The organism is Aneurinibacillus terranovensis DSM 18919, assembly GCF_000430625.1.
GTDB classification, from domain to species: Bacteria; Bacillota; Bacilli; order Aneurinibacillales; family Aneurinibacillaceae; genus Aneurinibacillus_B; species Aneurinibacillus_B terranovensis.
Window position 1 is genome coordinate 1 of the sequence record NZ_AUMJ01000027.1, and the last position, 57,671, is coordinate 57,671.

The 57,671-nt window shown below is 43.9% G+C and carries 53 protein-coding genes, 2 pseudogenes and 1 riboswitch (1 of these 56 running past the window's edge); of the genes and pseudogenes, 41 read left to right on the forward strand and 14 right to left on the reverse strand.

The genetic code is table 11. The features are described from left to right. The coding region (locus H525_RS0105715; protein WP_027415422.1) for a transposase at positions 1-289 on the reverse strand (289 nt) is incomplete at its 3' end. Between the two features lie 29 nt (positions 290-318). Here H525_RS0105715 and H525_RS0105720 point away from each other — a divergent pair. The 21 genes from H525_RS0105720 to H525_RS0105825 all read left to right on the forward strand — a co-directional run bounded on the left by H525_RS0105720 (position 319) and on the right by H525_RS0105825 (position 23,276). Next, positions 319-1,044, forward strand: coding sequence for an AMP-binding enzyme (locus tag H525_RS0105720; RefSeq protein WP_281172579.1), 726 nt, complete (start codon positions 319-321; stop codon positions 1,042-1,044). Positions 1,045-1,183: 139 nt separating this feature from the next. Then, entirely contained in the window at positions 1,184-2,224 is a 1,041-nt protein-coding gene (locus H525_RS0105725; protein ID WP_027415424.1) for a Gfo/Idh/MocA family protein, read from the forward strand. Between the two features lie 23 nt (positions 2,225-2,247). Then, positions 2,248-3,393 (forward strand): acyl-CoA dehydrogenase family protein, encoded by a 1,146-nt coding sequence (locus H525_RS0105730; protein ID WP_027415425.1) that lies wholly within the window; start codon positions 2,248-2,250, stop codon positions 3,391-3,393. A gap of 175 nt (positions 3,394-3,568) precedes the next feature. After that, positions 3,569-4,753: an ABC transporter substrate-binding protein gene (locus H525_RS0105735; protein WP_027415426.1), complete on the forward strand. Its 1,185-nt coding sequence runs from the start codon at positions 3,569-3,571 to the stop codon at positions 4,751-4,753. A gap of 32 nt (positions 4,754-4,785) precedes the next feature. Continuing rightward, a complete protein-coding gene (locus H525_RS0105740; RefSeq protein ID WP_027415427.1) occupies positions 4,786-5,607 on the forward strand; it encodes a sugar phosphate isomerase/epimerase family protein in 822 nt (273 codons plus the stop codon). 36 nt (positions 5,608-5,643) lie between these two features. Then, the gene (locus H525_RS0105745; protein WP_027415428.1) at positions 5,644-6,522 is read left to right on the forward strand and encodes a shikimate dehydrogenase; all 879 of its coding nucleotides are present in this window, start codon (positions 5,644-5,646) and stop codon (positions 6,520-6,522) included. 141 nt (positions 6,523-6,663) lie between these two features. Next, positions 6,664-8,421, forward strand: coding sequence for a thiamine pyrophosphate-binding protein (locus H525_RS0105750; protein WP_027415429.1), 1,758 nt, complete (start codon positions 6,664-6,666; stop codon positions 8,419-8,421). A 33-nt stretch (positions 8,422-8,454) separates the two neighbouring features. Continuing rightward, the gene (locus H525_RS0105755) at positions 8,455-9,336 is read left to right on the forward strand and encodes a branched-chain amino acid ABC transporter permease (protein WP_051330820.1); all 882 of its coding nucleotides are present in this window, start codon (positions 8,455-8,457) and stop codon (positions 9,334-9,336) included. After that, complete coding sequence (locus H525_RS22925; RefSeq protein WP_081413249.1) at positions 9,333-10,376, forward strand: branched-chain amino acid ABC transporter permease; 1,044 nt, start codon at positions 9,333-9,335, stop codon at positions 10,374-10,376. Before H525_RS0105755 ends, H525_RS22925 begins: the two co-directional genes overlap by 4 nt. Before the next feature lie 31 nt (positions 10,377-10,407). After that, complete coding sequence (locus tag H525_RS0105765; RefSeq protein ID WP_027415431.1) at positions 10,408-11,172, forward strand: ABC transporter ATP-binding protein; 765 nt, start codon at positions 10,408-10,410, stop codon at positions 11,170-11,172. Further along, complete coding sequence (locus H525_RS0105770) at positions 11,172-11,876, forward strand: ABC transporter ATP-binding protein (RefSeq protein ID WP_027415432.1); 705 nt, start codon at positions 11,172-11,174, stop codon at positions 11,874-11,876. The genes H525_RS0105765 and H525_RS0105770 overlap by 1 nt, the downstream gene beginning before the upstream one ends. 445 nt (positions 11,877-12,321) lie before the next feature. Beyond that, positions 12,322-13,041: a DUF554 domain-containing protein gene (locus H525_RS0105780; protein ID WP_027415433.1), complete on the forward strand. Its 720-nt coding sequence runs from the start codon at positions 12,322-12,324 to the stop codon at positions 13,039-13,041. 46 nt (positions 13,042-13,087) lie between these two features. Then, positions 13,088-14,521: an aldehyde dehydrogenase family protein gene (locus tag H525_RS0105785; protein WP_027415434.1), complete on the forward strand. Its 1,434-nt coding sequence runs from the start codon at positions 13,088-13,090 to the stop codon at positions 14,519-14,521. A 103-nt stretch (positions 14,522-14,624) separates the two neighbouring features. Beyond that, on the forward strand, positions 14,625-15,401 hold the full coding sequence (locus H525_RS0105790) for an enoyl-CoA hydratase/isomerase family protein (RefSeq protein WP_027415435.1): 777 nt from the start codon (positions 14,625-14,627) through the stop codon (positions 15,399-15,401). A 260-nt stretch (positions 15,402-15,661) separates the two neighbouring features. Continuing rightward, complete coding sequence (locus tag H525_RS0105795; RefSeq protein WP_027415436.1) at positions 15,662-16,810, forward strand: acyl-CoA dehydrogenase family protein; 1,149 nt, start codon at positions 15,662-15,664, stop codon at positions 16,808-16,810. A 17-nt stretch (positions 16,811-16,827) separates the two neighbouring features. Continuing rightward, the gene (locus H525_RS0105800; protein ID WP_027415437.1) at positions 16,828-18,960 is read left to right on the forward strand and encodes an acetate--CoA ligase family protein; all 2,133 of its coding nucleotides are present in this window, start codon (positions 16,828-16,830) and stop codon (positions 18,958-18,960) included. A gap of 28 nt (positions 18,961-18,988) precedes the next feature. Then, positions 18,989-19,840 carry a 3-hydroxyacyl-CoA dehydrogenase gene (locus tag H525_RS0105805; protein ID WP_027415438.1) on the forward strand — a complete coding sequence of 284 codons (852 nt, stop codon included), beginning with the start codon at positions 18,989-18,991 and terminating at the stop codon, positions 19,838-19,840. A gap of 11 nt (positions 19,841-19,851) precedes the next feature. Continuing rightward, positions 19,852-21,045, forward strand: coding sequence for a thiolase family protein (locus tag H525_RS0105810; RefSeq protein ID WP_027415439.1), 1,194 nt, complete (start codon positions 19,852-19,854; stop codon positions 21,043-21,045). Positions 21,046-21,079: 34 nt separating this feature from the next. Further along, positions 21,080-21,844, forward strand: coding sequence for an electron transfer flavoprotein subunit beta/FixA family protein (locus tag H525_RS0105815; protein ID WP_027415440.1), 765 nt, complete (start codon positions 21,080-21,082; stop codon positions 21,842-21,844). A 15-nt stretch (positions 21,845-21,859) separates the two neighbouring features. Beyond that, entirely contained in the window at positions 21,860-22,837 is a 978-nt protein-coding gene (locus tag H525_RS0105820) for an electron transfer flavoprotein subunit alpha/FixB family protein (RefSeq protein ID WP_027415441.1), read from the forward strand. 46 nt (positions 22,838-22,883) lie between these two features. Continuing rightward, a complete protein-coding gene (locus H525_RS0105825) occupies positions 22,884-23,276 on the forward strand; it encodes a PaaI family thioesterase (RefSeq protein ID WP_027415442.1) in 393 nt (130 codons plus the stop codon). Positions 23,277-23,451: 175 nt separating this feature from the next. On the opposite strand, the gene H525_RS0105830 is transcribed toward H525_RS0105825, so the two are convergent. Together H525_RS0105830 and H525_RS0105835 are read right to left on the reverse strand one after the other, a co-directional pair. After that, positions 23,452-24,021: a shikimate kinase gene (locus H525_RS0105830; protein ID WP_027415443.1), complete on the reverse strand. Its 570-nt coding sequence runs from the start codon at positions 24,019-24,021 to the stop codon at positions 23,452-23,454. 716 nt (positions 24,022-24,737) lie between these two features. Then, positions 24,738-26,171, reverse strand: coding sequence for an aminotransferase-like domain-containing protein (locus H525_RS0105835; RefSeq protein ID WP_027415444.1), 1,434 nt, complete (start codon positions 26,169-26,171; stop codon positions 24,738-24,740). A 112-nt stretch (positions 26,172-26,283) separates the two neighbouring features. Between H525_RS0105835 and H525_RS0105840 the strand changes: the two genes are divergently transcribed. The 6 genes from H525_RS0105840 to H525_RS22930 all read left to right on the forward strand — a co-directional run bounded on the left by H525_RS0105840 (position 26,284) and on the right by H525_RS22930 (position 34,506). Then, a complete protein-coding gene (locus H525_RS0105840; protein WP_027415445.1) occupies positions 26,284-27,198 on the forward strand; it encodes a DMT family transporter in 915 nt (304 codons plus the stop codon). A 142-nt stretch (positions 27,199-27,340) separates the two neighbouring features. Next, on the forward strand, positions 27,341-28,300 hold the full coding sequence (locus tag H525_RS0105845) for an MBL fold metallo-hydrolase (protein ID WP_027415446.1): 960 nt from the start codon (positions 27,341-27,343) through the stop codon (positions 28,298-28,300). A gap of 161 nt (positions 28,301-28,461) precedes the next feature. Next, entirely contained in the window at positions 28,462-31,443 is a 2,982-nt protein-coding gene (gene fdhF, locus H525_RS0105850) for a formate dehydrogenase subunit alpha (RefSeq protein ID WP_027415447.1), read from the forward strand. After that, positions 31,418-31,936 (forward strand): helical membrane plugin domain-containing protein, encoded by a 519-nt coding sequence (locus H525_RS0105855; protein WP_027415448.1) that lies wholly within the window; start codon positions 31,418-31,420, stop codon positions 31,934-31,936. Before fdhF ends, H525_RS0105855 begins: the two co-directional genes overlap by 26 nt. A 212-nt stretch (positions 31,937-32,148) precedes the next feature. After that, on the forward strand, positions 32,149-32,532 hold the full coding sequence (locus tag H525_RS0105860) for an OsmC family protein (RefSeq protein ID WP_027415449.1): 384 nt from the start codon (positions 32,149-32,151) through the stop codon (positions 32,530-32,532). Between the two features lie 98 nt (positions 32,533-32,630). Then, a riboswitch (SAM riboswitch) is annotated at positions 32,631-32,731 on the forward strand. Between the two features lie 143 nt (positions 32,732-32,874). Then, positions 32,875-34,506, forward strand: a complete 1,632-nt coding sequence (locus H525_RS22930) for a sodium:solute symporter family protein (protein WP_051330822.1) — start codon at positions 32,875-32,877, stop codon at positions 34,504-34,506. Positions 34,507-34,579: 73 nt separating this feature from the next. Here H525_RS22930 and pdaA read toward each other — a convergent pair whose 3' ends face one another. Further along, positions 34,580-35,368 carry a delta-lactam-biosynthetic de-N-acetylase gene (gene pdaA / locus H525_RS0105870; RefSeq protein ID WP_027415450.1) on the reverse strand — a complete coding sequence of 263 codons (789 nt, stop codon included), beginning with the start codon at positions 35,366-35,368 and terminating at the stop codon, positions 34,580-34,582. Between the two features lie 290 nt (positions 35,369-35,658). Between pdaA and H525_RS0105875 the strand changes: the two genes are divergently transcribed. Continuing rightward, positions 35,659-37,098: an aminotransferase class V-fold PLP-dependent enzyme gene (locus H525_RS0105875; RefSeq protein ID WP_081413259.1), complete on the forward strand. Its 1,440-nt coding sequence runs from the start codon at positions 35,659-35,661 to the stop codon at positions 37,096-37,098. A 232-nt stretch (positions 37,099-37,330) separates the two neighbouring features. Here H525_RS0105875 and H525_RS22935 read toward each other — a convergent pair whose 3' ends face one another. Further along, positions 37,331-37,966: an MFS transporter gene (locus H525_RS22935; protein WP_245590410.1), complete on the reverse strand. Its 636-nt coding sequence runs from the start codon at positions 37,964-37,966 to the stop codon at positions 37,331-37,333. On the opposite strand from H525_RS22935, the gene H525_RS0105885 reads away from it, so the two are divergent. The 4 genes from H525_RS0105885 to H525_RS0105900 all read left to right on the forward strand — a co-directional run bounded on the left by H525_RS0105885 (position 37,916) and on the right by H525_RS0105900 (position 41,948). Continuing rightward, positions 37,916-39,172: an ABC transporter substrate-binding protein gene (locus H525_RS0105885; RefSeq protein ID WP_051330824.1), complete on the forward strand. Its 1,257-nt coding sequence runs from the start codon at positions 37,916-37,918 to the stop codon at positions 39,170-39,172. The two genes, H525_RS22935 and H525_RS0105885, sit on opposite strands and share 51 nt — an antisense overlap. Positions 39,173-39,375: 203 nt before the next feature. Next, on the forward strand, positions 39,376-39,924 hold the full coding sequence (locus H525_RS0105890; RefSeq protein WP_027415453.1) for an NAD(P)H-dependent oxidoreductase: 549 nt from the start codon (positions 39,376-39,378) through the stop codon (positions 39,922-39,924). Between the two features lie 17 nt (positions 39,925-39,941). Then, on the forward strand, positions 39,942-40,523 hold the full coding sequence (locus H525_RS25360; RefSeq protein ID WP_027415454.1) for a hypothetical protein: 582 nt from the start codon (positions 39,942-39,944) through the stop codon (positions 40,521-40,523). A gap of 189 nt (positions 40,524-40,712) precedes the next feature. Beyond that, positions 40,713-41,948 (forward strand): O-antigen ligase family protein, encoded by a 1,236-nt coding sequence (locus H525_RS0105900; protein ID WP_027415455.1) that lies wholly within the window; start codon positions 40,713-40,715, stop codon positions 41,946-41,948. A gap of 85 nt (positions 41,949-42,033) precedes the next feature. Here H525_RS0105900 and H525_RS0105905 read toward each other — a convergent pair whose 3' ends face one another. From H525_RS0105905 to modA, 8 genes and pseudogenes are all read right to left on the reverse strand, one after another. Continuing rightward, on the reverse strand, positions 42,034-42,912 hold the full coding sequence (locus H525_RS0105905; protein ID WP_027415456.1) for an ABC transporter permease: 879 nt from the start codon (positions 42,910-42,912) through the stop codon (positions 42,034-42,036). Further along, positions 42,909-43,836 (reverse strand): annotated as a pseudogene (locus tag H525_RS22945) (ABC transporter ATP-binding protein). The gene H525_RS0105905 and the pseudogene H525_RS22945 overlap by 4 nt, the downstream one beginning before the upstream one ends. Continuing rightward, positions 43,833-45,581, reverse strand: a complete 1,749-nt coding sequence (locus tag H525_RS0105915) for a COG1361 family protein (protein ID WP_027415457.1) — start codon at positions 45,579-45,581, stop codon at positions 43,833-43,835. The pseudogene H525_RS22945 and the gene H525_RS0105915 overlap by 4 nt, the downstream one beginning before the upstream one ends. Before the next feature lie 39 nt (positions 45,582-45,620). Next, positions 45,621-46,142, reverse strand: coding sequence for a helix-turn-helix transcriptional regulator (locus H525_RS0105920; protein ID WP_051330825.1), 522 nt, complete (start codon positions 46,140-46,142; stop codon positions 45,621-45,623). A 277-nt stretch (positions 46,143-46,419) separates the two neighbouring features. Then, positions 46,420-46,590: a globin family protein gene (locus tag H525_RS27035; RefSeq protein ID WP_155837156.1), complete on the reverse strand. Its 171-nt coding sequence runs from the start codon at positions 46,588-46,590 to the stop codon at positions 46,420-46,422. Beyond that, positions 46,587-47,690 (reverse strand): sulfate/molybdate ABC transporter ATP-binding protein, encoded by a 1,104-nt coding sequence (locus H525_RS0105930; protein WP_027415459.1) that lies wholly within the window; start codon positions 47,688-47,690, stop codon positions 46,587-46,589. The genes H525_RS27035 and H525_RS0105930 overlap by 4 nt, the downstream gene beginning before the upstream one ends. 1 nt (position 47,691) lies before the next feature. Beyond that, on the reverse strand, positions 47,692-48,372 hold the full coding sequence (modB, locus tag H525_RS0105935; RefSeq protein ID WP_027415460.1) for a molybdate ABC transporter permease subunit: 681 nt from the start codon (positions 48,370-48,372) through the stop codon (positions 47,692-47,694). Continuing rightward, on the reverse strand, positions 48,369-49,187 hold the full coding sequence (gene modA / locus H525_RS0105940) for a molybdate ABC transporter substrate-binding protein (RefSeq protein WP_027415461.1): 819 nt from the start codon (positions 49,185-49,187) through the stop codon (positions 48,369-48,371). The genes modB and modA overlap by 4 nt, the downstream gene beginning before the upstream one ends. Before the next feature lie 227 nt (positions 49,188-49,414). On the opposite strand from modA, the pseudogene H525_RS28430 reads away from it, so the two are divergent. Together H525_RS28430 and H525_RS0105945 are read left to right on the forward strand one after the other, a co-directional pair. Beyond that, positions 49,415-49,513, forward strand: a pseudogene (locus H525_RS28430) (helix-turn-helix domain-containing protein); the annotation flags it as partial. Between the two features lie 153 nt (positions 49,514-49,666). Beyond that, a complete protein-coding gene (locus H525_RS0105945) occupies positions 49,667-50,383 on the forward strand; it encodes a substrate-binding domain-containing protein (RefSeq protein ID WP_425387657.1) in 717 nt (238 codons plus the stop codon). An 80-nt stretch (positions 50,384-50,463) separates the two neighbouring features. On the opposite strand, the gene H525_RS22950 is transcribed toward H525_RS0105945, so the two are convergent. Continuing rightward, positions 50,464-51,549, reverse strand: a complete 1,086-nt coding sequence (locus H525_RS22950) for a tetraprenyl-beta-curcumene synthase family protein (protein WP_051330826.1) — start codon at positions 51,547-51,549, stop codon at positions 50,464-50,466. Positions 51,550-51,590: 41 nt separating this feature from the next. On the opposite strand from H525_RS22950, the gene H525_RS0105955 reads away from it, so the two are divergent. The 7 genes from H525_RS0105955 to H525_RS0105985 all read left to right on the forward strand — a co-directional run. Further along, the gene (locus H525_RS0105955; RefSeq protein ID WP_027415463.1) at positions 51,591-51,785 is read left to right on the forward strand and encodes a hypothetical protein; all 195 of its coding nucleotides are present in this window, start codon (positions 51,591-51,593) and stop codon (positions 51,783-51,785) included. An 81-nt stretch (positions 51,786-51,866) separates the two neighbouring features. Continuing rightward, entirely contained in the window at positions 51,867-52,598 is a 732-nt protein-coding gene (locus tag H525_RS0105960) for an SIMPL domain-containing protein (RefSeq protein WP_051330827.1), read from the forward strand. 201 nt (positions 52,599-52,799) lie between these two features. Further along, positions 52,800-53,534: a LuxR C-terminal-related transcriptional regulator gene (locus H525_RS25365; RefSeq protein WP_027415465.1), complete on the forward strand. Its 735-nt coding sequence runs from the start codon at positions 52,800-52,802 to the stop codon at positions 53,532-53,534. A gap of 175 nt (positions 53,535-53,709) precedes the next feature. After that, positions 53,710-54,321: a DUF6230 family protein gene (locus H525_RS22960; protein WP_051330828.1), complete on the forward strand. Its 612-nt coding sequence runs from the start codon at positions 53,710-53,712 to the stop codon at positions 54,319-54,321. A 23-nt stretch (positions 54,322-54,344) separates the two neighbouring features. Beyond that, on the forward strand, positions 54,345-55,253 hold the full coding sequence (locus tag H525_RS25370) for a DUF6114 domain-containing protein (RefSeq protein WP_051330829.1): 909 nt from the start codon (positions 54,345-54,347) through the stop codon (positions 55,251-55,253). Positions 55,254-55,299: 46 nt separating this feature from the next. Further along, positions 55,300-56,223 (forward strand): hypothetical protein, encoded by a 924-nt coding sequence (locus H525_RS0105980; protein WP_155837157.1) that lies wholly within the window; start codon positions 55,300-55,302, stop codon positions 56,221-56,223. 161 nt (positions 56,224-56,384) lie between these two features. Beyond that, positions 56,385-57,671, forward strand: the 5' portion of a protein-coding gene (locus H525_RS0105985) for a phospholipase D-like domain-containing protein (protein WP_027415467.1). The gene runs 240 nt beyond the window's last position; only the first 1,287 of its 1,527 coding nucleotides appear in the window; it begins with the start codon at positions 56,385-56,387; its stop codon lies beyond the right edge, outside the window.

Here is a 57,671-nt window from a genome sequence, read left to right on the forward strand (position 1 = left end):
GAGGCCAGATTTTTTTTTTGAGCCAATTGACTTCCAGCGTCAGTTGGCCGACCAGCTTCTCCAATTGTTCCTGCTTCTCCTCATAGCTCCTTTTCATCTTTTCAGCTGCCTTGCTTTCCCGTCCGAACACCATGGAGGCTCGCTCCAAAAATTCTCCTTTCCACCGGCTCAACATCACCGGACTGATTTCATACTTCCCGGCAATTTCATTCACCGTCTGCTCTTCCCTCAGCACTTCCAGTACGACCTTCGTCTTAAATTCTGCCGTATATCGATTTCGTTTCTCCATGTCCTCAGTATAACTTATTTATCGCCTCCTTGTGTCTCACCTTATGGGTTCATTGTAGTGCGCCCATTCCCCGTCATTTGGTTATGGAAGCAAATAAAAGCGGGTTTAAAGTACTTGCTGTATATGGTTCAAGCGAAAGTTCCCCTCATGCAGTTAGTAGATTGGATGATTCAGATGAATTAATTGCCTCGAGTGATGGTAAACCATTGTCAGGTATTGAGGTGAAAGTTGTAGATGAGCAACGCAACCAACTAGCACGGGGTGAAATTGGTGAAGAAGCTTCACGTGGGCCCAATGTTTTCTTAGGGTACTTTAAACAACCTGAATTGACTCAAAGATATCTAGATGAAGATGGCTGGTATTATAGTGGAGATCTTGCAATAGTAAGAAATGATGATTATCTACGTGTTGTAGGCCGAAAAAAGGACATTATTATTCGAGGCGGTCAGAATATAAGTCCAGCTGAGGTTGAGAGTTTGTTATACAAGCACCCGAAGGTTGAGAGGGTTGCTATTATCGGAATTCCGGATGATAGAATGGGAGAAAGAGCTTGTGCTCTTGTAGTTTCCAAGGAAGATCATACGTTTACATTTGAAGAAATGATTAGGTTCTTGTCAGAACAAAAAATTGCTAAGTACAAATATCCGGAAAAATTATACTTAGTGAAAGAATTGCCTGTAACTCCTTCCGGGAAGATTCAAAAGCATAAATTAGTAGAAATGATCAGGGACAGTAACTTTGAAATGAATTGTTGATGAAGTGAACAAAGAAAAAAACACCTGTTTTATATTTGAACAATACCGAAGTAAAAGAACGGAATTTTCTATTCTTTTATATTGGTATTATTTTTGCAATTAATAATAAATAAATGTTGGGAGGATTAAGAGATTAATAATGAAAACCGTTAGAATTGCAGTGTTTGGTTTGAATCATGGATTTAAGTTTGCTAGCGACGCCTTAAAATTGCCAGGGGTTGAGCTTATAGCCGTTGCAGGTGATAACGAATTATCGAAAAAAAGAGCCAAGGAGCTGAACGTACCTTTATACAAAAATTATAAGGATCTTGTCAATGAATGTAGTTTGGATGGTGCGATTATAACCTTACCCAACCGTTTGCATAAAGAGGCAGTCGAGGTATGCGCCAAAAAGGGAGTACATGTTTTAGTAGAAAAGCCTATTGCTTCTACAATTGAAGAAGGAGAGGATATAATCCGGCAGTGTGCTCAAAGCAATGTCAAACTGATGGTAGGGCATCACCGGCGTTTTTCTAGTAAAGTGGCAAAATTGAAAGAGATTATTTCCTCAGGCTTGTTAGGAGAAATTGTAGGCGTAAATATGTTATATGTCCTTGCCAAGGACCGATCTTATTTTGCAGAGAGTTGGAGGCTTGTGCAAGGCGGGGGACCATTGCTCATAAATGGCATACATGATATTGATACCCTGAGATTCGTAACAGGTCTAAATATTGAAAGTGTTTATGCTGCTGCGCGCAACAGTATCCGAAAGAATCAAGTAGAAGATTCTGCTTCGATTCTGCTAGAAACAAGAGGAGGAGCCACAGTCAATTTTTTCATTTCCGATGGAGTCCCTTCGCCATGGTCTTATGATTGTAATCTAAGAGAAAATCCAAAATTCTATCATTATGATGAAAATTGCTTCTATTTCTTTGGCACAAAGGGAAGCTTGTCCTTTCCAAGCTTAAAAATGTATTCCTATGAGGAAGAAAATTATGGGTGGGAACACAAATTAATAGAGGAAAAATTCAGTGTGGAAGATAACGATCCAATGACCGCAGAGTTGGTACATTTTGTCGAAGTATTGAGGGGAGAATCTGAGCCTGTAGTGACTGGTGAGGATGGTCTTGAAACATTAAAAGTAATAAATGCTATCAAGGAATCAGCAGCTAGAGAACAAAAAATTTATTTATATAAATAAGATATTGAGAGGAAGGAACTAAAATGGTAATCGATCAAACAATCGAACAAGAAATGTTGCAAGTGGTGAAAAGAATTACAAAACAACAGATTATGCCAAGGGCTGTTGAAGTAGATCGTACAGATGAGTTTCCGCATGATTTGGTCAAAATTTTAGGGGAGAATGGACTTCTAACGATGTCTTTGCCCGAAAAATATGGTGGGATTGAAGCAAGTGCCTCGTTGCTTGGGATGGTCATCGAAGAATTATGCAAAGGCTTGGCGATGATGGGCACGACGATGTTGTCGACCCATGCCGTGATTCGTATGGTGTCTTTGATGGCACGACCAGACCAATTAGAAAAATTCTATGCGAATCTAAGCAGTGGTCATAAGCTTTGCGCTTTTTGTTTAACGGAACCGCATGCAGGATCCGATGCACGGGCTATAAGTACCTCTGCGAAGAAGGCTCCGCAAGGGGGATACATTTTAAACGGGACGAAGATTTTTGTTACCTTGGCCCACGTTGCAGAATATTACCTCGTGTTTGCGAAAACAAATCCGGATGAAATTTCAGCCTTTTTAATTCATAAGAATAGTCCGGGGCTTCGCTTTGGAAAGCTGGAGGAAAAAATGGGGTTGCACGGAAGTTCCACAGGGGATGTCATCCTGGAAGATTGCTGGGTTGATGATGATGCGTTAATTGGTGAAGAGGGTCAGGGATGGAAAATGCTCTCTGAAATCGGAACGAGCATGCTGCGTTCATGGGGGGCTGCGTGTATGGCGCTTGGCGTAGGGCAAGCGGCTTTGGATTATGCTATCGAATACGCAAAAGAACGTAAGCAGTTTAACAAAAGAATCGGTGATTTTCAGGCCATTCGTTTTATGTTGGCCGATTGTGCTATGCAATTGGAAGCGGCTCGTTGCCTGGTCCGTGAAACGAATCGGCGTGTGGACCTGGAAGCGCCAAACATCTCTAAGGAGACCCTGGCTATGGTTTCCATGTCAAAATGTTTAGCTACGGACGTGGCCATGAAAGTAACAACAGATGCCGTACAAATCTTTGGAGGATACGGCTATATAAAAGAATATCCGGTAGAACGATTAATGAGGGATGCGAAAATATTCCAAATTGTAGATGGCACGAATCAGGTGCAGCGCATGATTATAGGGAGCATTCTGTTGAAGTAATGTCGAGAAGAATGTAATATTTTACCAAATGAATGGCGGAATCCTTGGACAAATCATCCACATCAAGACATTACCTTACATGCCGGTACCTCTCAATATAAAATTAATATAAAGAACATTTTAAAAATTAAAATTTTAATAGTTTGTTAACTAACACAATAAAGGGGGAAATTGAATGTTCATCAATCAATTTGGAAAGTGGTCCAAAAAGGGAAGGACAATAGTTGGTATTCTTTTAAGCACAGTGTTAGCAACATCAATGACAGCTTGTGGAACATCAAGCACAAACACAGCTTCCTCAGGTTCTTCCACAGCGGGGGACGTCATTAAAGTTGGCGAAATCGGACCTTTTAGCGGGACGTTGGCATCGTTGGGTATTTGGGATAATCAAGGAGTGCAAGTAGCCGTGGATGAAGTCAATGCAAAGGGTGGAATTCATGGGAAAAAGATTGAGATTGTGAAAATAGATGATCAAGGTAATCCGACGGTTGCCGTTAACGCTGCCAATAAATTAGTCAACGAAAAAGTGGTAGCTGCCATCGCTACACCAACAAGTACTAGTACCCTGGCAATTCTTAATATTTTCAATCAGGCGGAAATTCCACACTTTACAGCGGGACAGGATCCAAACTTGACCAAGAAGGGAAGTAAATATATCTTCCGCGATACATCAAGCAGTGAAACCTTTAATAAAACATTAGTTGATTACATAGTTAAGAAGAAAGGTTTTACTAAAATAGCAATAATTACAAATACTGGCGCGTATGGAAAAGGGGAACGTGAAACTTTTATTAAATTCTTAAAAGAGCATAATCTCACACCTGTTTCTGATCAAGTTGTAGCTCCAGAAGCAAAAGATTTTAGTGCGCAGCTGACTAGTATTAAAGTGACAAACCCTGAGGCCATCTTTATTGGCACAGAGGAAATTGAGATGGGATTAATTGCAAAGCAAGCAAGGGCATTGGGGATTACCGCCCAACTGGTAGGAGGAAATAGCATGCCTACCCAGCTCTTTATTGATACAGCAGGCAAAGATGTAGCTGAAGGAGCGATTTTCGCCTCGACGTATATATCCAATGAACTCAACGAGGAAACGAAAGCCTTTGCAGCTGCCTATAAGCAAAAATTCGGTGAAGAACCTGATTCCCATGGTGCGAAGGCCTATGACGGAATGAGGATGTTAATTGAAGCCATGAATAAAGCTTATCCAAATATTGATGGGCCACATATTCGTGATGCTCTTCTTCAAATAAATTTCCATGGTCTTACCGGAGACTTCAAGTTTGCTGAAAACGGAGAAGGACTTGATAAAGTACAAGTGGGTATTATTAAAAACGGTAAGGCAGGGCTGTTAGAGTAAATAGAGACGAATAGAATGCGGGAGGAAAAAAGATGGAGAGGCTTGCATCATTCGAACGTTTGTGCTTAAACCAGGCAACGACAAAAAAATGGAGTCTTCAGGAGGCTGTGGAAGGTTGTGCCCGGGCAGAGATTCCTTGGATCGGTTTGTGGCGTGATAAGATTGCTGAAATTGGGCTTAAGGAAAGCCGTCAGTTCATTCGAGATGCGGGATTGCGGGTATCCAGCATTATTAGCGGGGGCTGGTTTTCTGCCAGCTCTGCCGCTGAGCGGCACAAGAGGCTGGATGACAGCCGCCGCGCGATAGAGGAAGTTGCGGAGCTTGGGGCTGGCGTTCTCGTCATTGTTGGTGGTGGAGTACCTGATCGGGATATAGATTCTGCGAGAAAATGGGTAGCGGAAGGGATTGAACAACTTGTTCCCTATGCGCAATCCTATGGGGTAAAGTTAGGGATCGAACCGCTTCATCCTATGTATGCGGCGGAAAGGTCGGTTGTCGTGACGTTGGCTCAAGCCAATGAGTTGGCAAAACGTTACCGGCCGGATGTTGTCGGTGTGATTGTAGATGTATTTCATGTATGGTGGGATCCTGACTTATATAATCAAATTACTTTAGCAGGGGAGCACATTCTAGGTTTTCATGTATCCGATTGGATTGTGCCCACTCCGGATCTTTTGCTGGGGCGGGGAATGATTGGGGACGGAGTGATTGAACTGCGTCGGATTCGAAAAGCATTGGATGCAGTGGGATATCAGGGTCCGATTGAGGTTGAGATCTTTAACCAATCCATATGGGATCAGCCCGGGGATGAAGTGCTTGCAGTCATAATGGAACGCTATCTGGAGCATATCTAGTTCTTACATTTCAATTTAGAGAGGAAGTAGAAACAAGTGTCGGATGTTGAATGTATTGATGGCAGAACGAAATTAATTGGACTGATTGCTACACCAATCGGTCACTCTGTATCACCAGCTATGCATAATATAGCTTTTCGAAAATTGAACCTTAATTATGCTTATATGGCATTTGAAGTTGGTCATGAGCAGCTAGAAGATGTTGTAACTGGCATGCGTGCCCTAAATTTACGCGGTTTTAACGTATCCATGCCTAATAAAACGAAAATTATACCTCTTTTAGATGAATTATCCCCAGTAGCCCAGCTTGTGGGAGCAGTAAACACAGTAGTAAATGAAAACGGTAAATTAATTGGTCATATTACAGACGGTACTGGTTATATGTGTGGACTAATCGAAGCAGGGGTAGATTTTGTTGGCAAGAAAATGACCTTGATGGGTGCTGGTGGAGCGGCGACTGCGATTGCCATTCAAGCAGCAATGGATGGAGTTGCTGAAATATCCATTTTCAATAGTGATGATCAGTTCTTTCCTCAAGCCGTAAAAAATGCCGCGATTATCAACGAACAAATAAAAAATATAAATTGCAAGGCGAACATTTATCGAATGGAAGATTCAGAGAGATTACAAGAAGAAATCGCCAGCAGTGACATCTTAACGAATGGAACCTGTATTGGGATGAAACCATTAGAGAATGAAAGCCTCATACCAGATGCATCTTGGTTACGTCCTGAGTTAATTGTATCGGATCTTATTTACACTCCACGCAAAACGAAATTGTTAGAACAAGCGGAATCTGTTGGCTGTAGGACGGTTAATGGGTTAGGAATGGTGCTTTGGCAAGGGGCTAAAGCATTTGAATTATGGACAGGAAAAGAAATGCCTGTTGAATATATCAAGGAGCAAATATTTTAGCTTATAAACTAGCACACGCACTAGAAGTGGGTGGTGTAGTGATTAATTTGCTGAAATCCAAATTTGGTAACGACAAGCCAAACTTGGATCAGATATAAGTGGATAAGTAATTTTGAATTTTAAAGGAGGGTCAATACTTAAATGAAGGAATTAATCGCTCAACAACTAGTCAAGTACCTTGAAAAACGAGGAGTAGAACACATCTTTGGTCTCTGTGGACATACGAATATTGCTGTACTAGCGGCTTTAGAGAATAGTGCAATCAAATTTATCAATACCCGCCATGAACAAATCGCCGCACATATGGCTGACGGATATGCTAGAGCTAAAAAAGAAACATCCGTCGTCTTGACCCATTTAGGACCTGGCTTATTCAATGCCGCTACTGGGGTGGCAACAGCCGCTCTTGATTCCATTCCAATGGTCGTGATCGCCGGTGATATCCCAAGTCATTTCTATGGAAAACACCCACACCAAGAAATTAACTTACATGCCGATGCATCTCAGTATGAAGCGTACCGCCCTTTTGTCAAGCGAGCTTGGCGTGTAGATCGTCCGGATTTATTCCCTGAAATTATAGGAAAGGCCTTCCAACTGGCCGAAAGCGGAAGACCTGGACCCGTTCTTGTCTCCGTTCCTATGGATATTTTCTCCAAAGAAATAGATGTATCTCTATTCGAAAAGTTGCAATTTCACACGAAGACTCTGCATAAACCATCAATTGACGATGAAACTGCTACAAAGATTATTCAAACACTTGTGAATGCAAAAAACCCCCTCTTCTATGTCGGTGGAGGAATCATGCTAGCTGATGCATCGGAAGAATTAAGAGAATTAGTCGATCACTTAGGTATTCCTGTTGCCTATAGCGCTATGGGAAAGGGTGCTGTATCTGATGATCATCCGTTAACGTTAGGACTGACAGGTTTTTGGGGAAGCAAGTTTACGAATGAAAAGTGTAAACAAGCGGATTATATTTTTGCATTAGGAACCCGTTTTGCAGAAGCGGACTGCAGTTCATGGGAATCGGACTATACCTTTAATTTTCCGCCTACCAAACTCATTCACATTGATATTGATCCAAATGAACTAGGACGAAATTACCCTGTAGAAATTGGAGTGGTGGCTGATTTGAAGCAAGCGTTAAACGTTCTTAATAGCGTGGCTAAGAAGATCCTTCCGGGCGGAAAACAAAGCGAACTCTTACAACATGAAATTGCCGCTTATAAAGAGGAATTTAAAAAGAGCAATCAGGAGCATATCCGGAATCCATCCTATCCTATGAGGCCAGAACGAATTTTAGAAGAAATTCGACAAGAATTACCGAGAGATGCTTATATTACTACAGATGTGGGGTGGAATAAAAATGGAGTGGGACAGCGATTTTCCATTTATGAAGCGGGTACCGTTCTTACACCAGGGGGATTTGCCACCATGGGATTTGGCTCACCAGCAGCCTTGGGGGTAAAAATTGCTCAACCGGATAAAGTGGTCGTTTCCCTTGTTGGTGATGGCGGTTTTGGGCAAAATCCATCTGTTCTTGCAACAGCTGTGGAAGAAAATATAGCCGTGATTTGGATCATTATGAATAATAACGCTTACGGAGTTATTGCAGGCTTAGAAAAAGCCCATTTTGGTACTACGTTTGGAACTGTATTCTTGAAAGACGGTGAATCCTATTCACCAGATTTTGTAACCATAGCGAAGGGTTATGGAGTTGAAGGTGTACAAATTCAATCCGCAGATGAGTTCAGGCCTGCACTCCAAAAAGCCATTGAATCGAATAAACCTTTTGTTATTGATGTCCAAATGCTCAATGTTCCAACTCCTACAACCGGCCATTGGAATATTATGGACATTTATTCTCCGAATGAAAAGAAAACTCATGTGAGTGTATAAGAGGTTTAAATTAGAAATGAGAGGACAAAATCTATGAGCTCATATGTAACCATTCTGATACAAAGTTTGATTGGTGGTCTGGGGATCGGGAGTGTTTATGCGCTAGTGGCATTAGGATATTCTATGGTTTACCGTTCCATGGGCCTCGTGAATTTTGCACATGGAAATGTATTTGCTGTGGGTGCATATATCGGGACAATCTTTTTTGTCTCGATGCACACCAATTTCGTAGTAGCTTTCCTGCTTGCCTTGATCTTAACAGCACTCCTGGGCATGCTGATCGAGAAGATTCTTCGCCCCCTTGGGAAAATGGATTTAACGTATATGATGTTAGGGACTCTAGGGATCGGGATTATTTTGCAAAATCTATCGATTATTATTTGGGGACCAAATGGAATTGCAGTCCCTTATCCTATCATGAATACTCCTTGGGTAGTGAAAGGGATTTCCATTTCCCCTTATACCCTGGTAATTATTGCCGTGGCGGCCTGCATCGTTATCCTATTGGAGTTATTTTTGAATAAAACCAAGATAGGATTAGCTATGCGCGCCTCAGCACAAGAACGAGAAATGTCTCTGGTTCTAGGAATGAATGTGAATTTAATGAATGCGCTAACATTAGCTATTGGTTCAGCCCTTGCTGCCTGTGCGGGAGTTTTAGTTGGCCCGATCTTCTATGTCAGTCCGGATATGAGCGCTTCCGTCGGGATCAAAGGATTTGCAGCCGCTATTCTAGGCGGATTTGGAAGTATCCCTGGTGCGATTGTAGGCGGGCTCGTATTTGGTATATTAGAATCCTTGGTGGCCACCCAAGTATCGGCTTGGAGTCAAGTGATTGCCTTCTTGGTCTTCGTCGTCGTTCTGATTGCCAGGCCTTCTGGGATTGTAGGAGAAAGAGTGGTAGATAAATTATGAGCATGCATAAAACAAAGATGGAAAATTTGGCTCCCCAGACATTGGCTGAGAGGGACCCCTGCTTCGAGAAAAAAACGGAGACTACTAGACGTAACAAGAGTAGTTATTGGATTAGTCTAGCTATACTCGTTGCCGCTATATTACCTCTCGCGCTCAATAATTATCAAATTCATATTTTGAATTTGGTCGTCCTCTACATGATTCTTGCGATTGGATTAGATTTAACTATGGGATATTGCGGGCAGTTGAATTTGGCTCATGCTGCATTTTATGGAATCGGGGCCTTCACCTCTGCTATATTAACGACGACCTACCACGTTAGTTTTTGGTTGGCACTGCCTGCTTCGATGCTCCTCAGTGTATTATGCGGCATCTTAATCGGCCTGCCTTCTTTGAAGGTGCGCTCCCATTATCTAGCGATTGCCACCTTAGGCTTATCGATCGCCATTAATGATGTTATTAATAACCTGAGTAATCTCACGGGTGGGCCGACAGGAATTAGTGGCATTCCGAAACCCGAATTTTTCGGACTCTCGCTGGATACAGAGTTCCGTTATTACTATTTAGTCTTGGTGATGAGTACTCTTCTGTTTTTACTGGCAAAATTAATCACCAGTCATAGCATTGGGCGGAGCTTTCGGGCGGTGCGGGATGACCATATTGCCTCGCAGGCGCTAGGCATCAATATTGCCAAGCAACAAATTTTGGCTTTTGCCCTCTCGGGTTTATACGCAGGAATAGCTGGAGCGCTTTATGCACATATGCTTTCCTATGTAAGTCCAGATACGTTTCAGATGAATGAAATGTTCTTTATCCTCACCATTGTAGTTATCGGAGGGATGGGGAATATATATGGTTCCATTGCCGGGGTGGTCATTCTCATTGTCGCTCGCGAATGGTTAAATCAGTTTCAAAATTGGCAGCAGGTTATCTACGGCGCTCTCATCGTGGTGTTGGTGGTTTTCTTGCCCGGTGGATTGGTGAGTATTAAGACACTTTTTCAACGACGTAAAAAAACAAAATTGCATACGGTGAAATAATCATTTTACTTTTGAAAGGCGCTGGATTAAAATGGAAATTCTTAAAGTTGTCAATCTGTCCCGAGAGTTCGGCGGTCTAAAAGCCATCGATAATATCTCGTTTTCCGTTAAAAAAGGGTCGATCCATGGGGTAATTGGCCCGAATGGTTCCGGAAAGACCACGCTGTTTAATGTCGTAAGCGGTTATTATAAACCAACGAAAGGAGAGGTATGGTTTCAGGATGAAGCCATCCATCCGTTATCCCCTTATCAGGTATGTCGTTCGGGAATGGCACGAACGTTTCAAAACTTACGTTTGTTTAAGAAAATGACGGTTTTGGAGAATGTATGTGCCGTTTTGGATCGTGAATCGGGTATTCGCATTGTTGATTATATCCTTTTCCCGAAGCGAGTGTTGCGCATCGAAAAAGAAACGATTGCCAAGGCAGAAGCGTTACTCGACAGCTTTGGCTTGATGGAGTGGCGCGATATTCAAGCGGATAGTCTGCCGTATGGAGTCCAAAAAAGATTGGAAATTGCGCGGTCAATGGCCACCAATCCTACCTTGCTTCTACTCGATGAACCGGCTGCCGGATTGAACCATACGGAAACCGATGAGTTATCCCGGATTATTAAGTATATCCGGGATGAAATGGGGGTCACGGTCATCTTGATTGAACATGATATGAAACTCGTCATGTCAATTTGTCAAACGATCACCGTGTTAAATGAAGGACATCTCTTGATTGAGGGTACGCCTGAAGCGGTTTCGAAGGATAAGCAGGTCATTACGGCCTACCTTGGGGGGGAATGGTAATGCTCGAAATCAAAGATTTGAATGTTCATTATGGAAAAGTACATGCCGTGAAAGGCGTTAGTTTAACGGTGAACAAAGGGGAAGTCGTTTCCCTATTAGGTGCGAATGGTGCGGGAAAAAGTACGATTCTGAAAACGATTTGTGGGTTGAAAAACGCTTCGAGTGGCACAATTGCTCTAAATGAAAAGAATATTTTGCATGTGAAGCCGTATAAACTCGTAAAGGAAGGGCTTGGGTATGTGCCGGAAGGCCGAAAGATTTACCCGCTGTTAACGGTGAAAGAGAATCTCTTGTCAGGGGCTTACCACCGCCATGACCGCTCTGAAATTGCATCGGATCTTGAACGGATCTATGAGCTTTTCCCGATTTTAAAAACGAAAGAATCGGTGCTTGCCGGGAACTTGAGTGGTGGCCAGCAACAGATGGTTGCAATGGGGCGAGCGATTATGACCAGACCCCAATTTCTAATTTTGGATGAGCCTTCGATGGGTCTTGCCCCAAGTGTTGTCGCGCAAATTTTTGACATTATTAAAACTTTGCAAAACCTGGGGTTGACTATGCTACTTGTGGAACAAAATGCATTTACTGCTCTGACAATTGCCAATCGGGCGTACGTGTTAGAAACAGGTCAGATGGCTCTTGAAGGAACGGCTGAAGAGTTGCGAAACAATAGCCAAGTAAGGGAAATTTACTTGGGTATGTAATCTAGTAGATTGGGTTATATATGTACACCTTTGAGTATGAGACTTCATTGTATTCACTTTGATTAAATATGTTCATTTTTTCTAAAAAACTTAGAAAAAGTGAGTGTTTTTTCATAATAATTTGAATTATAGTTTATGTTTTAAAAATGAACATCTGCGAGTTGTTTGTTTTAGATTTGAACGTAAAGCTGTATGAAAACTAGCAGTTTATAGTGAATTTATTGGCAACATTCTTGCGTGTAGTATAAGCGAGATATAGGGGAGGTGAACGGTTAAATCGTGAGGTGATGCAGTTAAATATAGGGAGTGGTTATGGCGAAGCAATCGAGACAAGTAGCCGTTATTAAGAGGGCTGCCAGAGAGATTGCAGCAGCTATTGCAAACGCTGGGTTTCAAGCCTTGACTCAGCGGATCGATTAATTAGCCGGGTAAAGGGAGAAAATGAATGCCGATTGGAATTATAGTTAATGCTTTAGTGATACTTTTGGGAGGCTTCATTGGCGCATTTTTAGGGAGTAAAGTCCCGGAGCGACTACAGGCCGCCTTGCCTCTAACCTTTGGGATCGCATCTCTATGTATGGGTGTTACTTATATAATAGCCATGCACACGCTACCTGCAGTTATCTTGTCTTTAGTCCTTGGCAGTGCGATTGGAGAGTTAATTAAGCTGGAAAAGGGCATTGAGTGGTGTGCAGTTTGTGCACGTGGACCCATTGATCGGTTGTTTTCCAATAAGGGAAAGAGGGATGATCAGAAAGAATTTATGGAAAAATTTATTGCTATATTGGTTTTATTCTCTGCAAGCGGTACAGGGGTATTCGGTGCATTAAAAGAAGGAATGACCGGTGATCATTCCGTACTGCTAGCAAAAGCAATTCTTGACTTTTTCACTGCAGGAATTTTTGCAACGACTCTTGGCTATATCGTAATGACCATTGCCATTCCGCAATTTATTATATTAATCAGTTTATTTTTAACAGCCTCGTTTTTACTTCCGATGATCACGCCTTCAATGGTTGCTGACTTTACTGCTGCCGGCGGTATGATTATGTTGGCAACAGGTCTTCGCATAAGTGGCATCAAAGCATTTCCTATTGCTAATATGTTGCCGGCGTTGTTTCTTTTCATGCCGATATCGCATCTTTGGACAACATTTATACATTAGTAGGGATTTTATGATAGAAAATGAAAGAGATTGAGGTGTATTTAAGATGGAGAAAATGAAAGTAGTTTCGTTTATCAATGGTCAATGGGTCATTCCATCCCATGAATCTGAGCCCGTGTATAACCCTTACACCAATGAAGTGATCGCTGAAAAATGGACAGCAACGAAGACAGAAGTTGAGACTGCCTTGGCTTCTGCTTTTTCAGCAAAAAAGGAGATCGCTAAAATACCTTCTTATGAAAGAGCAAGGATTTTAAAAAGAGCGGCTGCGTTAATGGAAGAAGAGAAAGAAAGATTAGCAGTACTGATTTCTCTGGAATTAGGAAAGCCGCTGAAAAATACGCGTGATGAAGTGACCCGCTCGATCGAAACATTAGCATTATCAGGCGAGGAAGCAAAGAGATTAATCGGAGAGACTTTGCCAGGTGATTCCGCAGAAAGAGGAACGAAAGCAATTGCGGCAACGTTTCGCGTTCCGGTTGGTGTTGTAGCTGCCATTACACCGTTTAATGCTCCGCTAAATCTAGTTTGTCATAAAGTGGGCCCAGCATTTGCCGCAGGTAATAGTATCATTTTGAAGCCCGCTTCACAAACTCCGTTGATTGCAAACGAATTCGTAAAATTATTATTGGAAGCTGGATTTCCTTCCAATGGGATAAACCTGGTTTATGGCGGAAGAGAAATTGTGCAGCAAATTGTAAAAGATGATCGTGTCAATGTTATTTCATTTACTGGCGGAGTTGAGGCCAGCAGAAATATCTGCTCCTTAGCGGGGATGAAAAAAGTGACGCTGGAACTCGGCGGGAATGCCTCGACGATTGTTCATGAAGATGCTGATTTAGCGCGTGCCGCTATGATGTGTGCGAGAACCGGATATAGTAATTCCGGACAGACATGTATTTCTGTACAGCGGATTTATGTTCATCGATCGATTGTCGAACCGTTCACTCAACAGTTAAAGCAAGAAGTATCCCAATTAAAAATCGGGGATCCGTTATTGCCGGATACTGACATCGGTTGTTTGGTGGACGAAGTGAATGCGCAGCGTATCATGGATTGGATCGATGAAGCCAAACAATCTGGTGCTGAACTCGTATGGGGTGGAAAAAGAAACGGTGCGATGGTAGAACCGACGATTTTGCTGAACCCGAAAAAACACAATAAAGTCGTATGTGATGAGGTTTTTGGGCCGATCGTCAGCATTATCCCCTATGAGACGATTGAGGAAGCCATCGAGGAGACCAATGATTCATCCTTTGGACTACAGGCAGGGCTGTTTACCAACCGTATGGATTTGGCTTATAAAGTCGCCCATGAGCTGGAAGTGGGAGGAGTAGTGATCAATGGAACATCGAATTTCCGTCTTGATCATTGGCCATATGGTGGAGTGAAGAACAGTGGAATAGGGCGTGAAGGCCCTCGTTTTGCAATCGAAGATTTTACAGAAACCAAAATGATCGTATTCCAAATCCCCAATTAAACATAAAGAACGAAAGAGATGAGGGAATACCCTCGTCTCTTTTAAGTTGGCCCAATAATTGCTTTTAACATTAGTAGATTTTGATACAGGGGAGGAAATAGAAATGAATTTTGAAAACATTTTAGTTTATAAAGATGGTGCGATCGGGGTGATCAAAATCAATCGGCCCGAGGTAAGAAATGCGCTCGATGCCAGGACACTGCTTGAGATTGAACAGGCGCTCGATCAGTGGGAGCGCCATGAAGAAGTCAAGGTGATTGTATTGACGGGCGAGGGAGATAAGTCTTTTGCCGCAGGTGCGGATATTAAACAGCTTCGGGAAAAAACAGCGGTCGACGCGTTGTTTCCAGGTTTATCAGGCCTCTGCCGAAAAATTGAAAACGCCAGCAAAGTGACCGTTGCTGCTATTAATGGATACGCCCTGGGTGGAGGTTGCGAGGTAGCCCTCGCATGTGATATTCGAGTAGCCACCGAGGAGGCAAAGTTTGGTTTACCGGAATTGAATTTATCGATTATTCCAGGAGCAGGAGGGACACAGCGTTTAGCCAGGATAATCGGCAAAGGGCGGGCCATGGATATGATTTTGACAGGGGAAATCATTTCTGCAAAAAAAGCAGAGGAATTTGGACTCGTTTCAAAAGTGGTGTCAAGAGAAGAACTTTGGGAAACGGTGCTGGAGAAAACGTCAAAAATTTTGGCAAAAGGGCCGCTTGCCATTCGACTGGCTAAACAGGTGGTCCATCGGGGATTTGACGCAGATATGGATACAGCCTTAATACTGGAAAAGCTGGCGCAATCAATTCTGTTTAGTTCAGAGGATAAACAGGAAGGGATAACCGCCTTTTTGGAAAAGAGATCGCCTCGTTATCAGGGGAGATAGTAGAGATTGCACGTTTGAAAATAGAACATAAGTGTTTTAAAACCAAACAATCAATGTGTTTAGAAAATGAACGATCGCGTTCCAAACAAAAAACAACAAAGATCAAAACAATAGTAAGTGTGAAAGGGAAATGCAGTAAACGATGACCGGAAATACTGGCATCATTTTTGCATGATATTAGAGTTGTAGAAACTTTCATGAAACCCATTGAACCGGATTGGTAAATGAGGATAGGGGAAAACGAGAGGAGAGTATAGAAAATGGATTTTCAACTGAGTGCAGAACAAGCAGAACTTCAAAAATGGGCTCGAGATTTAGCTAAGGAGAAATTTTCGGAAAAAGCATATACGTGGGTGAAAAGAGGAGAGGTCCCTTGGGAAAATGCCAGGATCCTATCCGAACATGGACTAATGGGGATGACGATTTCTGAGGAAGATGGCGGTCAAGGGATGACGTTGTTGGAAGCGATTATTGTGATGGAAGAGATTGCAAAGGTATGTCCGAATACCGCAGACATGTTCCAAGCCGGAAATTTCGGCGCGATCAGACAATTGGCAGCCTATGGATCAAAGAAATTGAAACAGCGCGTATTGCCATCCCTTTTGGCTGGTGAAAAGCTAATTTCCGTAGCGATGTCTGAACCGAATGCAGGTTCCGCTACGACTGATTTGCGGACGAAGGCACGTATTGAAGGAGATAAAGTCATTATTAACGGATCCAAGATCTTTAATACACATGGGCCTCACAATTCTTATTATGTCGTTTGGGTCAGATTTGGGGAAGGAGTAAGAACATCGGGAGCGGTGCTGGTTGAACGTGACGCACCAGGTTTTACCGTGGGGAAAACGGAAACCCATATGTCTGGGGAAGAACATTGTGCTTTATATTTCGAAAATTGCGAAGTGCCAATCGAAAATGTTCTCATTCCAGAGGATGGGTTTAGAAGATTATTCACGATGTTTAATATCGAACGCATGGGGAACACCGCGCGATCTTTAGCTTTGGCTCAAGCTGCATTTGATATGGCGGTTCAGCATGCGAAAGAAAGAGAACAGTTTGGGCGTCCGCTCGCTGAATTCCAAGGCATACAGTGGAAGGTGGCGGAAATGAAAATGAAATTGGAGGCAGGCAGATTGTTGTTATATCGCGCGGCCACAAATGCAGATAAAGGGGCTCCGAGTCCTCTTGAGACGTCCATTGCCAAAGCTTATATCAATACCTCTGCTTTTGAAGTGGCACATGAAGCCTTACAGATTTTCGGAGGGTATGGATACTCTACTGAATATCCGTTGGAGTATATTTTCAAGAGAATAAGAGGATGGATGATTGCCGGGGGAACGCCGGAAATGTTGAAAAATAAAATTGCCGAAGAAGTCTTTGGGATGAAATTTAGCCAAAGAAGAAAATAGGCAGGGGGGAGAAGCGAATGGGTCAAAACAAAACGCTAGAGCAGACTCTGGCAGCTGAAATCAGTCCGTCTCAATTTCTCATGGAATATGAAGGCGCTCAGCTCCTCAACGATCTAGGCCTCCCGGTTGCCGAATCCATGTTGGCTAAAGATAAGCAGCAAGCGATCGAAATGGCCGAGAAAATCGGGTATCCGGTCGTCATGAAAGGGATGTCAAGGGATATTATCCATAAGACAGAAGCCGGGATTGTAAAATTAAACATCCAGGATCAACAAGAAGTAGCCGAATCGTTTGAGCAAATCATGATGAATGCCTTAAAATACAACAATCATGCAAATGTAACGGGGATTCTCATCCAAAAAATGGCACCTAAAGGAACCGAGCTCATCTTCGGTATCAAAAAAGATCCGGTCTTCGGACATCAGTTAATCATCGGCTTGGGCGGTATTCTGGTCGAGATTATGAAGGATTTTACCATGCGGATGATGCCGGTTACTGCAGAAGACGTTGAGCAAATGGTCAGCGAATTGAAAGGCTACCCTTTAATTAAGGGCTATAGAGGACAGAGTGGAATCAATCTAAAGGTCTTGAAAAATATCTGTTTAGGGCTCAATGAGTTAGTACAGCAGAAACCCGATATCGAAGAGTTGGATTTAAACCCTGTTATCTTTACGAAGGACGAGGCTGTGATTTGTGACGTTCGGATTTTACTAGGTGAGTCAAAGAAGGAAGAAGATAGTTCAAGTAGACTGCTTGATCATGTTGAGCAAATGATCAATCCTCACTCCATTGCAGTGATTGGCGCATCCACAAATGAGAAGAAAAATGGTGGAAGGCTTTTCCGCTATATCGTAGAGAACGGTTATTCCGGAAATTTGTATCCGATTAATCCGACTGCAAATGAAATTAAGGGGTACCCAGCCTATCCCAGTGTAAGGGCAGTACCAGGGGATATTGATTTGGCTTGTATTATTGTCGATGCCAGGCAAGTACCGCAAGTTCTGGAAGAATGTATTGCGAAAAAGGTGAAAGCCGCCATTATCTATTCCTCCGGTTTTGCAGAAACGGGAGAGGAAGGAATAAAGCTTCAGGAACAAGTTCTCGCTCTGGCCAAACAAGGTAACATTCGACTGCTGGGTCCTAATTCGATTGGTATCGCCAGTCCTTCGAAGCACGTGTATACTGCTTTTGGTGCCGCGTTAGAATCCAAAGTCAAACATCCGGGAAACATTGGGTTTATCTCTCAAAGCGGAGCCATGGGAAGTGCTCTCTTAAGCAGGGCATGGGAACAAGGTGCCGGCTTTAGCAGATGGATCAGTGTGGCCAATGAAGCTGATCTAACAACCTCTGACTTTATCGAAGTATTAGCGGATGATGAATTGACTCAGGTCATTACCGTGTTTATGGAAGGCATCAAAGACGTTAAGGCATTTCGTCAGGCCGCTCAAAGAGCCTTGCAGCGTAGAAAACCTGTTTTAGTTTATAAGACTGGCAGATCGAGTGTGGGTAAGAGAGCCGTCCAATCCCATACCGGATCGATAGCAGGAGATGATCAGGTCTACTCGACGGCTTTTGAAAAGTTTGGGGTGCTCAGAATAAAGCACGTGGAAGAATTAATTGATGTTGCAAGAGCATTCGGCATTCAGCCCCTTCCCAAAGGGAACCGGGTCGGCATTGTCACCGCATCTGGCGGTGCCTGCAGTGTCATAGCGGATCTGTGTGCGGAAAAGGGTCTGGAAATCCCTGACTTGCCCAATGGTTCAGAAGTCATTAAGCAACTGATCCCTCCATTTGGATCTGCACAAAATCCTGTTGATGTGACGGCGGAAGTCATTGCGAAACCGGAAATGTTTAAAAAGGTTTTGGAAACGTTAGCAGCGGATTCCAATGTTGATGGTGTCATTGTGATGCTGACCACCAATTCCGATCCAGGAGCATCTATCATTGCCCAAGCGATTATGGATGTATTTAAAAATCAAAACAAGCCGATCGTTGTGGGTCGATTAGGGGCAGAAATGATAGCACCGCAGGCTATGGCTTTCTATCAACAAGAAAGTTTTCCGGTATACCCGACTCCGGAAAGAGTAGTCAATGTGATGGATTATTTGGTGAAATACAGTCAGATTTTAAAGAAACATTCGAAAGTGTAAACAACATACCTGGAATGGAGGGGGCAACATGAAGAACATAGCAGTTATCGGGAGCGGGTTGATGGGTAGGGGGATTGCCTACGCTGCCGCCCAAAGCGGATTTCAGGTTCATCTTCAGGATATACAACCAAAAGCGCTGGAACAAGCGAAGGACTATATCGAATCTGAAGCGAAAAAAGCGGTTGAACATGGATATATGCAACCCGGAGAAGATGAGGATTTCTTACATCGAATCACCTTTACGACAAGCATGGAGGAAGCTGTTGGCCAGGCAGATCTGGTGATTGAGGCTGTTTTAGAAAAAATGGAGCTGAAAGTGGAAATTTTCAAGAAGTTGGATGAATTATGCCCGAAACAAACGATTTTGGCAACCAACACCTCTACGATGAGCCCAACGGAAATAGCAGCTCAAACTTCCCGGCCAGAGAAATGTATAGCGATGCACTTTTTTAACCCTCCTCACAAAATGAAATTGGTGGAAATTGTAAGGGGGCTGGATACGTCTGATGAAACGGTTAAAATTGCCAAGCAGGTCGCTCGCGAAATGAAAAAAGAAACCGTTGAGGTCAATGAGTTTCCTGGTTTTGTAACGAGCCGTATGAACTGTTTGATCGGAAATGAAGCAATGAATATGCTGATGGAAGGTGTAGCCTCGGCGGAAGACATCGACAAAGCTATGAAGCTTGGATTGAATCACCCGATGGGTCCTCTTGAATTGGCCGACCTTGTGGGATTGGATACCCGATTACGGAATATGGAGTACCTTTATCAGACGCTTGGTGAAAAATACCGGCCATGTCCCCTATTAATTAAGTATGTAAAAGCTGGCAGATTAGGGAGAAAATCAGGGACGGGATTCTATAAATACGATAAGGATTAGGAGTGGTTCATGTGCGGAATGCTGTCATTGTCGATTCGGTTCGGACGGCGATCGGGCGAATCGGAGGGAGTTTGAAAGATGTACAGGTAGATTTTTTAGCGGCTAAAGTTATCGAAGAGATCGTTGTCCGTACAGGCATAGATAAAAATGATGTGGATGAAGTGATTATGGGACAAGGGAAACAGAGTACCGATTCCCCAAATCTGGCCAGACTAGCTCTGTTGCGTGCCGGGCTTCCCGTTGAAGTTCCCGGATATACGGTACATCGCCAGTGCGGTTCAGGACTTCAAGCGGTTCATAATGCTGTTCAGCAAATTCAATGCGGATTATCGGATGTCGTGATTGCAGGTGGAGCAGAAAGTATGAGTACGGCGCCATATTATCTTCGGCATGCCCGCTACGGATTCGGGGCAGGGAATGGGGAAATTTTGGATCCCAATACAGAAAGTCAACCCCGTTCTCAACCAGTCGAAGTATATGGCCCCCTAACTATGGGAATGACGGCTGAAAATTTGGCTGAGAGATATAAGATATCCCGTGAAGAACAGGATGAGTTTGCTGCACGCAGTCAGAATCTTGCCCTTCATGCCATTGAACGCGGCTATTTTAAAAGGGAAATTGTTCCTTATGAAATCAGAACCAAAAAAGAAACGGTTCGATTCGATACGGATGAGCATCCCCGAAAAACATCGAACGAAAAATTATCAAAACTAAATGCTGTCTTTAAAGAAAATGGTACGGTTACTGCTGGAAACAGCAGTGGAAGAAATGACGGCGCCTCCGCTCTGCTTTTGATGTCAGAAGAGGCAGCAAGCAAATGTGGAGTAAAGCCTAAAGCCAAAATTATTGCCCAAGCATCGGCTGGGGTTTCGCCAGAGATCATGGGAATCGGACCTGTTCCGGCAACCATGAAGGCATTAAAAATGGCCGGTCTAAAACTAGTTGATATAGGCCTGATTGAATTAAACGAAGCTTTTGCCGCTCAAGCCTTGGCTGTGATCAAGGAATGGAATACAGATCTAGAGAAGATTAACGTCAACGGAGGAGCCATCGCCATGGGACATCCGATTGGTGCTTCCGGAGCGATCCTCTTAACCAAACTCTTGCATGAATTGGAACGGCGGGGAGAAAAGTATGGACTCGTCACCCTTTGCATTGCAGGAGGCTTAGGGATTACAACGATTGTAGAGAATTTACAAGTGTAAAATACACGATGATTGGAGAAAGGGTGATTTTATCATGAATATACTTGTATGTATCAAACAAACCTTTGATACGGAAGAAAAGATCGTCATCAAGGATGATCGGATAAGTGAAGATGGCGTGGAATTTATCATCAATCCCTATGATGAATACGCAGTGGAAGAGGCCGTAAAGATCAAAGAAGAAACGGGGGCGGAAGTGACGGTTCTGACCGTAGGGCCTGCCCGAGCGGAAAACGCGTTGCGTACTGCTCTGGCCATGGGTGCAGATAAAGGCATCATCATTGAAGTAGATGGGACAGAAGTCGATGAATATACAACGGCGAAATGGATCGCGGCAGCTATTAAAGACCGCCGTTTTGATCTGATTCTCGGCGGAAATATGGCTGTGGATTCCGGTGCAGGCCAAGTTGCCATTCGGGTCGCTGAAGAATTGGACATCCCGCACGTGTCTTCCATTACCAAACTGACTTTGGATGGTATAAAAGCAACGGTGGAAAGAGACGTGGATGGAGATACCGAGGTCATCGAAGTAGGATTGCCATTCCTGGCTACAGCCCAACAGGGTTTGAATGAACCTCGCTATCCATCGTTGCCCGGGATTATGAAAGCGAAGAAAAAATCCTTGGAGCGTTTGTCAGTTGAAGATTTAGGACTCTCTCAGAAAGTAACGGCTTGCACAGCGGTCATTGACCAATACTTGCCGTCCAAGAAACAGGCAGGACGGATTTTACAAGGCGAAATTCCGCAACAGGTGAATGAGCTAGCACAACTGCTTCGCAATGAAGCAAAAGTAATCTAATTGAGGAGGATCATTATGGGTAGAAAAGTTCTTGTACTTACCGAAACCAAAGATGGAAAATTAAGAAATGTGTCGTTCGAAGCGTTAACTGTGGCCCGCCAGTTGGCTGAAGGCGGAGAAGTCGTAGCCGCATTGTTTGGGTCAGTTGCAGCAACGAACCTCGACGAGATCAGTAAGTACGGAGCAGATAAGCTGTATATTGTCGATGAAGAAAAGGTATCCGTTTATACGGCAGATGCCTATTCCCAGGCTCTCCATCAGTTGATTGAAAAAGTGGAAGCGGATGTGATCTTGATGGGTCATACTGCAATGGGAAAAGATCTAGCGCCCCGAGTAGCGGCTCGTTTAGGAATTGGCTTGATTTCCGATTGTACGGGGGTTGCCTGCCAGAATGATCAAGTGAAATTTATCCGACCGATTTATTCGGGAAAGGCATTCCAAAAGAAAATATTCAAAGAAAGTAAAGGGGTTATCACTCTTCGTCCAAATAACTTTGAAATTTTGGAAAATCCAGTGGAAACCGAATTCATTTCCTTTCACCCCGAGATTAAAGATGTACGTACGATTGTAAAAGAGGTCGTCAGAAAAGCAGTTGGTGGTGTGGATCTTAGCGAAGCCAAGATTGTCGTTTCCGGTGGCCGCGGGGTGAAAAGTGCTGAAGGGTTCAAACCGCTTCAGAAATTGGCAGAAGTGCTTGGCGGAGCAGTTGGTGCCTCTCGTGGCGCATGCGACGCGGAATACTGCGATTACTCCCTGCAAATCGGCCAAACCGGGAAAGTCGTAACACCTGATCTTTACATAGCATGCGGTATTTCCGGCGCGATCCAGCATTTAGCCGGGATGTCCAATTCTAAAATTATCGTGGCGATTAATAATGATCCCGAAGCTCCTATTTTCCAAGTGGCGGACTATGGAATTGTAGGAGATCTTTTTGAAGTCGTTCCTCTTCTAGCAGATGAAGTCAAGAAAATGCTAGAAGTGAGTTATGCATAGGGTGTGTAATAGAGGTATTTAAGGGTTCACAAAGAGGAGACGTGTGATGAAAAAAACTGAACCGGGAATGAGTCCATTTTGGGATTATGTTGGGATGAAGGAAATGAAAATCGAGGAAGGGTATGCCGAACTACGAATGGATATCACTCCGAATCTGCATCAAAGAAGAGGGTCTGTTCACGGAGGAGCACTGGCTACACTCATCGATGGAGCGATCGGTTCTGCCGTACGCTCTGTCCTCACAGAAGAGGAGATTTCCCCCACAGTAGAGTTGAAAGTTAATTATATCCGCCCTGCAACAGGGGAGTATTTGACGGCTAAGTCCAAACTTTACCATCGCGGTGGGTCATTGGCAGTCGGTCAGGCGGAGATTTATGATTCGAATGGGGACTTGGTAGCAATAGGCACTGCCACCTTTATGATCCTGAAAAAAAGATAAAACAGTCTTTGTAAACGAAAACAGTTATCTTTGTTTTAACCAAGATAACTGTTTTCATTGTGCCCGATCATTCCGTTATATAAAAAGCTGCCAATTTAATCCCATCTTAATCCTGCCTCTATGCTTATACTATAAAAAAATAAAAAGTTAAATAGCCCCTAATTTATAATCCTTCCTATAGATCGGTGTGAGGCTGATATATATCCCATCCGAATTTTAATGCACTAACAATATAGTCAGCTACTTCTTCAGGATTTTGATTATCGGTTTCAATTTTTGAATTGTGCTTTGAATAAGCGAGCTGTCTTTCTTCAAACAATTCCTGAATTTCACTTGCTGTACGGTTATGCAATACAGGCCGATTATCAATTAGTAAATCAAGTCTTTCCTTCCAGGCATCCCAGGATAAATCCAGAAAAAGCACAATGCAATGAGCCAGACATACCTTCCTGATCTCTTCCTGTTGAAATGCTCCACCGCCCAAAGAAACAATTTTGCAACGATGATTTTTGCAAATATCAAGAACGGTTTCCCTTTCTATCTTTCGAAAATGTCGCTCACCCCTCTCCTTAAACAATTGGGAAATAGGCATGTTATACTTTTCTTCAATATATTGATCAATATCTATAAAGTCCCTGTAAAGCTTTTTAGCGACAAGTTGACCAATTGTTGTCTTTCCCACTCCCATGAAACCGATGAATACAATGTTTTTTTCTCTGACGGGGAGTTCCCTTTCTTTCATCATTTACTTTGTTCTCCTATCTGTTAGTTAACTATAAACTGGAGGAAATACTTTCCTTCATGTATATACTAAAAATAACAAAAGTTTTAGTTCGAATATTTATTTTAAGGAAATATTAAAAATAAATAGTGTTACTTATTCAATTATACAATTCTATTTAGCCCTTTAAAAGATGCCTCCAAGCAAGTAGACTATGAAAATACGAACCAACATATATAGTATGGTAAAATCGATATTCCATGCTTCAAACCGGTATGAATTTACTATGAATTGATTGGCCAAAATGGAATACTTTTTTGAAATTGATGTATGTCTTATTTTCAATGAATATGTGAATGTGATTATATTTGAGCGTTTTGCACTTTTACCATAAAAAAGGACTTCAGCCCCAACTTGCAGAAGAATACAGGTGACTAAACCCATTCCACTAAAGAGGAGCAATTCCTGTAATGAAGTAATTTGAGCTTTGAACGAAAAAAGCGCCTCTAGTATACTGGGAAACGTTCCATCGAGAATAATCCCGTACGAAAAGAGGCACTTACATGAAGTAAGATGAAATAGAAACAGAATCTTTCGCGAGAAGGTAAGCAGCGTATCATCCTACAACCAGAACTTATTGTTCGCAACTCTTCACAAAATACTATAAAATTGTCCCTAAAACAGCCCCCCTGCAGCGGTGAGAAATCCGCGCTGCAGGGGTTTTAAATTGTTAAGACGGGTTACTTTTCACTGGCAGAGTCCAATGAACGGGCCAGGCTGACGAGTCGCTGTAAACCCTCGCGCAATAGTTGTTCATTCACATAGGAATAGCTTAATCGCAGCCAGGACTCTGATTTCCTGAGCGGATCACAGATGGACCCGGGAACAAAGGAAACAGACTGCTCCATGCTTTGGATAAGCAGTGCTTCCATGGGAATTGTCTCAGGCAGCTTAACCCACAGGTTGAGACCGCCTTTTGGGCTGGTCCATTTCCAATTCGCCACGGCTAGTTCTTCCTCCATAATGTCCTTTCGAATATTGAGCGCAATCCGGAGTTTTTCCAGATGCTGCTGCAGCCGGACGGAGGTGAAATAATGGAGAAAAATTTTTTGGTTCAGCAGCGGCGTACCGTTATCTGATAAGGACTTCTCGGGTAAGAGACATTTCATTAAGGGCGGCCGGCTTGCGACAGCGGCAATACGCAGGCCGGGAGCAACGTATTTGCTAAAGCCGCGGATATACATAACCCACCCTTCTGTGTCATATGCAAAAAGTGGGGCAGGCGGCTCCCGGTCAAAATACGTATCGTGAAACGGGTCATCTTCCACCAGTAGGCAGCGGTACTGTTCGGCAAGCTCTACGAGCCGTTTTCGCTGTTCCGCCGGAACGGTGTAGCCCGTTGGGTTGTGGAAGGTAGGGTTAAGGTAAAAGAGGCGCGGCTTAAATTGTCTCATATAACTTTCAACCTGCGCTAAATCATAGCCTCCGGGATGGATATCTATCGGAATGAGATGCGCACCCTGCCGGCGAAAAATATCAATCGCGGCGCTGTAGGTTGGCCGCTCCAACAAAACAGCATCCTTGGGTTTTATGAGGATTTTAGAAATCAGGTCAATCGCCTGTTGCGCCCCCGATGTGATTAATAACTCATCCGCAGAAACGTGGAACCGGTGGCGCTTTGAGAAATAGCGGGCAAGTGTTTCGCGCAGTTCTTCATCTCCCTGCACCGTGGAGTAGGTGCCGAGTACTTTCGGGTACAAATCAAATACCTTTTTTACATAGTGTGAAAAATAAAGATTAGGCAAAAGATTCGGATCGATAAGCGCTTTAGAAAACTGATAGGTAACCGGCACCTGATGGATTTCAGACAGGTGGCTTTTTTGAAAATAGGAAGAGATAGGGGAATCTTCCCCATGATCGACCGCCATTCTAAAATTCGGCTGAACATAATAGCCTGATTTATCTTTTACATATACTTTTCCATTATCCTTAAGCAGCTGGTAAGCCCTGAAGACGGTCAACCGGTGTACATTCAATTGTTGTGCCAGCATTCGTATAGATGGGAGCTTATCATGTTCTTTCCACTCCCCGCGCGCTATCCGGTTCAACAGGTAATCATACACTTGGTCGTACAGAGAATTCGATTGCCCGGCTACCGGGAAGTTTTCATTCATGCGCAGCATCCCCCTTTTTCTTTCATTTTACACGATGTCCCCACAATCTGTTCTGTGGTAACATATCTGTTCTATTTTCCTCCTATTATGATGAAAAAAAGGAGGAAGATAAATGGTTATTTTCGGTTATATACTGATGTGCATGATTTTCGGGACGACTTTTCTGGCCATTAAAGTAGGCATTAATGCCGGTGTGCCGCCATTTTTTGCAGCGGGGATTCGTTTTCTTCTGGCGGGTCTCGTACTTTTTATTTGGATGCTATGGAAAAGAAGGGCAACCGTAACGCTTCTTTTACGCAAGGAGATGCTGGTTACAGGTGCCGGCTTAACCTTTGGCACATTTGCAACGCTGTATTGGGCTGAACAGTATGTGGCTTCGGGAATGGCAGCGGTTTTATCGGCAACGGGGCCGATTATGATCCTGCTGCTTCAGACCGGCATTCTTCGGCAGAAAACATCGGTTAAATCGATGTATGGCTGCTTCATAGGATTTGCAGGTGTACTTTTCCTGCTTTTACCCAGTGTTTCCGTTCATGTGAGTTTGTTTTGGGTGATGGGATGTATTGGGATTTTGATAGGCGAAATATGCTATTCATCGGGTGCCTTATATTCCAAACGCGTGATTCCGCGTTTTCCGGATACATCCCCTATTGCCTTGAATGCGGCCCAGATGATGTATGGAGGAGCCATGCTGCTCGTTTTATCGTTTTTTACCGAACATGTGCACGTGAATGCAATGCTCACACTGAATGCGGTAAGCTCACTCCTCTATTTAATCATCGTTGGTTCCATGCTGGCACACAGCATATTCTATTGGCTCGTTGCCAAAACGAATCCTGTATTCCCGGCTACCTGGCTTTATATATCTCCGCTGATTGCACTTGGTTTGGGAGTGTTGTTGTATAACGAAGTGGTTTCATGGGTGGCATTGATAGGGGTTTTTACGATTCTTATCGGAATCGTACTGGTCAATATTGATGCGTTACGGAGTCTCATTCGCAAACCGGAACAAGCGATGGGTAAATAAAGTTGTGCAGATAAAGATGTGCGCCTGATTTCTTTTATGCTTTTCTATGTATGATATAATCATAGTGAATGAATATTCGCATTTGAAAAACAACATAGAATAAACGGCTCGACTAGAAAACATGGAAGGTCAGGTGAACAGAGTGGAGAGAAGAAAGCCGGTTGATTTAGGGAACAGAATACAGTTTATTGATGTATGCGATCTTGGGATGTTTGGAAGAACAGGTTCTTATGTACTGCAGGAAGAGCAATTGACGATTATTGAAACAAGCGCTAGCCCTTCCATTCCGTATTTATTAAAGGGGTTACATGATTTAGGCATCGATCCGAAAGACATTCAATATATTATTGTCACCCACATTCACTTAGACCATGCAGGCGGTGTCGGCTTGTTGTTACAGGATTGTCCAAAAGCAACCGTCGTTGTCCATCCCAAAGGCGCCAGGCATTTGGCACACCCGGAAAGACTAATTGAAGGGGCAAGGGCGGTGTACGGGGACAAATTTGACGCCCTTTACGACCCCATTGTACCCGTTCCGGAAGAACGAATCATCGTTAAAGCTGATGGTGAAACGTTAACGATCGGACCGGACTGTACCTTACAGTTTTATGATACCCCGGGTCACGCCAACCATCATTTTAGTATCTATCATCCGCCCAGCAACGGGATTTTTACCGGTGATACGATAGGCGTATACTACGCGGAATTGAAAGCGTTAGGGGTAGACCTGTATCTTGCGTCGACTTCACCGAACCAGTTTAACCCCGACGCGATGAAGAATTCCATGGAACGGATTCGGGAAATGGGTGTGGATCGCATTTATTTCGGTCATTTTGGTATGTCCACTGATACAGTAGAAGTGTATAGACAAATCGATTACTGGCTTCCCCGGTTTGTGGAGACGGCGCGACAGGTGGTTCAGGAAGGTAAAGGGGCCGAAGAAATCTCCGCCCGCTTGTTTCAACAAGTGCAGCAGCATTTAAGCGAGCGGCATGTTCCGGTCGATCATCCCGTTTATAGTATTATTAAATTAGATACAGATGTGTGTGGTATGGGGCTTGCACATTATTTTGCGGCCCTTCAAAAGAAATCAGCTCAATAAAATTTTTTAACGCCGTTTGGTTATCCAAACGGCGTTTTGCATGCAAACCCGGTGGTTTCCAGGAAAGTGTGAAGATGATGTTTCTTTTTATGGAACAAGGGTATGGTAATAGGAGTGGATGAAAATGCAAAAATAGGCAATACAACGAGGTGAGGATAAACATGACCAATGATGCTTTCTCCTTTCGTATCAATAACAAGGAATGCAAAGCGGTTCCAGGGCAGAGCCTTCTTGATGTCGCCAAAGCACACGATTGTTACATACCGGATATTTGTTACCATCCTCAGTTGGGCGCCATTCAAACTTGTGATACGTGCCTTGTGGAAGTAGACGGCCAACTGGTACGGTCTTGCGCCACACAGGTATTACCTGGAATGAACGTTACGACTGATTCAGATGAAGTAAAAGAAGCACAGTTAGAGGCGATGTCCCGTATTCTGCAAAACCATGAATTGTATTGTACCGTTTGTGACAATAACAATGGAAACTGTAAAGTGCACAATACTGCCGAACACCTGCAGTTAGCGCACCAAAAGTATGAATTTGAAGCGAAACCTTACCCTCCTGACACCACGCATCCGTTTTATCGTTACGAACCTGACCAATGCATCCTTTGCGGCCGGTGTGTGGAGGCGTGCCAGGATTTACAGGTAAATGAAACGTTAACGATCGATTGGAACCGTGAGCGCCCCCGCGTTATTTGGGATAACGATGTTCCGATCGATCAATCGTCCTGCGTCTCCTGCGGCCACTGTGTAACGGCATGTCCGTGTAATGCTTTAATGGAAAAATCGATGTTGGGCGAAGCCGGCTACCTTACGGGGATCGTAGCGGATGTCCTTGAGCCGATGATTGATTTAACAAAAGAAGTGGAGCCGGGGTACAGAGAAATCTTTATGATTTCAGAGATGGAATCCGCCATGCGTAAGTCACGAATACAGCGCACAAAAACAGTCTGCACCTATTGCGGGGTAGGATGCAGTTTTGAGATTTGGACCAAAGATCGCCAAATCCTCAAGGTGGAGCCGCAAATCGAAGGGCCAGTCAATGGTATTTCCACCTGTGTAAAAGGAAAATGGGGGTGGGACTTTGTTAACAGTGAGGAACGTTTAACAAAACCTTTAATCCGTAAAGGAGACACTTTTGTCGAATCCACCTGGGATGAGGCCCTTGATTTGATTGCTGAAAAGATGTCTTACATTAAGAAAGAATACGGGCCGCACTCCATCGGTTATATCGCCTCTTCCAAGTGCAGCAATGAAGAAAATTACATTTTTCAAAAGTTTGCCCGGGCTGTTATGCACAGTAATAACGTAGACAATTGCTCGCGATACTGCCAGTCCCCGGCTACCGCAGGACTTCTGCGCACAGTTGGAATTGGCGGCGATTCGGGAACCATTGAGGATATTATAGAGTCTGAGCTGGTCATGGTTGTCGGCGCCAATCCGGCGGAATCGCATCCTGTCTTAGCTACACGTATTAAGCGTTCCCATAAACTGTTTGGACAGAAGCTAATTGTCGCAGATTTACGAAAAAATGAATTGGCTGAGCGGGCTGATTTGTATCTTCACCCGAATCACAGTACCGATCTGATCTGGTTATCGGCTGTAACGAAATACATTATTGATCAGGGATGGGAAGACAGGGACTTTTTAAAGAACAGAGTCAACGGTTTTGAAGAATATGTATCCACCTTGGACAAGTACACACTGGAGTATGCGGAAGAAACAACGGGCCTAACAAAAGACGAAATCATAAAGACAGCTACCATGATCCACGAATCAAAATCCGTTTGTATTTTGTGGGCGATGGGGGTTACCCAGCATATGGGAGCAACCGATACGAGTACAGCAATATCCAATTTATTGTTGGTAACCGGTAATTATGGCCGACCGGGTACGGGAGCATACCCGCTGCGCGGACATAATAATGTCCAGGGTGCCTGTGATTTCGGTACCATGCCGGCCTGGTTCCCGGGATATGAACCGGTACAGGATGAGAAAGTGCGGGCTCGCTATGAGGGGGCATGGGGCGTAAAACTGCCGGAAGAACCGGGCTATAATAACCACCAGATGGTTGAAGGCATTCACAAAGGAGAACTTAAAGCGTTATATCTATTTGGTGAAGACATGGCGCTTGTCGATGCCAACTCTAACCATGTTGATGCGGCTTTTGACAAACTGGAATTCTTCGTCGTGCAGGATATGTTCTTTTCGAAAACTGCCCAGTTTGCGGATGTTGTTTTACCGGCGGCGCCCAGCCTTGAAAAAGACGGAACGTTTACCAATACCGAGAGACGTATTCAGCGTTTTTATAAAGTGTTTAAACCGCTGGGAGAATCAAAACCTGACTGGGAAATTATTCAGGCGGTTGCCAATCGCATGGGGGCGAATTGGAACTATACGCATCCATGCGAAATTATGGCAGAGGCGGCAAGTCTTGCGCCTGTGTTTGCGGGTGTTAGCTATGAGCGGCTGGAGGGCTGGAACAGTCTGGTATGGCCGGTAGCACCGGAAGGTAAGGATACGCCTCTGTTATACACGGATAAGTTCGCCTTCCCAGATGGAAAAGCAAAGCTGTTCCCCGTTGACTGGACACCGCCATTCCAGCCGGGAAAAGAATACGATTTACATTTAAACAACGGACGATTGCTTGAGCATTTCCACGAAGGAAACATGACGTATAAGTCAGAAGGTCTCCGTCACAAAGTACCTTCCGTCTGGCTCGAAGTATCTCCGGAACTTGCAAAAGATCGCAGGATAAAAGACGGTGCACTTGTACGGCTAACCTCCCCGTACGGAAAAGTTGAAGTGCGCGCCCTTATTACGGACCGTGTGAAGGGGAATGAATTGTATTTGCCGATGAACACGAGAAAAGATAACGAAGCCGTCAACCGACTGACCAGCAGCTATCATGATATTGTAACCCATACGCCGAATTATAAGGAAATGGGCGTCCATCTCGAAATACTTGAACCGACGGGAGAAATTCCGCTGCCAAGGGTGAACTACCGCTTTGGCAATCGCGTCCCTCAGGTTGGGGTAAAAGTGGAAGAAAAATGGAATCGGCTGGGCTACGTGCCTGTTGTGGATACGGTGAAAAAAGAGGAGGGTACTTATGGCCAGGGCAATTACCAGGATTGAAAAACAAATCCCAACCGAGACGCAGCAGCAGGTAGAATCCATGGAGGAAATCCTGAAAGTTTTAAGCGATAACCGAAAGTCTCTGGTGGCTTTTATCGAAATCATAAAAGAGGCCCATGAATCGGGAATTTTCGATATCATACAGGGCATCCTTAAGAACAAGCATGAGGTAGCAAAAGTAGGCTTGGAGTTTGTACGTGTAGCTGGCATCCCTTCTATGATGAAAAACGCGGTGATTGCGATGCAGTTTTTAAGCAAACTGGACCCGATTAAAGTCCATATGCTGCTTAACGGGCTCAATCAAGGTTTGGAGAAGGCGTCCGTGCCAAACGACAACTATACAGGTGTATGGGGAATGGTCAAGGCCCTTCGGGAACCTGAAATCAACTCATCCATTAACGTTTTACTTAATTTTTTGCGGGGAATGGGTATAGAGTTTGGTAAGAATAAAGAACAGGTTAAACAGGAAATACACGAAACACAAAGCACATGATGGAGGGACCCCCGTAGTATCTGGATGAATTTGTGGATGAAGGGCATATTATTCGGCTGCAGCGTGAAGATTGCGTTCCAAGAGTAAGATATCGTTTACCGGAATAGCTAAAAATGAATGGACAAGGACTATCGATTACTTCCGACAGTCCTCGTGTTAGCGTATAATAACCTTAGTCGAACGTATACGCTGAAAAAGGAGAGAATCAACTGATGGAATTTTATATGGAAGAAAATGGATTTGCAACAAACTTCTCATATGGTGAACTGCATATTTCAGGGGATGAAAATTACGGATTTCGTCCCTATCAATTATTGGTTTCTTCTGTCGCTGTATGCAGTGGTGGTGTATTAAGAAAAGTGTTAGAAAAGATGCGCATCTCTTATGAGGACATCAAAGTAGCCGTAAATGTACAAAGAAATGAAAAGGAAGCCAATCGCATTGAAAAAATCGATATGCATTTTATAATTAGAGGGAAAAACCTTCAAGAGGGAAAAATAGCAAAAGCCCTTGAGGTCACCCGGAAAAATTGCGCCATGGTGCAATCCGTTAAAGATAGTATTCAAATTACGGAGTCTTTTGAATTAACTCAATAAAACAGGGGGTTCAGGTCAAAAAACCTACGAGTGTAAAAAGTAAGTTGACAAATAGGAATTAACGGTTTAGAATGAAAAATAATTTTATAGCGAATTCATTCTTATCAAGAGAGATTGAGGGTTCTGGCCCAATGACATCTCAGCAACCTGTATCTACAAGGTGCTACTTCCAGCAGAAAAATTTTCTGGCAGATAAGAAGATGGAAATTGTTTAATTTAAATCCTCTTCTGTCCAGAAGGGGATTTTTTAATTCTATGGTAAGAATCGAAGAAAGGAATTTGAGTACCGAGAAATCCAAGTAAATAAATCAAGAAAGTACAAATAAAAAGGAGTGTTCCACTGTGACATCGGTAGGTTATTGGTTTGTTGGGTTTGCGCTTGCGTATACGATTTTGCTAATTTCCATTGGCAGAATCGCGAGAAAAAGGGCAGGCAGTGGAAACGGATATTTCGTTGGAGGAAGAAATTTTAGCGCATTTTTTGTTGCCATATGCATTACAGGATTGTTTTCCGGTTCTTCTTTTATTTCGATTATTGAATTGTCTTATCTAAAGGGGGTATCGGCTATATGGTATGGGGTGGCGGAAACGCTGCAAGTGCTGTTAATTGCCACATTATTGCTTGCTTCGTTTAGAAAAAAACTTCTGATTACAATTTCGGGATTAATTGGCGATCATTTCGGAAGAAGATCCCGGGCGCTTGCCGGGGCGATTACAGGTTTTTCCTTTCCAATGTGGTCAGTAGCAACCGCACTGGCATTTGCTTCGGCTCTTCACGTATTTACCGGTGTTTCCCTGCTTACCGCTGTTGCTATTACAGCTATTCTTCTTTTTGCTTATTTGCAGTTTGGAGGAATGTGGGCAATTGGGTACACACAGTTATTAAACACGATTGTTTTTTATATTATGCTGATCGTTGGATTTGCGGCTGTGTTTATTCATCCCGGATTGGAAGGTTTGAAGCAGTTTGCCTTAGCTAAACCTCAGATGTATTCTTTTTCAAATGTGGGGATTCAAACGATTGTCGCGTGGTTTGGCACTTTCATTGTAAATGTGATTTTAGCACAAGCAGCCTTTCAGATGGCCTTGTCCTGCCGCACACCGGAAGAAGGAAAAAAAGGTCTTCTATGGGCAGCTGTTCTTGGTGTTCCTCTTATTATAGGGGCTGTTGTATTTGGTCTGGCTGCTGCCAGTGTTATTCATGGAGAAACCCGCGGTTTGGTTGCGATTCCTCATTATTTAATGCAGGTGCTTCCCGCACCGTTTGTTGCGCTGTTTTTCCTTGGATTCTGGGCCTGTGCATTAAGTTGGGGGGCTCCGTGCCAATTTTCGGGTGCAACAAGCCTTGGGAAGGATGTAGGCGAAGCGGTTGTTCCCGGACAGAGCGAGAAAACCTATATCCGTTATACCAAATGGTCGCTGGCTCTGCTCACAGTATTAATGGTGATTTTTGCCTCTCTGCGTGCTGAGCAGTCGGCATGGTGGAATATTCTTGCTTGGGTGGCTCGAAACTCAGCTACCTTCGCGCCGGTCGTAGCGGCCCTTTTTTGGCCGCTGGCTACCTCGCGTGCTGTACTTTCATCGATGGCCGTTGGAACATTCACAGGTCTGCTTTGGTATCATCTTGGAGGGTGGCAGATTAATCAATTTTTCCTGCAGGTCCATCCGGTTTGGCCGGGAATGATAGCCAACATCGTGACGCTAACTATCGTTGCATTGGTTGAAAATGCAAGCCGTATTACATGGAATGAAAGAGCAGCCTACGCTCGTTTAGGAGCTTTATGTACCGGGGTAAGCCTAGGAACAGCCGTAATTACAGTGTTAAATTTCACTTGGCTTTATCAAAAAGGTCTTTTTGGTCTCTGTCTTTTTGTTGCTGTTATATGTCTCTTTGCTGCCACCATGATATTTACCACCTACAAAGATCAAGCACACCAGATTATGGATGAGAACAAGGTTAAGGTTGCTAACTGAATAATACAGATAGCAAGAAAAAACAAAACCCACTAGCTTAGGCTGGCGGGTTTTGTTTTGACTTAACTTTTTCTCAAGGTCTTTTCGTCTTCATTTGGTTCAGACTTTTAAACTCATACCCTTGTTTTCTGACGTCGTCGATGATTTTTTTCAGTGCTTCTGCATTATCACCGGAAACGGAATGGAGCAAGATGACCGCGCCCGGGTGCAGTTGGCCCATGAAGCTATCGTATGCGTATTTCCAGCCTTTTTGTTTCTTCGTATCCCAGTCTTTATAGGCAATGGACCAGAAAACATTGGTGTACCCCAGTTGTTTGCTTACTGCAAGCATTCGCTCGCTAAAGATCCCTCTCGGCGGACGCATAAAAGGCATTTCCTTTTGTCCGGTTACCCGGACTACCTCTTCCTTCACTTTGTTCAGCTCTTCTTTCATTCTGCTATCCGAAATTCTTGCCATATCCGGATGACCCCAGGAATGATTTTCAATGAGGTGGCCTTCTTTTACCATCCGTTTCAGCAGTTCAGGCTGATCTTTGACATAATGTCCGGTGACAAAAAAAGCTGCCGGAACTTTTTTCTCTTTCAGCGTATCTAAAATTTGTACCGTATAGCCATTCTCATATCCGTTATCAAAAGTAAGGTAGAGCTCTTTTTTTGTCGTATCCCCGAGGAAGACCGCCCCATGCTTGACCAGAATGTCTTTAAATCCCTCCTGATCAATGGAGGGAAGCTGACCGTTTTTACTCTTTTTAAACCCAAAGTGATAAGCAGTATCGCGATATGCTTCCACAGAGTAAAACGGCAGCAGGGAAACAGACAAAATAAATAAAACAAAAGTTATGATACAGGTTAAACGCTTCATTACATTAGTTCACTCCTTGGTACTCGCAGCTTTTTGTATGAATTAACACATATTTTCCCCTACAAGATTGGGGTTGTATGTGCTTTTTTGAATTAGAAAAATACGGATGGGTACCAAATATATTCAAGGATTTTTGCGGTAAGCAGCAGCGCAGTGTGATATTAACCCATACTCTGCCGAAAACATACGATAGAAATAGGCAGATACGGGTAAGGGAGGAGTTTAACTTGGAAACAACAGGAATCGGGGATGAAGGGTATGAGCTTTCTGGAGAATTAGAGGGTTATTTTATGTCCTTCCGTAAAAACATTATCGGAGCCGAACAAACGTTTATCTCACCCTTTGGCAGAAAGCCGGTGATTTACGCCGATTGGACGGCAACCGGACGTTTATATCGTCCGATTGAATCTAAAATCATTGATGATTTTGGCCCGTTTATTGCGAATACTCATACGGAATCAAATATTACAGGTACGATTATGACATTAGCGTATAAACAGGCGCAAGCCATTATAAAAAATCATGTGGATGCGGACGAACACGATGTGATTATTATGGACGGCTCCGGGATGACCGCAGTTGTCAATAAACTTCAGCGAATCTTGGGTCTGCGGCTGCCGGAAACGTTGAGAAATAAGGTGAAAGTTACCGAAGAAGAGAGGCCGGTTATTTTTGTTACCCATATGGAGCATCACTCGAACCATACTTCCTGGCTGGAAACGATCGGAGATGTCGTCATAATGGCGCCCCGCTCAAACGGGACCGTAAACGTACAACAGTTGGAACAACTTCTCCATAAGTATAATCACCGCAAGCTGAAAATCGGCTCGTTTACCGCCTGTTCCAACGTGACTGGCATCCAGACCCCGTACCATGAACTGGCGAGAAAAATGCATGAGCATGGGGGGATTTGCTTTGTGGATTTTTCTGCATCCGCCCCTTATGTAGATATCAATATGCATCCAGCATCCCCTCTGGAAAAGCTCGACGGTATTTTCTTTTCTCCCCATAAGTTTTTGGGTGGGCCGGGTTCGAGCGGGGTGCTTATTTTTGATTCAAGACTGTACTCCAATCAAGTTCCGGATAAACCTGGAGGCGGCACAGTCACGTGGACAAATCCGTGGGGATACCATCACTATTTCCCGGATATCGAGGTGCGTGAGGACGGGGGCACACCGGGGATATTGCAGGGCATCAAATCTGCGTTATGCATAAAATTAAAAGAACAAATGGGCACGGACAATATGGTAAGGCGGGAAAAAGGAATGGTCGAAGTTTTGTTAACGAAATTGAATAAAATTCCGCGGCTGCATGTGCTGGCCGGACATATCACAGAACGGCTCGGCATTATTTCTTTTATCGTCGAAGATGTTCACTATAACTTGATTGTAAAACTGTTGAATGACCGGTTTGGTATTCAAGTCCGCGGAGGCTGTTCCTGTGCGGGCACGTACGGCCATTATTTATTAAACATCGACCAGACAACGTCAAAAAAGATTACGGATAAAATCGATCAGGGTGATTTCTCCACAAAACCCGGCTGGGTACGTTTTTCGATTCACCCAACGATGACCAATCGGGAAATCGATACATTTCTGCAGGCGATGCGATTCATCACTGAAAACATAGCGGATTTGAAAAATGATTATGTGTATGATCCGGAAACGAATGACTATTATTATATCCGCCACAAGCGGTTCGACATGGAAGGCGCGTTTCGGTTAGGCTGAAAAGTACAAGCGATTCATTGTTTTTTATTCTTTTTTTCGATGTGGAAATGAAAAATACCGGAACCGTCTTATGAAAAGCAAATCTTTTCACTTCATCAAACAGTGAGTTTGTTAATGGACAGGGTTGAAAAACTGGAAAAAGAAATAAGCGCTTTAAAGGAACAGAAGTAGGAATTTCCAGCTTTGGTTTAAAAGGTGGTTTTAAAAAGTCAGAAGTGATTTCTTCATCAAGTTAAGGAACTCTCCATAACCGGGTTCGAACATAAACAGCAAAGACACATCCATTCCAGACGGCTGAACTGATAAAGATAGAGGCCGTTCCCCACCACACAACCATCCAGCCGGACAAATACATGGTTACGGGCATCCCCAAGCGAAAAAGGGTGCCTGTAATGCCGCCGATTCTGCCGATAAGATGGCCAGGGGTTTGCTCATGTCTGAATGTATACACACATATGTCGTTGAATGAGATGGCGATTCCTATGATAAATAATATTGCAGTCAAGGTCATTAGATTTGCACAAAAATAAAGCGCGATATAAGACAAAGCGTTTAATAAAGCGGACATTCCAAAAATCATCCCCAGTCCGATACGAGCCCTCAAGCGGTTGATTAGTAGGCTTCCTGCCAATCCTCCCACACCCGAAGCCGACAGCACGACAGCCAATAGTGAAGAAGAAAGTTTTAGCTCATCTTTTGCGTAGAAAATAATCGTCGTGCTGATAACAGCCGTGGTACAATTTAGGAATATGACGAAGATGGTCATCATCCATAATAATTTATTTGATGTAAAAGCAGTCCATCCTTCATACAGTTCTTGTCTAAAGTTGCCTTTCCCTTTTCGGGTCACGGTTTCGCCGACGGACAATTGAAGAAGGAAAAACAGGCAGAGAAGGTAACAGATAGCGGTGATGTAGTTGCCGATGATGTTTTGTATAGTTTAACACGCCTGGCTGATGCATCATGCGCCCAGAATTGGCTCGTCAGGGATATTGATTCGATCAAGGTTCTCTCACGATATACCCTGCAAATCCATTTAACAAAACCGAATCATCTGTTTTTACGGTTCCTGAGTTTTGCCCCCGCTTCGATTGTACCCCGGGATGTCTATGAAGAAAACAGGGAAGGCATGACTGATCTTCCCGTCGGTTCAGGCCCGTACAAAGTTACCAAATGGTCCTCGGGAGTTTGTGTGCTGGAAGCGTTTGACCCGCATTTTCAAGGGCGGGCGTTTATAGATCGGATCGAAATTATTATTGTACCTGAGACAAACAACGAATTCCTCCTTGAACCGAAATCCAATTTATTAGTCGTTTGGTCAGGTGAAGCCGCCGTCCATTCTGCACGGGATTGGGAAGAAGCGGAAGATTTATGCGGTAGTAGCCTGCTGACTGTTAACCTGAAAAAGGAGGGAGCTCTTCAGGATATCCATTTTCGCAAAGCTTTGTACCACTTGATTAATCGCCAGAAAATGATCGTGGAATTGGGGGAACCCCGGCTTTATCCGTCGAGAAATTTTCAGGTAAACGGCAGGCCGAGCTTTTTTGATAAAGATTGGAAAGGGGATGAGGCGCTGAACCTGTTAAGCCAGTCTCAGTATCAGGGAGAACCTCTTCAACTTTTTACATACAGCCGACATGCCCCGGATGCCTTCTGGCTCAAACACGAATACAAAACGTACGGCATTCATGTACATGTAAATCTTGTTTCCTGGCGCGACATGTTAAAGAAAGAAAATATGGAAAAAGCGGATCTGATTCTATTTGAGGCTTTGTTGAGTGAAGGAATGATTAGGCTGATCGAATACTATCAGTCCTCGAACAGTTTCATCCGCTCCCATTTGGACGATAAACTCTCTTCCTTCGTTGACCGGAACATCAGTGAGCTGTTAGCAGAACCTAACGATGAAAGCAGACAACAAATTTTGCAAAAAATAGAGCAGGAATTAAAAGACCAATATGTAATGATTTTTCTCGTTTATAAGACAGTGAGTACGATGTCCCATCCTTCTTTGCGAGGTGTAAAAGTGAGCCCGAGCGGATGGGTTGATTTTAAGAATATCTGGTTCAAATAAAGTTGAAATTTTTTAACCAATCTTTTCGATTTTTTTGTCACCCCGATAATAAAGTATCACCCATTTCCGCCAACAAAGAGTGACCGGAATCGTGAATAACAGAATTTCCCGGTAGGCATAAATCACGTTTTTGCATACCTTTAAAGGTTAACGTAAAAAATACTACTAACAAAACAGAATTGGCTGCACCGGAGGGATCAAATATGAAAATCTATGTGATTTATGACAGTGAAAACGGCCATACGGAAGCATTGGCCAAAGCGATTGCCGAAGGAGCCGGCCAGGAAAATGCGGAAGTTTATTTAGATCATGTCGATAACGCCCAGATCCGTGCACTTGTTGATATGGATGCGATCATCTGGGGATGCCCCGGCCATTTCGGAACGATAAGTGGGGGACTTAAAAACTGGATCGATAGATTGGGGTATTTGTGGGCGGAAGGCAAGTTAATCGGGAAGGTCGGAGCCGTGTTTTGTACAACAGCAACCGTGCATGGCGGAATTGAGGCTACCTTATTAAATTTGATCACACCAATGCTTCATCAGGGAATGATTATTGTAGGTTTACCCGGGAATATACCGGAGAACGCGTTATATGGTTCTTATTATGGAGTTGGCGTTACCTGTCCGATTGAAGCGTCTCCTGACGATCCTCCAAATTTACCATCGGAAGCGGAACTTGCGCTTGGCCGGTCTCTCGGCAAACGGGTTGCCCGGATCACGAGAAAATTAACAGGGAATCAAACATCCTAACTGAGGAGTCGAGATACATGTTGCCTCTTATTATATTTGGAGTCATTGCTTTTATTATTATTTTGTTTCTTATCATCTTTAATGTCCGGACAAGCTCGCGCATGAACCGCAAACAAGCAGCTTCGCATCCAACCCGTCCTGCAAAAATGACACATGTAACACTCGAACCACCGCCGACCCGAACCACACCAACCAAACAACAGGTTTCGCAGAATCAACCGTCTGCCATGCCAACCCGCCATGCAGCCGCACCCATTGAACAGCCAATCGGGCCAACTCATCAACCAGCTGTACCAATCGAACACACAGCTACGCACGATCAACAGCCGGCTGTGCAGACTCAACGGCAGCCTACGCTCGTTCGGCAGCCTGACCCGCCGCCAGCCAATCGGCCTCGATCCTTACAGAATATATCAATCGACGAAAAACTTGCCGTTAAAAAATCAGACCAGGATTATCGAATGGCTTTGAAGAACTTTCGTGAAGGAAAAAGCAGGGATACAGAGAATAAAGAATGGGAAGACAATACAAAGGCTAATGCTGATGAAGTGTACCGGCACGCTCTGCGTACCTTGAATAGACAGAAGGACGACAAGTAGCTGGCGATGCTTATTTGTTTAAGAGGTACTTATTATTGTGTATATGCGTATTATCGTGTAATATGGTATGTTATAGTAAACAATTGGTTATAAAAGGAAGGTAAATAACCCCTTCAAAAAAGAACGAAATTTATGTAAAATGAAGATATTTGGATCGGTGTCAACTCCTATTACCAAGGGGAAGTATATATGAGTGTCAAAACTTTTTTTATAAAACTTTTCACTAAAATAAATTCACATATTCTTGAACTGGGAATCCTGTTGCTTTTTCTTCTGCCGCCCATCGGGATCGGTTGTCTGCTGGTAACAGGATGGTACCATATATATAAAATTATACGTAAAAAAGCAACTTTGTACATAAACCTGAGTACCATTTTTTTCTTAAGTCTTCTGCTCGCTTCGATTGGAGCTTTGATTGAATTTCATCAATGGAAGTACATACTGGTCCCCCTAATGATACTTGGTTATTTGGGGCTTTACCTGCATGTGAAAGATCACGGGAAACTGTCTTCCATGCGCACGTATAAACAGAAGGTGATATGGGGAAGTATCTATATTTTTATTGTAGGCCAAATACAGCTGTTCGGAGATACTTTTTACAGCAGCACCGGCGTACTCGGGATGCTTACGGGCTCGCTTTTGTTAGGATATGATAAACCGGATCGTTTATTCGGAAGCGCGTATAATCCGAATTTTGCTTCGTTTCTCCTTCTATTTGCATTAGCCTTTTTGCTCGTTGACCTATTGAATCAATTAAGAAAGGGATTCAGTAAGAAGACGATTTTGTCCGTGGGAATGATCGCCGCAATAGCGGTAGCCGTCGCGGAAACTGGCTCACGCACAGGCGTCGTATGTATGATTGTACTGTTTCTTTTATTTTCTTTCCGCTACCGTTGGGTATTCGGCGGCGCTTCGCTGTGCCTGCTGACCTTTATCGGGGAGAATAAAATATCGGAACTGCTGCCAAGAACACAGAATATAGGTGAATCCGCTTATACGCGAAAAGTGATTTGGGAAAATAGCGTCCATATCTGGTATAATCATCCGTTCTTTGGCGTAACCCCAATTGGGTTTAAAGATGCATATGCTCAACTGGCAGAAGGAGGAATAACGCACGCCCACAATATTGTCCTTGGTTTCTTTTCAGAATATGGGACAATAGGAGGCTTAACCTTTATATTTCTGGTCATTTGTACATTCTATAAACTATCAAAAGCCGCACTAGCTTTAAAAAATCAGAAACGTTATCTTGATTTATTTTTATTCACCATGCCGATTATTCTTATTACAGGAATTTTCGATCACCCTTTAGTTTCTCCCCAAACGGCGTTACCTGCTATTATTTTGCTTGGTAGCTGGGACCGATATTCATCACGTGTCCGTTTTTTTGCTAAGCCTGCGATGGCCGTGCGAAAGTATTCCTGATCGTCACGTTTCAGCCCGTGAATCACTATAAAATCAGCCCGTGAATCACTATAAAAGTGGCACGGGCTGATTTTTTTCGCAAGCGTTATTTGGATTGAATTTTTCGAATCAGGAAACCGGAGAGCCAGAGAAATACAACAGTAACCAATCCGTAAAACAGAATAAAAATCCAGTATGGGTCCGTGGAATGACCGGCTGCATTAAACTTCTCGCTAAAGATAGCCGGCTGCTGTGCAAAAACTACGGAAACGATGCTTACCGGGTCAATATTGTCGAGGGCGTGCAGCCAGCCGTACAGGGGATGCGTCCAAAGGGGCGGCATCGGGCCTGGGCCCTGAATGGCCTGCAAATCCGAAACGATAGATTGGTACAGCAAATAACTAAGCAGCACCAGGAGTGCTGTATAGCCAAATATAACCGAGTACGCTACCACCGTAGCTGCCCCTGTTCGTTTCATAATGGTCGACACAAAAATGCCAACCGCGCCGATCGCAAGCATCGTAATGATATAAATGCCAAACACCCGCAGCAATTGGGCAGGGGATATCCCTCCGAATAAAAATATTATGCTGTAAAGGGGGGCGGAGGAGACAACAAGCAGCAGCATAAAGCTAAGGGATGAAAACCACTTCCCGATGACAATCTGCCACGGCGAGAGATTAGTCGTAAGCAGGATTGAAAGGGTCTGCCTTTCTTTTTCTCCACTGATGATCCCCGCGGTTAATCCCGGGGTAATGAATATAATGAGCGCGTATTGCAGAATCGACAGCAGGATAAAAAATTCATGGGTGCGATCCGGTGAAAATGTGTAAACGTCTTTAAAAGCAAAATACATCAACGTAAAAACAACCGCACCAAGGGATGACAAATATAATAAGAGGGTCAATGGCGTTTTCGCGGAGCGCATTCGAATCCGAAATTCTTTGCCAATAACAGGGTTCGCCAAACGATATAGACGGTTCATGAGCCGACTCCTTTCGTAATCTCCAAAAAGACATCTTCCAGGTTTCCTTCCATCTCACCAAACGCGGCAAGCGAGAAGCCTTCCGAAACAAGGGTGGATAGAAGGGCAGCCTGGTCAGCAGCCGTTCCCTTAAAGCTGACGGTAATCCACTCATCTTCCCGCACGGCGTTGGAGATGAGTGGCGCTTCCCGCAGGCGACGCAGAAGGCCTTCCTGGTCATCAAGCGCGCGAATGCGTAACAATTTTTGCTGGTGCATCTTCGCATAAATCTCTTCCACTTTTCCCTCGGCGATCAGCTGTCCGGCTTCAATGATGGCGATCGTATCGCACATCTCTGCCAATTCCGGAAGAATATGAGAACTAATTAAAATCGTTTTTCCGGTTCTGCGCAATTCCTTGAGTATTTCCCGCATTTCAATACGGGCACGCGGGTCCAATCCGGACGCCGGTTCATCGAGTATCAGCACCTCAGGACTGTGTACGAGGCAACGTGCAAGGCCGAGCCGCTGTTTCATCCCACGCGACAGCGTATCGACGTATGCATCATTTTTGTGTGTTAATTGAACGAGTTCCAGTAATTGCGGGATGATCCGTTCGCGTTCGTCTGGTTTGAGCCCATAGCTTGCGCCATAAAAATCCAGGTATTCATATACCGTGAGATTGTCATACACACCAAAAAAGTCCGGCATATAGCCAATTAAACGTCGAACATCGCGCGGGTGCTTTGTTACATCAAATCCGCCCACAAGAGCGGTGCCGCTTGTCGGTGTAAGCAATGTCGCAAGAATGGACATAGTCGTAGACTTTCCAGCCCCGTTCGGCCCGACAAATCCGTAAAACCTGCCCCTTTTTTATATCGAGAGAGAGGTCGCGCACGGCAGCGGTCCGTCCAAACGTTTTATAAAGGTTTCTTATTTCTATCATTTTGTATCTACCGTTCCTTCCGTGTAACCTAGGGATGCTTTTACCAGCGTTAGCTGGAAGGTTGTATAAGGTTGATTCATGATTTTGTTTTTAAACGGCTGCTGATCCGTCCAGCCCAGCAGATAAATGGGTAGTTTATTTGCTTCCAGATTTGTTCCGTTATTAAAAAGCATTTCCAGCAGTTTTTCTTCCCGGGAAGGGCCAGCTTCTTTTTTCTCCGCAGCATTTTCCGGGAGGAGCGAGCGGGCGAAGGGAGTCCGGGTAAATGCTTGATCGGTGGGCTGGAAAGGTTGAATCGGCAGGTTCACCTGAACGACTGATCCTGGATCCAGCTTAGGAATGCTTTGTACGCTTTGTCCGCAGACAATTTTCACATCGTGCAACGTATAGGCTGTTTGATTTTGTACCGTGCCGGTCAAACGTTGATTTTGTTCGACCAACGATGTTTTAAACTGGCCTGCGTCCTGCAAATGCCGGTAGACAAACGACTTTTGCAAGGACCAGAACGCAGTATTATTGAATTGAATGTTGGTTTGCCCCGGGCCAGTTGAAACGGTTGCGAGACTGTCGTAAGTATCCTCACGATACGGATTGTTTCTAATGGGAAAAACATTCGGACTCCCTGTAAAACGCAATTGATAATCGCCGCCGTGCGGGGCAAAAAAAGCAGTTCCCCCGAGCACATCAGCCCGCCCGCCGTTTTTAATGTCAACCACGCTTATATTTTGCAGGATGACACTGTCTCCATGCTTCCATTTGCCATAGCCGTAAATCCCATACGACACAATGAGTGAAACAAGGGGAATCACGAGCCAATTCCATTCCCGACGGTTGCGCTTTTTCATCACATAATAGGTAAGCGGCCCGACTACGAGAATATAGCACAGAAAGAACAAAGCGGCGTTCGGAATGTTCGGGAGGCGAAGCGCCGGGATTTGCGCGGCAATGTCCCCCAGTTGTTGATATTGTCCAAGCGAACGGCCTTTTGCGTTCGCTACCGAAGGGTCTCTTTCCTTTTTGCTAACAGCATCCCATATCTGCGAATTGCTTTTACCGTCAACAGATAGATACAAACCTCCGTCAGCCGTCCAATTCCGAATGGTTAGCTTCTGAGCCGGCGATAATTTTGCCTCTTGATTGACGCTGACAAGCAACACATCCAGTTGGCTTGTGATAAGAGAGTCGGCTGGAATGTCATTCGGGTGCAGCGCTGTCAGATGAAGGGGAAAGGGCTGGTTTTTTTCCGGTGGCTGTGATTGCAGTAAACGGGCAAACGTCGCATCATCTGATAGAATCCCGACCATCGTTGTGCCCTCAGACATCCCCGTTGCGATAAGCGGCTGCTTAACAGGAGTATGATTATTATCTACCCATTCCACATACCCGGCGGCTTGTTTCCCGTCCAACAGTTGTCCAAAAATAGTAAAATGAACGGTTTTCGTTTCACCTTTTGCAAGGGAAAGGTGCTGTGAATAGATACCGCCAAATGGCCCTTGACCATTCAAGTCTAACTGAATGTTACCTTCAACCCCGGACGCTCCCTGGTTGGTAACGGTCACCGATAAAGGGACGAGAGAGTTCCATTTGTACTCCCCGTTAAACCCTACTGTTGTCTTAATCGTAATACTGGGCGATGTATCGGCATATACGAATGCACCGGGCAATCCCCACCCGCTGAAAAATGTACATAAGGCAATAATGGCAAATGTTAGAAGTTTGCGCCGTGCCGGTCTTCGTTTTATCATGTGTCCAACTCCAATCTCTCCCATACTAAATATTCGTTGTTATTTTTCTAACTCGTTAAATTGCTTGTTCGCCTCATCTTCGTCCAAACCATAGTAGTGGAGGGCATTTTCTCTGTCCACAATCCGAAAATGGCCGGTTAGAATATGGGTTTGAAGAGAATAGGCATGTCCGGCTTTTTCCTCCTTCCACCAAATTGGCTTTCCCATCGTTTTGTAACGCGCCTTTGCTTTTGCACGCTGAATCCAATCCATAGACATACCTGACGGCTCCCGTCCGGTTTCGTGAAAGGCGATCAGGTCAATAAGGTCCAGCACGGATTCTCCAAAAATGGCCTGAATAATCTCACTTTCACGGAAAAGTACGCCAACCAGGGCTGAGGCTGTAAAGCCAAGCGTTTTTCGCTCTTTTTCCACCTGGACAAGCGTCTTTTTGGAAAGGCCGATCACGTCTGCCATTTGCTCCTGGGTGAGGTTTGCTTCCGTACGGATAAGACGTATCTTCTCGGATATCAAACGGTTAAATGTTTCTTTTGTGAATGTTGGTTGTTGTTCCCCATCCATAACAAACTCCTTTCGTAAAGAATAATGAAAAATTATCCCTATAGTGTAAAATTACACTTTTTATGAAAAAAGGTCAATTGTTTTTTTGTAAATTAAGAAAGGATAACTTTCATTTGGGGATCATAGTAGCAACGAGCAAAAATAAAAAAGGGAGAAGAAGAACAAGTCTTCTCCATCCCTTAAAGAGACGATGGGTGAAGGATTGAGATTGAGTTAGAATAGATTAAAAACCACCAATTTTTCATGGGAGCGTGCAGCTATCTAACAATCCCTGCTCTCATATCAAGAGTAAGGCCGTAAGCTCCGTTATTTCTTTTTCTCCTACCTGGCAATGGGAGAGGGGAGCGGTCAAGTGATTCATAAAACGATCAAAGTGATCGTTGTTGATGGTTAATTTGGAATGGGCTTTTTCCATTGCGCTATAATGAGCCCTTTTACGTTTTTTCATAAGATTACCTCATTCGTACTCCAATCGCTCTCTTCATATGGAACAAGAAAAATATGTTCGGGAGGAATATGAAGATAGAGAGTGGTATTGTTAGAGCCAATAAGACGACGCCAGTCTTTTTTGGCTATTTCCACTTGAAATCTTTGTCCCTTACATTGCACCCGAACAGTCGTTGAGAATGCACTTTCAACGTAACTAATCACTTCACAAGGAAATGTATTGATACCACCGCGGTTCGTTGGATGAAGTTGGATGTGGTGGGCGCGGACTCCTGCAATCATCCTGGATTTGTAGATGCAATCTTTTTGATTTTTTACTTTAAGTTCAAACTTGTTTGTCCTGACGAAAACATTAGATCCCCGTTCGTGTCCAACTTCTACCGGAAATAAATTTTTACAACCGGTAATCCTTGCTGCCGTTAGGTTTACAGGATGGTTGAGGATATCGTCTTTCTTTCCTATTTGTACGGTTTTTCCATTTGAGAACATTAAAATTCGGTCACACAGCTTATAAGCTTCTTGTAAATCATGCGTCACGAGAAGAATTGTTCCTGTATAGCTGTTTTTAATGATATGGAGCAGTTCATGTTCTAGCTGACTTTTTACATGGCTGTCCAAAGCAGAGAATGGCTCGTCTAAAAGCAATAACTCAGGTTTTGTGATAAGGGTACGCGCCAGTGCTGCCCGCTGTTGCTGTCCGCCTGACAACTGTTTAGGATAACGATTTTCCAAGCCGTCTAATTTCATCCGTTCAATCATGTCATGAATTGCTCTGTTTTGTTCTGTTTTGTTCAGCTGGCGAATTCCATATCCAATATTTTGAGCAACGGTTAGGTGAGGGAATAAGGCATAATTCTGAAAGACATAGCCGATATTGCGCAGTCGCGGCGGAATGCTTGTATTGGTTTTAGAATCGTACAGTGTTTTGTTATTAAGTATAATCTTACCCGTTGTCGGTGTTTGGAGACCGGCGATGCAACGAAGTGTCATGCTTTTCCCGCATCCTGAAGGTCCCAATACACCCAAAATCTCATTTTGAACAGAAAAGGAGGAGGTGAGCGTCATGGTTTCAAGACTTTTTGTAATAGAAACTTCCAGCATGTTAATGCTCTCCTTTTCTCATTTTTTTCTCTAAACGATTCAAAGCAAAAAGAAATGTGAGAGCAACTCCCGTCATAATTCCGACGAGAATATTGGTTAACTCTTCGTTTCCTTCTTGCATGGCGTCATAAATGGCAATCGGCATCGTGATTGTCTGATCCGGAATGCTGCCTGAAACCATCAATGTTGTTCCAAAATCGCCCAGCGCTCGCGCAAAAGTCAGAATCACGCCAGAAGCAATCCCACGCCATGCGAGAGGGATGATGATACTAAAAAAGATATTTGCATCCGTTCTTCCTAATAATCGTGCGGCATCTATGATATCTTTATCTACTCCTGTGAAAGCAGCACGGGCTGTTTTAATAAGAAAAGGAATCGAAATGACGCAGGCGGCAATCACGGCTCCTGTAGGTGTAAAGACAATCATAATATCGAAATTTTTCTCAAGAAACTTACCAATCCAGCTCTCGCGTCCTAGTAAAACGAGCAAATAATATCCAATAACAGTAGGAGGTAACACGACAGGCAGCGTAAGCAGCGAGTCAATCATGTCATTCATTTTGCCTTTTGAGCGGCTTAAATAGTAGGCTATAGGAAGTCCGATTAGAATACCGATAAAGGTTGCCAGCGAGGCAACCTTTACGGATAAAAACAAGGGAAAAAGATTTACTTCTTCCGTCATTTTTTCTTACCGGTTGGGATTTCAAACTTATACTTCTTCATAATTTCCTGACCTTCCGGGCTCGTTACATAATCTACAAATTGACGGGCAAGCGATTCTTGTTTCGTTGCTTTAACAACGGCTATCGCCTGGTTAAGAGGTTTATGCAGTTTTTCATCAATGAGAGAGAAGTTGACCTCATCATCTTTTACGATGGCCAGGGCGACGAATCCGGCTTCTGTGTTTCCTGAAGTAACAAGTGTCAATGCATCTTCAATTGTTTTCGCATAAACGATTTTCTTCTCCGCTTGGCTCCAAAGTCCGGCTTTCTCTAATGCTTGCTTGGCAGCTGCGCCATATGGAGCCGCTTCCGGTTTGGCAAGAGCGATTTTCTTTACTTCAGGTTTTAGCAAGTCTTGCAATGTTTTAACTTGAATGGTGCTTTTTTTGGACGTTGCTAAACCTACACGTCCTTTAGCATAAAGTTTTTCTGTATCGGAAAATGCTTTATCTTCGGATACAAGCTTGTCCACAAATTTTACGTTTGCCGATGCGAATACATCAAATGGAGCCCCGTTTTCAATTTGCTGTTCCAGTGTTCCGCTTGCACCAAAAGTTAACTCTACTTTGCTGCCCGTTTTATTCTCGAAGTTTGCGGCTATTTCTTTGAATGCGGACTTGAGGTTGGCCGCAGCAGCGACTGTTATTTTAGGCTTTTCGGTTGCCGAAGCTGAGGAACTGGCAGGAGAAGCGCTTTTCTCTCCTGACGTACAGCCTGTCAGCGCCAAAATGACTAAACTAAACGGAACTAAAAACGATAAAACCTTCCCCTTCATTTTTCCATCCCCTTTGTTGTTTGATTATATATGTTTACATTTCTTTGTTGTAATAAAATATAACATCTAATTCAAAAATAATGTGATATAATATAATAAAATTAAAAAATATAACACTAAACGTAATAAAACATGACATCATTGAATATTTTAAATGTTATTTTACAATATGGTATAATTAAAGACAATCTTTTTATTTTGACGATTTTAAAAACTGAGGTGTAGCTATGACCGATCCGCTTTTCTATACACCGGATGAAGTTGCGAAGATTTTGAAAATATCTAAAGGCACGGTATATGAATTAGTAAAAAGAGGGGAAATTCCTTCGTACCGAGTTGGAAAGAAAATGAGGATCTCCCCTTCGGACCTGGAAGCATACATAAATCCCTCTCAACGTTCGCAACGTGTTCATATATCATCAACTCCTGAAAGTAATCCATCGACGTTTTCCTCCCCATCTTTCTCGATAGAAAAGTATGTGTTAGAAAATAAAGGGGTAATTTTGTGCGGGCAGGACATTGTGCTTGATATTTTAAGTCGGTACTTAGAAAGAAAAAACCCAATGTTCCGTTCATTACGTTCTTATGTGGGAAGTCTTGATGGGTTATTTGCTCTTTATCGTGAAACAGTAAATGCAGTAGCGGTTCATTTATGGGATGGAGAGACTGGAGAATACAATATCCCGTATGTGCGACGATTTTTACCCGGACAAAGGGCGGTTATTGTTAATCTGTTTTATCGAAAGGTAGGATTTTTTGTTGCCCCTGGAAACCCTAAAAACATTATTGATTGGGAAGACATAGTTAAACCTGGGGTTCGATTTGTAAATCGGGAAAAGGGGTCGGGAACGAGGGTATTACTTGACGAAAAGTTACGAATTTTAGAGATCGATTCCCGCTGCATAGAAGGATATACGAACGAAGAAATGAGTCATATTGCTGTTGCAAGCGCAGTAGCAAGAGAACTGGCTGATGTAGGGGTTGGAACGGAAAAAGCAGCTTTACAAGTGCCTGAAGTGGAATTTATACCATTACAAAAAGAGCGATATGATTTAGTTATGTACAAACATGATTTGGAAAGGCCTCATTTTCAGACGATACTTGACGTTTTGCACTCACAGGAATTTCTTGATGAGTTAAAGGGATTAGGAGGGTACGATACAAATGATACAGGGAAAATAATCTTTGAAAATTAAAAGTAAAATGACTAAAGCGATGTGGGGTTTGAATATCCCTGCATCGCTTTTTTACCATTCCCACCTACCATGACCGGCATTTATTTTGTGGTAGGCGGAGCCTGCAGTACGGCCCGACTGCCCCGGTAGCCCCGGCTGTTAAAAAAGAAGAAGCGTGCATACAGAGAACACGAACGAATTAGCCGATCCGCAACATGCTTTACCATAGGTTGACGGGACACTTTTCCATCCGATAAGTAAAGCCCTACCAGGCCTTCAATGACCATCAGATGGAACTTTTGGTCCGGCAGCCGGGAAATGCCAAGCTTTGCCTGTTCCGCAACATACAGCAGCCTCTGATAAATTTCATCGTCATTATTGTAATAAGAAATAAAATTCAAATCACCGCCGAGTTCGTCTTCCTCCAAGTCAATGAGATAATCCAAGAGAATATGGAGAGAGCAAATCCATGGAAAATAGGATCGGACGATTCGAGTCACTCTTTCGGCCGTGCATTCGGGTAAGGATGCCACCTGAAACAGATGAAAAATCCCGATAGTCGATCCGGTAGCCGCGGCAAACTCATTCCATTTAAGGGTGGCAGGTACAGTATCCTTCTTTTCGTTCCACCAAGTAAAAAGTTTTTCTTCCCGCAGCGAATCGCTCATATGCTTGTAAATCTGGAGTTCACAGTAAAGGGAAGCTAGCCGATAAACATCCGGTTGTATTTTTTCATAATGGGGCAAGTTAGTGATTTCTTGCTGAACGGTTAAAACCAGGTCACGCAGGTACCCACCGTCGTCTTTTTCGTGGTTGTATTGGTAATAATTGACCGTCGGGGGTGTCAAAGAGACAGCGTCCAGCATGGATTGATGCAATTGTTTGAAATTGTCCCCATACAAAGAAGTCGACCGGTCACACAGATTGTCAAGGTAATCGCTGATGGTTTGATAGGCGACAATGAGGCGGATTAACGTGTCCTTACGCGCCATGTTTCCAGCGGCATACACGCATCCGCCTTCACAATGAAATTTTTTATTTTCGATGCTTGCTAATGCCTGCTTGCGCAATTCAGGATCGGGAATCTTTTTGGCACGGCCACGCCAATAGTCTAATTCTGTTTTAACAGAAGGGAAAATATGCCGGTATAAACGGTACATCATTCGAAGCGGTCCCTTCGGATACATGGGCTTCACACCTTTTAACTAATTGATTAGGAAGGTTCTTAATGTTTATTTTTTTGGATTGGATGGCAACGGTTGAAGTTTCTTTGGCGTATAGGCCCGGATCTGGCCAAGTTTTCTTTATAAAAAGGGCCATCTTCAATGCCTCACTAAAAAATAATACCCCTACCTATAGTGCAATTCAACATTTTATTGGCACTTCCTTATTGAAAGCGGCAATGTTTGTAACAGATTTCTGAAATTTCTATGGATGTGTTTTGCAACTTTACCCATAACCCCTTCGTCAAAAAGATAGATTTACCGAAAAGGAGAGGATGAGGTTGCTAAAGGGAAAAACGCAAAAAATGTTGTTATGCGCTCCTTTACTTGGAAGCGTATTATTGTCAGGATTTATTACCCCCGCTCAGGTTAAAGCTGCAGAATTCCAGCTTCATACCATTACGGTTGTTGGTAAAGGGGAAATAGACGTTCAGCCGGATATCGCGATCGTACAGCTGGCATTACAGACAAACGGAAAAACCGCTAAAGAAGCCCAGAATGCGAATGCTAAGCAGTTCGCAAACATTATGAAGGCGTTAAAAAACTTAAATATTGCGGACAAGGATATCCAGACGATACGCTACAGTACGTACCCGAATTACAGTTATGAAAAACAAAAACAGGAGCTAATCGGATACCAGGTTGAACAGGCGATTCAAGTAACCTACCGCCAACTGGACAATGTTGGCTCTTTATTGGACAAAGTGACAGCGGCAGGAGCTAATCGAATTGACAATGTAATGTTTAATTCGGGAGAAATTGAGAAATATCAAGAGCAGGCAACGGAAGAAGCGATAGATAATGCCCGTTTAAAAGCGGAGCAAATGGCCAAGCGTGCCGGGGTTACAATAAAAGAAATCGTGCAAATGAACGAAAATGGGACAAATCCAGGGCCGATTTTTATGAATACCATGGGATCTTCCGCGAGCATGGATGCGAAGGCAGCCCAAACTCAACTGTATCCTGGAGCGATGAATATTCAGGAGTTCGTTACGGTAACGTACTCTTTCTAAAAAAATGGATGTCATACAAAAACATCAAAAATCCGGAAAATGGCTGCGTATACGGTCGTATTCCGGATTTTAGTTTAGGATTTTCAAACATCATACTCCTTACCAATTTTATACACATAATGTATAATGAAAATTGAGAATTGTTAATTTTTTTTATTAAACCGTTATGTATCAAACATGAAAAAGGAGAGGAATGAGGGCATGAATCATCCATGCAATGAATTGAACTCGCTGCAAAACGCGGCGGAAGTGTTTGCTGACCTTCTGAATTTTAAACGAGTCGCTTTTTTTCTGTACTCAGCTGAACGGCAAACGATCCAGGGATACCTGGGGTTTAATTTTACAGCCCATCCGATCGAAAAAATCTCCGAACCGTGGTCGAAAGCCCCGGCCTGCCCAATGACGATATCGTCTCCCCATCCTGTCTATTTTCCCGAAGTTTCCGGAATAAACGGGCTGCCCGAACGCTATGTAAAAAAATTTAACCTGACTTCTTTAATTATTATACCCCTGATCGGCAAACAGAAGGTTATTGGAAGCATACTAGTTGACCGGGAAGGGCTTTATTTTGAGCCAACAGACGAGATGCTTCATTTATGTGTGCAATTCGGTAACCATGCTGTAAAAATTATTCAATCAAAAATGGAGATCAAACATAACGCTTTTTTACAAAGTAAACGCATCCTTAGCCCACGTGAAATCGAAGTATTACAGCTTGCTGCTTATGGCGAGAGCACGAAAGAAATGGCTGCCCTTTTACAATTAAGCGAATATACCGCCCGGGACTACTTGCAATCCGCAACAGACAAGCTAAGGGCAAGAAACCGGACGGAAGCAGTCGCTATTGCGCTCCAGTTCGGACTTATCGGTTATAGTTTGCAAAGGTATACCGACAAAATAAGGGATAGTGTGAATTACGGCTCCGCTTTAAAATAATAGTGCAGATAGGGAAACATCAGATACCTTACGAAAGGGGAGTGAGAAATTTAAACACATTTTATTGTAAGCGATTTCATTTTTTTAATTGTGTGAATGCATCAGGTTATACAGGCAAGGAAGGCAATTTCAATTAATTTCAATTATCGAGCGCATAAGAGGGGGAACGATCGAATTGAAAAATGCATTAAACATTAATAAACGGCGTTTTCTTACAGCAGGTGGTCTGGGATTTGGCGGGTTAGGCGTCCTGCTTATCACATTATTTTCCACTGGAACCGCTTTTGCTGCGTTTCCTTTAACAGGGATTGGCGGATTTGTGGTTTCCGCAACAGACATTACCGGGACCAACTTCAAGCAGTACCCGGCGGTAGGGCAATCTTCCGAAAAACAAATGTTGCCTGAGGCCGCTATAGAGCTGGACAGCAGCACAATAAAGGGATTAAATCTTTCTAAAGATCTGGATGTTAGCAGCCAGCTCGGGCCACTTGGAATTTCCAAGGTACGCGTCGTAATCACGGCAGACGGTGATGTGACCGGTGGCGGAATGAAAATGCGGGTCAGCGGCTTAACAGCCGATATGGCGTCGTTTAGTAATCTCGATATTGAAGAACACTACGATTCCGATCCGCTTAAAAAGCTGGACTTACAGGCTCCATCCCTCCATCTCACGAATGCCCAGTTAAATACGCACAGTTTGCTGGCTAATACGATGAATATTCCTAATATGAAGTTCAAAATCCTGCCCTTAAGTGCATCGGGCGGGGTGCTGTTCGGCGACTTCTAGCAATGGCAACGGAGGTGTATCGATTGAAAAAAGGGAGAGAAATTCTGCGACTGTCACCGGCCTATATGCTTGTCGGGGCATTCACCGGAGGCATCTTGTTCAAGGGATGGGTGAAAGGAGCCATAATTGGAGCCGGATGTACGATTCTGCTTGCTTTCTTTGTTATGGAGTGTCTTATCCGATTAAAAAAGGAGAAGTTCTGCCAGGCGCTAAACTATGGAATGGCTGGGCTCCTACCAGGTGTACTACTGGCTGCCCATGTCTTTCCGCATTCAGGATTGCTTATCCCTGTGAGTGGCGCGATTCTGGGAGACATTCTTTTTGGCTGGGGAGTGGCCGCATATGTAAATGGAGAAAAAGAAAAGAAGCGCTACATGGCTTTCAGTTGGGAAATATCAACCATCACATTTTTAGGGTTCCTTGGTGCCTGGTCGGGAAATTGGGTGATTGATTGGGTGATGTCTAAAGTTTTTTCTCCTGCCAGCTACGTCGTTTTACAAAAGGGGATCGGTTTTTTGTTTTCTTTTGCTGTTAGTTTGCTGCTTGCCTTACTGCCAGGATATATTTTTGCCGGGAATCGGTTTCGTCCGGTGCTAGGGGGAGTCCTTGTATTTGTTGGCGGATTATTGGTGATGTGGATTGGTATTGATATTGCACCGTTCTTATTTTTACCTGGCAGCGGATTAATGTGGTCGGGAATGGTCATCGGCTCTCTTATGTTAACCCTTGCTCTACTTGTTGTGATATATCCGGCGATGCAAATGCTGCTCGGCTCGCTGGTTATTATCGTTTCGGTTTTGTCGTTTATCGGGGCGGCCGGTGGATTTATTATCGGAGGAATTACAGGCATTCTGGGTGGGATGCTGGTTATCGCCTGGAATGGGCCGGTGCATGATTACCACCTGCATGCCGGGGAAGAGATACCTTTTTAGAAAAGATGCCTTTTTAAATGAAACAAAGGGGGGATTGAGCCGGGTCATGCCAATTCGTCGAATGCTGCAGCGAAAAAAATTTTTTTGTTTGCTTTCAATTATTGTATCGGCTCTGCCTGTGTTTCTCATTTCTCTTCTGATTAGTGGAGCGATTAACGCGCTGCCTGTTTTGGGTGAGTTGACAGACCAGCCAGCTGCTGCAGAAGATAATCAACCTGCAGCGGGTAACGGGGGCCAAGGGGACATTTCGGCATCGGAAAACCGGAGAAATTCTCCCGCCGCAGAAAATCAAGACCAGGAAAATTCACCTGCCCCGGGAAGCCAAGGCAGCCAACCAGGGACAGATAATCAGGGAACAAAGCCACTCCCGGGCGCTCAGGAGGCTCAGTCTGCAACCCCGGAAATACAGTCTCAAACAGGGAATCAGGATAGTGATCCTTCACAGGAAGCGCCGCCACCAACCGGCCCTTTTCCGAAAAAGCAGGGAATTGGAGGATTTGTTGTTGAAGCCAATCGTTTGACAACCAGTCTGTCTCAAGTGGGAGAAGTCAATGGAGAAACATCGGAAGGAACGAATCTTGTTGCTTCTATTTCTTGGCCGGATATGACGATGAGTGAATTTTCACTATATAAAAATTTTTCAATGAATGGTCAATCATTCACAATTAGCTATAGAACCAAACAGGAAAACGAAATCGTTACAGTAGGTAGTGGAAGCATGAATGTATCTGAGTATTACGCGAAAGAAATGCTTATTCCCACATCCGACAACCAAATCATTCCCTTACGGTATTACTGGAAGCAGAATCCCGAAGATCAGTTGGCTTCCGATCTAACAAAAATCGCAGGCATTCCGTTACAGGTTTCCGAAGCTAAATTTAATGCCCATTCGCTGCATGCTGCTACCATCACTATCCCACATTTTGAGATGGTCATTGAAGAAGGCAGCCGTACATCATACGTGAATTAACACATTTTTTAAATCTCCCTGCAGGCGGCAGGGAGATTTTTTTACGGGATGATCTTGAGTATGATGACGAATTTTACCCTCCGAGCGCATCATTTGGAATTCCAAGCGTATACGCCGGTCACAGTTTGCACATGTTATGGATGAACAAGGGAGGGATTTCATTGGTGTGGATTCTTTGGCTATACCTAGTAAATACGTTCTTCATGTTAATCTTAGCGATCCGCGAGGTGCGCAGGCCGGCCAAGGCCTTGAATTGGCTAACCATCTGCCTCGTTTTGCCTGTCATCGGATTCGGACTCTATCTCATCACAACGAATCCCAAGCGCATTCATCGAAAAAGACTGACTTCTCCGCATAATGAGTCGGACACGTTGCCAGATTCATTCAGCCGCTCAGCCTCAATCATCGCTCATTCTTTACGGCATTTTACTGTGCATGGACTTCGGACCAGCCGGGTTCAGGTGCTTACGAACGGTATTGAAACATATGAAAAACTCATGGAATCCGTACAAAACGCACAAAGAACGATTGATCTGGAATATTACATATACCGGGATGACCAAATTGGCAGGCGAATCACCGACCTGCTGATCGAGCGGGCCGTGGACGGTGTTCGGGTCCGCTTTGTGAGAGACGGTTGGGGGAGCCGGAAATTTCCGCGGCATCAAATCAATCGGATGTTGGAGGCCGGGATTGAGTGCCGGACGATATTTCCATTGCGCTTCCCTTGGTTTATGTCTACTTTGACTTACCGGGATCATTGTAAGATCGTCGTGATCGACGGAAAGGAAGCTTTTACAGGTGGTATCAACGTTGGGTATGAGTATACCGGATTGAAGCCGAATGTAGGGTTCTGGCGCGACACTCATTTGCGAATTGTGGGTGAAGTTGCAGTCGATTTGCAGGCTATATTCGACGCCCATTGGAACATCGCTTCGCCGGAACGAATAAAGACGATGACACGTTGGAATACAAAAGTTGAGGATACGCGAAAGCCCATTCAGGGTTCAGAGCGTATATCGCAAAACATCGCTTCACCCGGCAGGGCTAATCTTCCCGGATGGTCGGCAGAATGGGGAGCTGAGTTGGACACCATGGATGACACCGGCGTTGCTGTCCCGGGCACAAAGGCGCTGCAGGAAGCGTACGTGCAGACGTTGGAAGGTAATCCGGGAATTCCTACTCAAGTCATCCGGGAGGCCTATTTCATTTGCATGACACAGGCAACCGATACCATCGACATCACCAACCCTTACTTTGTGCCCGATGCAGATATCATTATGGCGATAAAGACAGCTGTGGCGCGCGGTGTGCGCGTAAGATTGCTGGTTCCCCGCCATGTGGTTCCCAAAATCGTGGGTCCTGCAAGCCGCACCTTCTACGGAGAACTGTTGGAAGCCGGGGGCCAAATCTACTTGTACAACAAAGGTATATTGCACGCGAAGGTG

Excerpts from the sequence above, each read along its gene's own strand:
- H525_RS0105725 (WP_027415424.1), top strand. The coding sequence starts at position 1,184 with ATGAAAACCGTTAGAATTGCAGTGTTTGGTTTGAATCATGGATTTAAG.
- H525_RS0105730 (WP_027415425.1), top strand. The coding sequence starts at position 2,248 with ATGGTAATCGATCAAACAATCGAACAAGAAATGTTGCAAGTGGTGAAA.
- H525_RS0105735 (WP_027415426.1), top strand. The coding sequence starts at position 3,569 with ATGTTCATCAATCAATTTGGAAAGTGGTCCAAAAAGGGAAGGACAATA.
- H525_RS0105740 (WP_027415427.1), top strand. The coding sequence starts at position 4,786 with ATGGAGAGGCTTGCATCATTCGAACGTTTGTGCTTAAACCAGGCAACG.
- H525_RS0105750 (WP_027415429.1), top strand. The coding sequence starts at position 6,664 with ATGAAGGAATTAATCGCTCAACAACTAGTCAAGTACCTTGAAAAACGA.
- H525_RS0105755 (WP_051330820.1), top strand. The coding sequence starts at position 8,455 with ATGAGCTCATATGTAACCATTCTGATACAAAGTTTGATTGGTGGTCTG.
- H525_RS22925 (WP_081413249.1), top strand. The coding sequence starts at position 9,333 with ATGAGCATGCATAAAACAAAGATGGAAAATTTGGCTCCCCAGACATTG.
- H525_RS0105765 (WP_027415431.1), top strand. The coding sequence starts at position 10,408 with ATGGAAATTCTTAAAGTTGTCAATCTGTCCCGAGAGTTCGGCGGTCTA.
- H525_RS0105770 (WP_027415432.1), top strand. The coding sequence starts at position 11,172 with ATGCTCGAAATCAAAGATTTGAATGTTCATTATGGAAAAGTACATGCC.
- H525_RS0105780 (WP_027415433.1), top strand. The coding sequence starts at position 12,322 with ATGCCGATTGGAATTATAGTTAATGCTTTAGTGATACTTTTGGGAGGC.
- H525_RS0105785 (WP_027415434.1), top strand. The coding sequence starts at position 13,088 with ATGGAGAAAATGAAAGTAGTTTCGTTTATCAATGGTCAATGGGTCATT.
- H525_RS0105790 (WP_027415435.1), top strand. The coding sequence starts at position 14,625 with ATGAATTTTGAAAACATTTTAGTTTATAAAGATGGTGCGATCGGGGTG.
- H525_RS0105795 (WP_027415436.1), top strand. The coding sequence starts at position 15,662 with ATGGATTTTCAACTGAGTGCAGAACAAGCAGAACTTCAAAAATGGGCT.
- H525_RS0105800 (WP_027415437.1), top strand. The coding sequence starts at position 16,828 with ATGGGTCAAAACAAAACGCTAGAGCAGACTCTGGCAGCTGAAATCAGT.
- H525_RS0105805 (WP_027415438.1), top strand. The coding sequence starts at position 18,989 with ATGAAGAACATAGCAGTTATCGGGAGCGGGTTGATGGGTAGGGGGATT.
- H525_RS0105815 (WP_027415440.1), top strand. The coding sequence starts at position 21,080 with ATGAATATACTTGTATGTATCAAACAAACCTTTGATACGGAAGAAAAG.
- H525_RS0105820 (WP_027415441.1), top strand. The coding sequence starts at position 21,860 with ATGGGTAGAAAAGTTCTTGTACTTACCGAAACCAAAGATGGAAAATTA.
- H525_RS0105825 (WP_027415442.1), top strand. The coding sequence starts at position 22,884 with ATGAAAAAAACTGAACCGGGAATGAGTCCATTTTGGGATTATGTTGGG.
- H525_RS0105830 (WP_027415443.1), bottom strand. The coding sequence starts at position 24,021 with ATGATGAAAGAAAGGGAACTCCCCGTCAGAGAAAAAAACATTGTATTC.
- H525_RS0105835 (WP_027415444.1), bottom strand. The coding sequence starts at position 26,171 with ATGAATGAAAACTTCCCGGTAGCCGGGCAATCGAATTCTCTGTACGAC.
- H525_RS0105840 (WP_027415445.1), top strand. The coding sequence starts at position 26,284 with ATGGTTATTTTCGGTTATATACTGATGTGCATGATTTTCGGGACGACT.
- fdhF (WP_027415447.1), top strand. The coding sequence starts at position 28,462 with ATGACCAATGATGCTTTCTCCTTTCGTATCAATAACAAGGAATGCAAA.
- H525_RS0105855 (WP_027415448.1), top strand. The coding sequence starts at position 31,418 with ATGGCCAGGGCAATTACCAGGATTGAAAAACAAATCCCAACCGAGACG.
- H525_RS0105860 (WP_027415449.1), top strand. The coding sequence starts at position 32,149 with ATGGAATTTTATATGGAAGAAAATGGATTTGCAACAAACTTCTCATAT.
- pdaA (WP_027415450.1), bottom strand. The coding sequence starts at position 35,368 with ATGAAGCGTTTAACCTGTATCATAACTTTTGTTTTATTTATTTTGTCT.
- H525_RS0105875 (WP_081413259.1), top strand. The coding sequence starts at position 35,659 with ATGTCCTTCCGTAAAAACATTATCGGAGCCGAACAAACGTTTATCTCA.
- H525_RS0105890 (WP_027415453.1), top strand. The coding sequence starts at position 39,376 with ATGAAAATCTATGTGATTTATGACAGTGAAAACGGCCATACGGAAGCA.
- H525_RS25360 (WP_027415454.1), top strand. The coding sequence starts at position 39,942 with ATGTTGCCTCTTATTATATTTGGAGTCATTGCTTTTATTATTATTTTG.
- H525_RS0105900 (WP_027415455.1), top strand. The coding sequence starts at position 40,713 with ATGAGTGTCAAAACTTTTTTTATAAAACTTTTCACTAAAATAAATTCA.
- H525_RS0105905 (WP_027415456.1), bottom strand. The coding sequence starts at position 42,912 with ATGAACCGTCTATATCGTTTGGCGAACCCTGTTATTGGCAAAGAATTT.
- H525_RS0105915 (WP_027415457.1), bottom strand. The coding sequence starts at position 45,581 with ATGATAAAACGAAGACCGGCACGGCGCAAACTTCTAACATTTGCCATT.
- H525_RS0105920 (WP_051330825.1), bottom strand. The coding sequence starts at position 46,142 with ATGGATGGGGAACAACAACCAACATTCACAAAAGAAACATTTAACCGT.
- H525_RS27035 (WP_155837156.1), bottom strand. The coding sequence starts at position 46,590 with ATGAAAAAACGTAAAAGGGCTCATTATAGCGCAATGGAAAAAGCCCAT.
- H525_RS0105930 (WP_027415459.1), bottom strand. The coding sequence starts at position 47,690 with ATGCTGGAAGTTTCTATTACAAAAAGTCTTGAAACCATGACGCTCACC.
- modB (WP_027415460.1), bottom strand. The coding sequence starts at position 48,372 with ATGACGGAAGAAGTAAATCTTTTTCCCTTGTTTTTATCCGTAAAGGTT.
- modA (WP_027415461.1), bottom strand. The coding sequence starts at position 49,187 with ATGAAGGGGAAGGTTTTATCGTTTTTAGTTCCGTTTAGTTTAGTCATT.
- H525_RS22950 (WP_051330826.1), bottom strand. The coding sequence starts at position 51,549 with ATGTATCCGAAGGGACCGCTTCGAATGATGTACCGTTTATACCGGCAT.
- H525_RS0105955 (WP_027415463.1), top strand. The coding sequence starts at position 51,591 with ATGTTTATTTTTTTGGATTGGATGGCAACGGTTGAAGTTTCTTTGGCG.
- H525_RS25365 (WP_027415465.1), top strand. The coding sequence starts at position 52,800 with ATGAATCATCCATGCAATGAATTGAACTCGCTGCAAAACGCGGCGGAA.
- H525_RS0105980 (WP_155837157.1), top strand. The coding sequence starts at position 55,300 with ATGCCAATTCGTCGAATGCTGCAGCGAAAAAAATTTTTTTGTTTGCTT.